Annotated in this window: 54 protein-coding genes, 1 tRNA gene and 1 pseudogene (2 of these 56 only partly in view); 31 read left to right on the plus strand and 25 right to left on the minus strand. The window is 57.4% G+C overall.

The window, feature by feature from the left end:
- Nucleotides 1-949 carry the 3' portion of a nucleoside hydrolase gene (locus AB4O40_RS27740; RefSeq protein ID WP_223541000.1) on the plus strand. It extends 29 nt beyond the left edge of the window, so 949 of the gene's 978 nt are visible here — the last part of the coding sequence; its start codon lies off the left edge, out of view; its stop codon occupies nt 947-949.
- Nucleotides 950-1,003: 54 nt separating this feature from the next.
- Here AB4O40_RS27740 and AB4O40_RS27745 read toward each other — a convergent pair whose 3' ends face one another.
- Nucleotides 1,004-1,195 carry a hypothetical protein gene (locus AB4O40_RS27745; RefSeq protein WP_046041585.1) on the minus strand — a complete coding sequence of 64 codons (192 nt, stop codon included), beginning with the start codon at nt 1,193-1,195 and terminating at the stop codon, nt 1,004-1,006.
- 132 nt (nt 1,196-1,327) lie between these two features.
- Here AB4O40_RS27745 and AB4O40_RS27750 point away from each other — a divergent pair, with 132 nt between their 5' ends.
- Both AB4O40_RS27750 and AB4O40_RS27755 read left to right on the plus strand, forming a co-directional pair.
- Nucleotides 1,328-1,633, plus strand: a complete 306-nt coding sequence (locus AB4O40_RS27750) for a hypothetical protein (RefSeq protein ID WP_223541001.1) — start codon at nt 1,328-1,330, stop codon at nt 1,631-1,633.
- Nucleotides 1,634-1,792: 159 nt separating this feature from the next.
- A complete protein-coding gene (locus AB4O40_RS27755; protein WP_008047240.1) occupies nt 1,793-2,113 on the plus strand; it encodes an I78 family peptidase inhibitor in 321 nt (106 codons plus the stop codon).
- 70 nt (nt 2,114-2,183) lie between these two features.
- Here AB4O40_RS27755 and AB4O40_RS27760 read toward each other — a convergent pair whose 3' ends face one another.
- Entirely contained in the window at nt 2,184-2,396 is a 213-nt protein-coding gene (locus tag AB4O40_RS27760) for a cold-shock protein (RefSeq protein ID WP_003179963.1), read from the minus strand.
- A 290-nt stretch (nt 2,397-2,686) separates the two neighbouring features.
- Complete coding sequence (locus tag AB4O40_RS27765) at nt 2,687-2,989, minus strand: hypothetical protein (RefSeq protein ID WP_056722250.1); 303 nt, start codon at nt 2,987-2,989, stop codon at nt 2,687-2,689.
- 374 nt (nt 2,990-3,363) lie between these two features.
- Here AB4O40_RS27765 and thrS point away from each other — a divergent pair, with 374 nt between their 5' ends.
- From thrS to AB4O40_RS27810, 9 genes are all read left to right on the plus strand, one after another.
- The gene (thrS, locus tag AB4O40_RS27770; protein ID WP_056722251.1) at nt 3,364-5,286 is read left to right on the plus strand and encodes a threonine--tRNA ligase; all 1,923 of its coding nucleotides are present in this window, start codon (nt 3,364-3,366) and stop codon (nt 5,284-5,286) included.
- Entirely contained in the window at nt 5,286-5,837 is a 552-nt protein-coding gene (infC, locus tag AB4O40_RS27775; protein WP_172435341.1) for a translation initiation factor IF-3, read from the plus strand. Before thrS ends, infC begins: the two co-directional genes overlap by 1 nt.
- Before the next feature lie 60 nt (nt 5,838-5,897).
- Nucleotides 5,898-6,092, plus strand: a complete 195-nt coding sequence (gene rpmI / locus AB4O40_RS27780) for a 50S ribosomal protein L35 (RefSeq protein ID WP_002553160.1) — start codon at nt 5,898-5,900, stop codon at nt 6,090-6,092.
- A 28-nt stretch (nt 6,093-6,120) separates the two neighbouring features.
- A complete protein-coding gene (gene rplT, locus AB4O40_RS27785; RefSeq protein WP_007905879.1) occupies nt 6,121-6,477 on the plus strand; it encodes a 50S ribosomal protein L20 in 357 nt (118 codons plus the stop codon).
- Between the two features lie 109 nt (nt 6,478-6,586).
- Entirely contained in the window at nt 6,587-7,603 is a 1,017-nt protein-coding gene (pheS, locus tag AB4O40_RS27790; protein WP_007975711.1) for a phenylalanine--tRNA ligase subunit alpha, read from the plus strand.
- Nucleotides 7,604-7,629: 26 nt separating this feature from the next.
- Nucleotides 7,630-10,008, plus strand: coding sequence for a phenylalanine--tRNA ligase subunit beta (pheT, locus tag AB4O40_RS27795; RefSeq protein WP_056722253.1), 2,379 nt, complete (start codon nt 7,630-7,632; stop codon nt 10,006-10,008).
- A 3-nt stretch (nt 10,009-10,011) separates the two neighbouring features.
- Complete coding sequence (gene ihfA, locus AB4O40_RS27800; protein ID WP_002553164.1) at nt 10,012-10,314, plus strand: integration host factor subunit alpha; 303 nt, start codon at nt 10,012-10,014, stop codon at nt 10,312-10,314.
- Nucleotides 10,295-10,651, plus strand: coding sequence for a MerR family transcriptional regulator (locus AB4O40_RS27805; protein WP_003179985.1), 357 nt, complete (start codon nt 10,295-10,297; stop codon nt 10,649-10,651). The genes ihfA and AB4O40_RS27805 overlap by 20 nt, the downstream gene beginning before the upstream one ends.
- A gap of 89 nt (nt 10,652-10,740) precedes the next feature.
- A tRNA-Pro gene (locus tag AB4O40_RS27810) sits at nt 10,741-10,817 on the plus strand.
- Between the two features lie 361 nt (nt 10,818-11,178).
- On the opposite strand, the gene AB4O40_RS27815 is transcribed toward AB4O40_RS27810, so the two are convergent.
- Nucleotides 11,179-11,778 (minus strand): type 2 periplasmic-binding domain-containing protein, encoded by a 600-nt coding sequence (locus AB4O40_RS27815; protein WP_223541009.1) that lies wholly within the window; start codon nt 11,776-11,778, stop codon nt 11,179-11,181.
- Nucleotides 11,779-12,137: 359 nt separating this feature from the next.
- Complete coding sequence (gene csiR, locus AB4O40_RS27820; protein ID WP_223541010.1) at nt 12,138-12,836, minus strand: DNA-binding transcriptional regulator CsiR; 699 nt, start codon at nt 12,834-12,836, stop codon at nt 12,138-12,140.
- A gap of 195 nt (nt 12,837-13,031) precedes the next feature.
- Here csiR and glaH point away from each other — a divergent pair, with 195 nt between their 5' ends.
- The 4 genes from glaH to AB4O40_RS27840 all read left to right on the plus strand — a co-directional run bounded on the left by glaH (nt 13,032) and on the right by AB4O40_RS27840 (nt 18,357).
- Complete coding sequence (glaH, locus tag AB4O40_RS27825) at nt 13,032-14,009, plus strand: glutarate dioxygenase GlaH (RefSeq protein WP_056723351.1); 978 nt, start codon at nt 13,032-13,034, stop codon at nt 14,007-14,009.
- Nucleotides 14,010-14,098: 89 nt separating this feature from the next.
- On the plus strand, nt 14,099-15,373 hold the full coding sequence (lhgO, locus tag AB4O40_RS27830) for an L-2-hydroxyglutarate oxidase (protein ID WP_223541011.1): 1,275 nt from the start codon (nt 14,099-14,101) through the stop codon (nt 15,371-15,373).
- Nucleotides 15,374-15,386: 13 nt separating this feature from the next.
- Nucleotides 15,387-16,835 (plus strand): NADP-dependent succinate-semialdehyde dehydrogenase, encoded by a 1,449-nt coding sequence (gene gabD / locus AB4O40_RS27835; RefSeq protein ID WP_223541012.1) that lies wholly within the window; start codon nt 15,387-15,389, stop codon nt 16,833-16,835.
- Between the two features lie 100 nt (nt 16,836-16,935).
- Nucleotides 16,936-18,357 (plus strand): aspartate aminotransferase family protein, encoded by a 1,422-nt coding sequence (locus tag AB4O40_RS27840; protein WP_223541013.1) that lies wholly within the window; start codon nt 16,936-16,938, stop codon nt 18,355-18,357.
- 584 nt (nt 18,358-18,941) lie between these two features.
- On the opposite strand, the gene AB4O40_RS27845 is transcribed toward AB4O40_RS27840, so the two are convergent.
- Both AB4O40_RS27845 and AB4O40_RS27850 read right to left on the minus strand, forming a co-directional pair.
- The gene (locus AB4O40_RS27845; protein ID WP_223541014.1) at nt 18,942-19,685 is read right to left on the minus strand and encodes a PDC sensor domain-containing protein; all 744 of its coding nucleotides are present in this window, start codon (nt 19,683-19,685) and stop codon (nt 18,942-18,944) included.
- A 108-nt stretch (nt 19,686-19,793) separates the two neighbouring features.
- On the minus strand, nt 19,794-20,525 hold the full coding sequence (locus AB4O40_RS27850; RefSeq protein WP_223502639.1) for a FadR/GntR family transcriptional regulator: 732 nt from the start codon (nt 20,523-20,525) through the stop codon (nt 19,794-19,796).
- Between the two features lie 279 nt (nt 20,526-20,804).
- Between AB4O40_RS27850 and AB4O40_RS27855 the strand changes: the two genes are divergently transcribed.
- From AB4O40_RS27855 to AB4O40_RS27865, 3 genes are all read left to right on the plus strand, one after another.
- Entirely contained in the window at nt 20,805-22,298 is a 1,494-nt protein-coding gene (locus tag AB4O40_RS27855) for an aldehyde dehydrogenase (protein WP_460057011.1), read from the plus strand.
- A gap of 87 nt (nt 22,299-22,385) precedes the next feature.
- The gene (locus tag AB4O40_RS27860) at nt 22,386-23,864 is read left to right on the plus strand and encodes an APC family permease (RefSeq protein ID WP_150727167.1); all 1,479 of its coding nucleotides are present in this window, start codon (nt 22,386-22,388) and stop codon (nt 23,862-23,864) included.
- A 66-nt stretch (nt 23,865-23,930) separates the two neighbouring features.
- Nucleotides 23,931-24,416, plus strand: a complete 486-nt coding sequence (locus AB4O40_RS27865; protein WP_223541016.1) for an ester cyclase — start codon at nt 23,931-23,933, stop codon at nt 24,414-24,416.
- A gap of 500 nt (nt 24,417-24,916) precedes the next feature.
- On the opposite strand, the gene AB4O40_RS27870 is transcribed toward AB4O40_RS27865, so the two are convergent.
- From AB4O40_RS27870 to AB4O40_RS27890, 5 genes are all read right to left on the minus strand, one after another.
- Nucleotides 24,917-26,356: a hypothetical protein gene (locus AB4O40_RS27870; RefSeq protein ID WP_223541017.1), complete on the minus strand. Its 1,440-nt coding sequence runs from the start codon at nt 26,354-26,356 to the stop codon at nt 24,917-24,919.
- Nucleotides 26,357-26,434: 78 nt separating this feature from the next.
- Nucleotides 26,435-27,583, minus strand: coding sequence for an iron-containing alcohol dehydrogenase (locus AB4O40_RS27875; RefSeq protein ID WP_223541018.1), 1,149 nt, complete (start codon nt 27,581-27,583; stop codon nt 26,435-26,437).
- 188 nt (nt 27,584-27,771) lie between these two features.
- The gene (locus AB4O40_RS27880; RefSeq protein WP_223541019.1) at nt 27,772-29,145 is read right to left on the minus strand and encodes a sigma-54 interaction domain-containing protein; all 1,374 of its coding nucleotides are present in this window, start codon (nt 29,143-29,145) and stop codon (nt 27,772-27,774) included.
- Nucleotides 29,146-29,188: 43 nt separating this feature from the next.
- Complete coding sequence (locus AB4O40_RS27885; RefSeq protein WP_223541020.1) at nt 29,189-29,371, minus strand: hypothetical protein; 183 nt, start codon at nt 29,369-29,371, stop codon at nt 29,189-29,191.
- Nucleotides 29,368-29,634, minus strand: a complete 267-nt coding sequence (locus AB4O40_RS27890; RefSeq protein ID WP_223541036.1) for an MFS transporter — start codon at nt 29,632-29,634, stop codon at nt 29,368-29,370. Before AB4O40_RS27890 ends, AB4O40_RS27885 begins: the two co-directional genes overlap by 4 nt.
- Before the next feature lie 60 nt (nt 29,635-29,694).
- Between AB4O40_RS27890 and AB4O40_RS27895 the strand changes: the two are divergent.
- The 10 genes and pseudogenes from AB4O40_RS27895 to AB4O40_RS27940 all read left to right on the plus strand — a co-directional run.
- Nucleotides 29,695-29,885 (plus strand): annotated as a pseudogene (locus AB4O40_RS27895) (P1 family peptidase); the annotation flags it as partial.
- Nucleotides 29,886-30,138: 253 nt separating this feature from the next.
- Nucleotides 30,139-30,966 carry a helix-turn-helix domain-containing protein gene (locus AB4O40_RS27900; RefSeq protein WP_159389616.1) on the plus strand — a complete coding sequence of 276 codons (828 nt, stop codon included), beginning with the start codon at nt 30,139-30,141 and terminating at the stop codon, nt 30,964-30,966.
- A 221-nt stretch (nt 30,967-31,187) separates the two neighbouring features.
- Entirely contained in the window at nt 31,188-32,732 is a 1,545-nt protein-coding gene (locus AB4O40_RS27905; protein ID WP_223541021.1) for an ABC transporter substrate-binding protein, read from the plus strand.
- A 178-nt stretch (nt 32,733-32,910) separates the two neighbouring features.
- Nucleotides 32,911-33,927 carry an ABC transporter permease gene (locus AB4O40_RS27910; protein ID WP_056723400.1) on the plus strand — a complete coding sequence of 339 codons (1,017 nt, stop codon included), beginning with the start codon at nt 32,911-32,913 and terminating at the stop codon, nt 33,925-33,927.
- Nucleotides 33,924-34,808, plus strand: a complete 885-nt coding sequence (locus AB4O40_RS27915; protein WP_223541022.1) for an ABC transporter permease — start codon at nt 33,924-33,926, stop codon at nt 34,806-34,808. Before AB4O40_RS27910 ends, AB4O40_RS27915 begins: the two co-directional genes overlap by 4 nt.
- Entirely contained in the window at nt 34,808-35,839 is a 1,032-nt protein-coding gene (locus tag AB4O40_RS27920; protein WP_223541023.1) for an ABC transporter ATP-binding protein, read from the plus strand. Before AB4O40_RS27915 ends, AB4O40_RS27920 begins: the two co-directional genes overlap by 1 nt.
- A gap of 24 nt (nt 35,840-35,863) precedes the next feature.
- The gene (locus AB4O40_RS27925; protein WP_223541024.1) at nt 35,864-36,820 is read left to right on the plus strand and encodes an ABC transporter ATP-binding protein; all 957 of its coding nucleotides are present in this window, start codon (nt 35,864-35,866) and stop codon (nt 36,818-36,820) included.
- Nucleotides 36,821-36,826: 6 nt separating this feature from the next.
- The gene (locus tag AB4O40_RS27930) at nt 36,827-38,065 is read left to right on the plus strand and encodes a serine hydrolase domain-containing protein (protein ID WP_223541025.1); all 1,239 of its coding nucleotides are present in this window, start codon (nt 36,827-36,829) and stop codon (nt 38,063-38,065) included.
- A 239-nt stretch (nt 38,066-38,304) separates the two neighbouring features.
- Nucleotides 38,305-39,486 (plus strand): hypothetical protein, encoded by a 1,182-nt coding sequence (locus AB4O40_RS27935; protein ID WP_056723389.1) that lies wholly within the window; start codon nt 38,305-38,307, stop codon nt 39,484-39,486.
- 1,007 nt (nt 39,487-40,493) lie between these two features.
- Nucleotides 40,494-41,627 carry an aminotransferase class V-fold PLP-dependent enzyme gene (locus tag AB4O40_RS27940; RefSeq protein WP_056723211.1) on the plus strand — a complete coding sequence of 378 codons (1,134 nt, stop codon included), beginning with the start codon at nt 40,494-40,496 and terminating at the stop codon, nt 41,625-41,627.
- 133 nt (nt 41,628-41,760) lie between these two features.
- On the opposite strand, the gene AB4O40_RS27945 is transcribed toward AB4O40_RS27940, so the two are convergent.
- The 3 genes from AB4O40_RS27945 to AB4O40_RS27955 all read right to left on the minus strand — a co-directional run bounded on the left by AB4O40_RS27945 (nt 41,761) and on the right by AB4O40_RS27955 (nt 43,849).
- The gene (locus AB4O40_RS27945) at nt 41,761-42,303 is read right to left on the minus strand and encodes a histidine phosphatase family protein (protein ID WP_223541026.1); all 543 of its coding nucleotides are present in this window, start codon (nt 42,301-42,303) and stop codon (nt 41,761-41,763) included.
- Nucleotides 42,304-42,382: 79 nt separating this feature from the next.
- A complete protein-coding gene (locus AB4O40_RS27950) occupies nt 42,383-43,426 on the minus strand; it encodes an SDR family oxidoreductase (RefSeq protein ID WP_056723210.1) in 1,044 nt (347 codons plus the stop codon).
- 3 nt (nt 43,427-43,429) lie between these two features.
- Entirely contained in the window at nt 43,430-43,849 is a 420-nt protein-coding gene (locus AB4O40_RS27955) for an ester cyclase (protein ID WP_056723208.1), read from the minus strand.
- 116 nt (nt 43,850-43,965) lie between these two features.
- Here AB4O40_RS27955 and AB4O40_RS27960 point away from each other — a divergent pair, with 116 nt between their 5' ends.
- Nucleotides 43,966-44,907, plus strand: a complete 942-nt coding sequence (locus AB4O40_RS27960; RefSeq protein ID WP_414914769.1) for a LysR family transcriptional regulator — start codon at nt 43,966-43,968, stop codon at nt 44,905-44,907.
- A gap of 354 nt (nt 44,908-45,261) precedes the next feature.
- The gene (locus tag AB4O40_RS27965; protein WP_460056996.1) at nt 45,262-47,163 is read left to right on the plus strand and encodes a potassium transporter Kup; all 1,902 of its coding nucleotides are present in this window, start codon (nt 45,262-45,264) and stop codon (nt 47,161-47,163) included.
- An 86-nt stretch (nt 47,164-47,249) separates the two neighbouring features.
- On the opposite strand, the gene AB4O40_RS27970 is transcribed toward AB4O40_RS27965, so the two are convergent.
- The 10 genes from AB4O40_RS27970 to AB4O40_RS28015 form a co-directional block, all read right to left on the minus strand.
- Nucleotides 47,250-48,014: an ABC transporter ATP-binding protein gene (locus tag AB4O40_RS27970; protein WP_409079124.1), complete on the minus strand. Its 765-nt coding sequence runs from the start codon at nt 48,012-48,014 to the stop codon at nt 47,250-47,252.
- 16 nt (nt 48,015-48,030) lie between these two features.
- Nucleotides 48,031-48,741, minus strand: coding sequence for an ABC transporter permease (locus AB4O40_RS27975; RefSeq protein WP_056723198.1), 711 nt, complete (start codon nt 48,739-48,741; stop codon nt 48,031-48,033).
- Nucleotides 48,738-49,466 (minus strand): ABC transporter permease, encoded by a 729-nt coding sequence (locus AB4O40_RS27980; protein ID WP_056723196.1) that lies wholly within the window; start codon nt 49,464-49,466, stop codon nt 48,738-48,740. The genes AB4O40_RS27975 and AB4O40_RS27980 overlap by 4 nt, the downstream gene beginning before the upstream one ends.
- A gap of 55 nt (nt 49,467-49,521) precedes the next feature.
- A complete protein-coding gene (locus AB4O40_RS27985) occupies nt 49,522-50,304 on the minus strand; it encodes a transporter substrate-binding domain-containing protein (protein ID WP_056723194.1) in 783 nt (260 codons plus the stop codon).
- A gap of 522 nt (nt 50,305-50,826) precedes the next feature.
- Entirely contained in the window at nt 50,827-51,204 is a 378-nt protein-coding gene (locus tag AB4O40_RS27990; RefSeq protein ID WP_046028203.1) for a hypothetical protein, read from the minus strand.
- A 64-nt stretch (nt 51,205-51,268) separates the two neighbouring features.
- Nucleotides 51,269-52,063, minus strand: a complete 795-nt coding sequence (locus AB4O40_RS27995; RefSeq protein WP_056723190.1) for an SDR family NAD(P)-dependent oxidoreductase — start codon at nt 52,061-52,063, stop codon at nt 51,269-51,271.
- 56 nt (nt 52,064-52,119) lie between these two features.
- The gene (locus tag AB4O40_RS28000; protein WP_056723188.1) at nt 52,120-53,358 is read right to left on the minus strand and encodes a thiolase family protein; all 1,239 of its coding nucleotides are present in this window, start codon (nt 53,356-53,358) and stop codon (nt 52,120-52,122) included.
- Between the two features lie 208 nt (nt 53,359-53,566).
- Nucleotides 53,567-55,123: an AMP-binding protein gene (locus tag AB4O40_RS28005; RefSeq protein ID WP_460056989.1), complete on the minus strand. Its 1,557-nt coding sequence runs from the start codon at nt 55,121-55,123 to the stop codon at nt 53,567-53,569.
- Between the two features lie 21 nt (nt 55,124-55,144).
- Entirely contained in the window at nt 55,145-56,275 is a 1,131-nt protein-coding gene (locus AB4O40_RS28010; protein WP_056723185.1) for a saccharopine dehydrogenase family protein, read from the minus strand.
- A 40-nt stretch (nt 56,276-56,315) separates the two neighbouring features.
- Nucleotides 56,316-57,100 carry the 3' portion of an acyl-CoA dehydrogenase family protein gene (locus AB4O40_RS28015; RefSeq protein WP_156385736.1) on the minus strand. It continues 496 nt past the right edge of the window, so the window shows 785 of its 1,281 coding nt (coding positions 497-1,281); its start codon lies beyond the right edge, outside the window — the gene reads right to left on this strand; it ends in the stop codon at nt 56,316-56,318.

Consider the following 57,100-nt stretch of genomic DNA (forward strand, 5'->3'; position numbering starts at 1 on the left):
CGCGGCCCCAAAGATCGACCTGATCATCGACACCGATCCGGGGGCTGACGACGTCGTTGCCCTGTTGTTCGCCCTGGCATCGCCGCAAGAGCTGAATGTCCGGGCATTGACCACCGTTGCCGGCAACGTTCGCCTGGACAAGACCTCGCGCAATGCTCGACTGGCCCGCGAGTGGGCGGGGCGCGAAGAGGTTCCGGTCTATGCGGGGGCGCCGAAACCCCTGGTGCGCACACCCATCTATGCCGAGGATATTCATGGCCAGGAAGGGTTGTCGGGCATTGCCGTGTATGAGCCCGGCAAAGGCCTGGCCAAGGGCAGTGCCATCCCTTATCTGATCGATACCCTTAAATCTGCCGAGCCTCACAGCATTACCATCGCCATGCTTGGCCCGCAGACCAACCTGGCCCTGGCGTTGATCCAGGAGCCGGGTATCGTTCAGGGCATCAAGGAAGTGGTGGTCATGGGCGGCGCGCACTTCAACGGCGGCAACATCACGCCGGTGGCCGAGTTCAACCTGTTCGCCGATCCGCAAGCGGCCGAAGTGGTGCTCAACAGTGGTGTGAAGCTGACCTACCTGCCGCTGGATGTGACCCACAAGATCCTTACCAGCGAAGCGCGCCTGAATCAGATTGCCGCGCTGAACAACAACGCCAGTCGTCTGGTGGGCAGTATTCTCAATGAGTACATCAAGGGCGACATGGAGCACTATGGCCTTCCGGGCGGCCCGGTGCATGACGCCACGGTTGTCGCTTACCTGCTCAAGCCGCAATTGTTCAGCGGTCGTTCGGTCAACGTGGTGATCGACAGCCGCGAAGGACCGACCTTTGGACAAACCATCGTCGACTGGTATGACGGCTTGAAAGCGCCAAAGAATGCCTTCTGGGTAGAAAGCGGCGATGCCCAGGGCTTCTTCGATCTGCTGACCGAGCGCCTGGCCCGCCTGAAGTAAGCATCATCTGCCGCAGGCGCTTGCCTGCGGGTTTCACTCCCTCGCGCTAACTGCTCAGGTCTTTTGGTCCGACAGGTGTTTCTCGAAAATCTGCTCGATGAACGATTGGGCGGCTTCGGTTCCAAGGTCCCTGACCAGAAGGTCGATACCGATAATGGCGAGCTCTTCCGTGCTGCTTGGGCTGTAGGAGCTGTGGCCGTCTTGCCACTTGGCCTTGATGTCAGCGTCGATGCTTACGGTGGTCATGATGGCGCTCGTGAAGTCGGGGAAGTCTGAGTGCCGAGTTAACCATTTTGCGGGGCTTTTGACACGCCGACTTAGGTATGAAAGGAGGGCTATGCGACACTTGGCCTTTGTCGAATATTCAAGGAGCACGTTGTGCAGATCGATTTGAACTCCCCGGATGGCCTGACCCTCGAGGCGGTGCGTCAGTTGCTGGCCGGCGCCAGTGACGATGAGCACACCCAGTTGCGGGTCACCAAGGGAGGCATCGCCTACATCTCCTCGGGTGTCGTGGGCGGTACCGATATCGACGGCTTGTCGTTCCGGCTCGAAACCTGGGCCAAGGGCTCAGGTTATGTCGGGCGGGTCGCGGCCAGCGATGAAGTCTGGGTCATGCAAATCTTCAATGCCTTGAAAGAGAACTGGCCCAATCCTCCTTACGACTACATCGACGTCTATTGAGCGTCGTTCATATTCAGTCACGATTCAGTGGTTAAGGGCAGGGCGACGCTCAGGCAGAATCGCGGCTCGTCCGGATCATGGGCAGGGTGCTCCCTGTGAAACCAAACGCCAGTCTGGTTGTCGCACGATCTCAGCTTAATCATTGAATAAGGAGGCTTCATGCCTTGGAAGCTCGCGTCATTGGGTACTTTGTTGGCCGTTGCCACACTGGCCGGTTGCAGCACTCCCTCTACGGAGTCGGCAACAACGGATGTTGCGACAACTGACACGGGTCACAGTCGCTGTGAGGCAAAGGCTGCCGAGTTCACTATCGGTAAACAGGCATCGCCGCAGCTGCTTGAGCAGGCGCGTACCCGCGCAGGGGCGCAAAGTGCACGGTTCCTGCTGCCAACCGATATGGTGACGCTGGAGTACCGCTCCGATCGCCTGAACCTGAACACCGATGCCAGCCGGGTAGTGACGCGCGTCAACTGCGGCTGATCGTTCGGCTTTTGTTTCAGCCATAAAAAACCCCGTCACATGGACGGGGTTTTTTTAGTGCGCCTGGAAATTACTCTGGGCGAACTTGAGCAGCTTGCATACCCTTTTGGCCTTTCTCAGCCACGAAGGAAACAGTCTGGCCTTCTTTCAGGCTTTTGAAACCGTCGCTTTCGATAGCTTTGAAGTGTACGAACAGGTCGTCACCGCCACCTTGAGGAGTGATGAAGCCGAAGCCTTTTTCATCGTTGAACCATTTAACGGTGCCGGTTTGGCGATTAGACATGGTGTATCTCCAAGAAACATATATTTTCAGTAGTACTGTGCTGCTCAGGCCAACTGGGCACACCCGGGTATCATAGTCGAAATGTTCGCTTTGGGAGCCCCCCGGGCGAGCTGTTTGCCTTGCTGTCGAGCGGTCTTTGGTGCTTCCTATCGCTGGAGGCCCCGTTTTAAAAGGCTTTCAGCCGAAAGAAAAGACGAAAAAAAGCTGTAAAACCTTCAAAAAATCTCAGTCAAAGTGACATTCGGTCTGTTTTTTCGGTCAGTGCAGGTGAAAAAATCAATGCCAGACGCTTATTTCTTCGCCCCGGTATCGACCCTGCAAGTGGCGATTTTCTGCATCGCCTGATTTGCCAGTTCTTGACTTGCCTTGCCGTCCATCAATGCCTGAAGGTCTTTGGCAGGATAGGATTTGAGCTGGTCGGCGCCGCAACCACAGACGGCTTTTGCCTTCGCATCACCGATCTTTTGTGCCGCTGCAGGGACGCATTGCGCCATGTATTTCTCGCGCTCACCCTTTGGCCAATCGGCGTGGGCGGCCAATGGCAGCAGCAGAACGATGGGGGCAACTACGGCGAACAAACGGTTCAGACGCATGCTGGGATGCTCCTTGTGGGTCAATGACGTGTTATCTGAGGGGCGAAGCGGTGTTCAAGTTCAGCACTCTGGCATAAAAATGCCCGATTTGCCCCCGTACAAAGTCTGTGTGCATCGACGACCGTTCATCTGTGCTAGCATGCCTCGCTCGGGCGTTTGCAGGCTCCGGCGGACCTTCAGTCCCGGTAGCGGCAGATGCACGATTAACCCTGATTTGAATCCCAGTCACTCTGGTTCGGTTTTCCGGTTGGCCGCAAGGCTCCTGCCGCTGTAAGGCAGGCGTTCGTCATTGAATGGCCTGGACCGGATCTTGTACTGGCTCATCCCAACCCACGTGACCTTTGGTAGGGGTCACCACTAGGAGAGGAGGCGCCATGCCAACTATTACTCTTCCCGACGGCAGTCAACGTTCATTCGATCACCCGGTTTCCGTAGCCGAGGTCGCCGCATCCATTGGTGCAGGCCTGGCCAAGGCCACCGTTGCCGGCAAGGTCGATGGCAAGCTGGTCGACGCCAGCGACATCATCGACAGCGATGCGTCGCTGCAAATCATCACGCCAAAGGATGAAGAGGGGCTGGAGATCATTCGCCACTCTTGCGCCCACCTGGTTGGCCACGCGGTCAAGCAGTTGTACCCGAGCGCCAGGATGGTCATCGGTCCGGTCATCGATGAAGGTTTCTATTACGACATCGCCTTCGAGCGTCCTTTCACTCCGGACGACCTGGCGGCCATCGAACAGCGCATGCAGCAGCTGATCGAGAAAGATTACGACGTGATCAAGAAAGTCACTCCGCGCGCCGAAGTGATCGAAGTGTTCAAGGCCCGTGGCGAAGACTACAAGTTGCGCCTGGTCGAAGACATGCCGAACGAGCAGGCCATGGGCCTGTACTATCACGAAGAATACGTCGACATGTGCCGCGGTCCGCACGTGCCGAACACCCGCTTCCTTAAATCCTTCAAGCTGACCAAGCTGTCCGGCGCCTACTGGCGCGGCGATGCCAAGAACGAGCAATTGCAGCGCGTCTACGGCACCGCATGGGCGGACAAGAAGCAACTGGCGGCTTACATCCAGCGCATTGAAGAAGCCGAAAAGCGCGATCACCGCAAGATCGGCAAGCGCCTGGGCCTGTTCCACACCCAGGAAGAGTCTCCGGGCATGGTGTTCTGGCACCCGAACGGCTGGACTTTGTACCAGGTGCTAGAGCAGTACATGCGCAAGGTTCAGCGCGATAACGGCTACCTCGAAATCAAGACGCCGCAAGTCGTTGACCGCAGCCTGTGGGAGAAATCCGGGCACTGGGCCAACTACGCCGACAACATGTTCACCACCCAGTCGGAAAACCGCGACTACGCGATCAAGCCAATGAACTGCCCTTGCCACGTGCAGGTGTTCAACCAGGGCCTGAAGAGCTACCGCGAGTTGCCGATGCGCCTGGCCGAATTTGGTGCATGCCATCGCAACGAGCCGTCGGGTGCCTTGCACGGCATCATGCGCGTGCGCGCGTTCACTCAGGACGACGCCCACATCTTCTGCACCGAAGAGCAGATGCAGGCCGAGTCCGCTGCGTTTATCAAGCTGACCATGGACGTCTACGCCGATTTCGGCTTTAAAGATGTCGAAATGAAGCTGTCCACTCGTCCGGAAAAACGCGTCGGTTCCGACGAACTTTGGGATCGCGCCGAAGCTGCACTGGCCGCAGCCCTTGATAGCGCGGGCCTGCCGTACGATCTGCAGCCGGGCGAGGGTGCGTTCTACGGTCCGAAGATCGAGTTCTCGCTGAAAGATTGCCTCGGTCGCGTCTGGCAATGTGGTACCCTGCAGCTCGATTTTAACCTGCCTGTCCGTCTGGGAGCCGAATACGTCTCCGAAGACAACAGCCGCAAGCACCCGGTCATGTTGCACCGGGCGATCCTGGGGTCCTTCGAACGCTTCGTCGGAATCCTGATCGAACACTACGAGGGTGCATTCCCTGCGTGGCTGGCGCCGACCCAGGCAGTGGTGATGAATATCACTGATAAACAGGCCGATTTTGCCGCTGAAGTTGAAAAAACCCTCAACGAAAGCGGATTTCGTGCCAAGTCTGACTTGAGAAATGAAAAGATCGGCTTTAAAATCCGCGAGCATACTTTGCTCAAGGTTCCTTATCTCTTGGTTATCGGAGATCGGGAAGTCGAGATGCAGACTGTCGCTGTGCGTACTCGTGAAGGTGCTGACCTGGGCTCGATGCCCGTCGCCCAGTTCGCTGAGTTTCTCGCGCAAGCGGTTTCCCGGCGTGGTCGCCCAGATTCGGAGTAATTATTATTAAGCGTGAAATGAGACAAGATAAACGAGCTGCACCGAAAGCCCCGATCAACGAGAATATCTCGGCACGCGAGGTTCGGTTAATTGGGGCTGAAGGTGAACAGCTTGGGATTGTGTCAATTGAAGACGCGCTTCTTAAGGCTGAAGAGGCCAAGCTGGATCTGGTGGAAATTTCCGCCGATGCAGTACCCCCTGTTTGCAAACTGATGGACTACGGCAAGTCGATCTTCGAAAAGAAGAAGCAGATTGCTGCGGCCAAGAAAAACCAGAAGCAGATTCAGGTTAAAGAAATCAAGTTTCGTCCAGGGACGGAGGAAGGGGATTACCAGGTAAAACTGCGCAACCTGGTACGTTTCCTGAGTGATGGGGACAGGGCCAAGGTATCCTTGCGATTCCGCGGCCGTGAGATGGCCCACCAGGAGCTGGGGATGGAACTCCTCAAGCGAGTTGAAGGTGACTTGCTCGAGTACGGTTCGGTCGAACAGCATCCTAAGATGGAAGGACGCCAGCTGATCATGGTCATCGCCCCGAAAAAGAAGAAGTAATCAACAGGGCACGGCAGGCCTTCTGATTATGTTTATCAACTGAATGCGGAGTATCCGAACATGCCAAAAATGAAGACCAAAAGTGGTGCTGCTAAGCGGTTTCTGAAAACTGCTAACGGTATCAAGCACAAGCACGCTTTCAAGAGCCACATCCTGACCAAAATGTCGACCAAGCGTAAGCGTCAACTGCGCGGTAGCAGCTTGCTGCATCCGTCTGACGTGGCAAAAGTCGAGCGCATGCTGCGCCTTCGTTAATTTTAGTCAAGAATAGAGGAAGTAACTCATGGCTCGTGTAAAGCGTGGCGTCATTGCCCGTAAGCGTCACAAAAAAATTCTGAAACTTGCTAAAGGCTACTACGGCGCACGCTCCCGCGTATTCCGTGTTGCCAAGCAAGCGGTAATCAAGGCAGGCCAATACGCCTACCGTGACCGTCGTCAGAAAAAACGTCAGTTCCGCGCTCTGTGGATCGCTCGTATCAACGCTGGTGCTCGTATCAACGGTCTGTCCTACAGCCGTTTCATCGCCGGCCTGAAAAAAGCGTCCATCGAGATCGACCGTAAGGTTCTGGCTGATCTGGCAGTGAACGAAAAAGCGGCGTTTGCTGCGATTGTCGAGAAAGCTAAAGCCACCTTGGCTTAAGTACCCCCGACAGTCACCCGGCCTCGCATCTGTGGGGCCAGGTGTTAAACGTCATAAATAGGGGAAGAGCCTTCAAGCTCTTCCCCTATTTTGTATCTGGAGTCTGTACATGGAAAACCTGGATGCGCTCGTCTCTCAAGCTCTAGAGGCTGTGCAAAGCGCTGAAGATATCAATGCCCTGGAGCAAATCCGGGTTCACTACCTTGGCAAGAAGGGTGAATTGACTCAGGTGATGAAGACCCTGGGGAATTTGCCGGCAGAAGAGCGTCCGCAGGTCGGTGCGCTGATCAACGTTGCCAAGGAGCGTGTCACAGAGGTCCTTAATGCGCGCAAGGCATTGTTTGAAGAAGCCGATCTGGCTGCCAAACTCTCTGCCGAGTCCATTGACGTGACCCTGCCTGGCCGTGGTCAGACCTCCGGTGGTCTGCATCCGGTTACCCGCACTCTGGAACGCGTCGAACAGTTCTTCACCCGTATTGGCTACGGCATCGCCGAAGGCCCTGAGGTCGAAGACGACTATCACAACTTCGAAGCGCTCAACATCCCAGGCCACCACCCGGCCCGGTCGATGCATGACACCTTCTATTTCAATGCGAACATGTTGTTGCGCACCCATACCTCGCCGGTACAGGTCCGCACCATGGAGTCGAAACAGCCGCCGATCCGCATCGTCTGCCCAGGCCGTGTATACCGCAGCGACTCCGATATCACCCACTCGCCGATGTTCCACCAGGTCGAAGGCCTGCTGATCGATCGTGACATCAATTTCGCCGACCTCAAAGGCACCATCGAAGAGTTCCTGCGGGTGTTCTTCGAAAAGGAACTGGCGGTACGTTTCCGTCCTTCGTACTTCCCGTTCACCGAGCCATCGGCTGAAGTCGACATGGAATGCGTGATGTGCAGCGGTAAAGGCTGCCGCGTCTGCAAGCAGACCGGCTGGCTGGAAGTGATGGGCTGCGGCATGGTTCACCCGAACGTGCTGCGCATGTCCGGGATCGACCCGGAAGAGTTCTCGGGCTTTGCCTTCGGCATGGGCGTTGAGCGTCTGGCCATGCTGCGTTACGGCGTGAACGACTTGCGTCTGTTCTTCGACAACGACTTGCGGTTCCTCGCGCAATTTCGCTAGTCGTAACGAATTCTTAGGAGAGCAGGATGAAATTCAGTGAACAATGGCTGCGTGGCTGGGTTAGCCCGCAGGTAAGTCGCGACGAGCTGGTTGCTCGTCTGTCGATGGCCGGTCTTGAGGTCGATAGCGTTACGCCGGCCGCCGGTGTTTTCAGTGGCGTGGTCGTTGGCGAGGTGCTGAGCACCGAGCAGCACCCGGACGCCGACAAGCTGCGTGTGTGCCAGGTCAGCAACGGTTCGGAAACCTTCCAGGTTGTTTGCGGTGCGCCAAATGTGCGCCCGGGCCTGAAGATTCCTTTCGCCATGATCGGCGCCGAGCTGCCGGGCGACTTCAAGATCAAGAAGGCCAAGCTGCGTGGCGTTGAGTCCAACGGCATGCTGTGCTCGCAATCCGAGCTGCAGGTCGGTGAAGGCAATGACGGCTTGATGGAGCTGCCGGCCGATGCGCCGGTGGGCGAGGATTTCCGCGTTTATCTGGACCTGGAAGACGCCAGCATCGAGGTCGATCTGACCCCGAACCGTGGCGACTGCCTGTCCCTGGCCGGTCTGGCCCGTGAAGTGGGTGCACTGTACGCCGCTCCTGTGGTCCGTCCGGTGGTGGCCTCGATTCCTGCCGCCCACGACGAAGTGCGTTCGGTAGAAGTGCTGGCGCCCGCCGCGTGCCCGCGCTACCTCGGTCGTGTGATTCGTAATGTCGACCTGTCCAGGCCTACGCCGCTGTGGATGGTTGAGCGCCTGCGTCGTGCAGATGTGCGCAGCATCGACGCTGCCGTCGACATCACCAACTACGTGATGCTGGAACTGGGTCAGCCGCTGCACGCTTTCGATCTCGCCGAAATCAACGGTGGCATCCGTGTGCGCATGGCCGAAGAGGGCGAGAAGCTGGTACTGCTCGACGGTCAGGAAGTCAGCCTGCGTAGCGATACGCTGGTGATTGCCGACCACTCCCGCGCACTGGCAATCGCCGGTGTCATGGGTGGCGAGCACAGCGGTGTCTCCGCGACCACCCGCGATGTGTTCCTGGAAAGCGCTTTCTTCGACCAGATCGCCGTAGCAGGCAAGGCCCGTTCCTATGGCCTGCACACTGACGCATCCCATCGCTATGAGCGCGGCGTTGACTGGCAGCTGGCCCGCGAAGCCATGGAGCGCGCGACCGGCTTGCTGCTCGATATCACCGGTGGTGAAGCGGGTCCGATCATCGAGACCGTCAGCGAACAGCACCTGCCGAAAATTGCTCCGATCACCCTGCGTGCCCAGCGCATTACCCAGATGCTGGGTATGGAAATGGACTCGGCTGAAGTGGAGCGTCTGCTCAATGCCTTGGGCCTGACCATTACTGCCGACGGGGCAGGGCAGTGGCGTGTAGAAGTGCCAAGCCATCGCTTCGATATCAGCCTGGAAGTCGACCTGATTGAAGAACTGGCACGCCTGTACGGCTACAACCGTTTGCCAGTCCGTTACCCGCAAGCGCGTCTGGCGCCGCAAGCCAAGGCAGAAGCCCGTAGCGACCTGCCTGAGCTGCGCCGACTGCTGGTTGCCCGTGGGTATCAGGAAGCAATTACCTACAGCTTCATCGATCCGAAACAGTTCGAACTGTTTAATCCGGGTGTGGAGCCTTTGCTGCTGGCCAATCCGATCTCCAATGACATGGCCGCCATGCGTTCGTCGCTGTGGCCGGGTCTGGTCAAGGCGCTTCAGCACAACCTGAACCGTCAGCAGGATCGCGTGCGTCTGTTCGAAAGCGGCCTGCGTTTCGTTGGTCAGCTTGAAGGTTTGAAGCAAGAGCCGATGTTGGCAGGCGTTGTTTGCGGTAGTCGTCTGCCGGAAGGCTGGGCGCAAGGTCGCGATACCGTCGACTTCTTCGACGTCAAGGCTGACGTGGAAGCGGTGCTGGGCTTCGCCGGTGCCCTGGATGCGTTCACTTTCGTACCGGGCAAGCACCCGGCGCTGCACCCAGGTCAAACCGCGCGCATCGAGCGTGACGGTCGTCTGGTCGGCTTCATTGGCGCGATCCACCCTGAATTGTCGAAAACCCTCGGTCTCGACCGTCCAGTCTTCGTCTTCGAGCTGGTTCTGGCGGAAGTGGCGTCGGGCAAAATGCCTAAATTCCACGAGTTATCGCGCTTTCCTGAAGTGCGTCGTGACCTTGCACTGATTGCGCACAAAGACGTTGCAGCCACGGCTGTACTGGACGTAATCCGTGAAAATGCAGGCGAATGGCTGACAGACCTCAGGCTATTTGACGTGTATCAGGGTAAAGGCATTGATCCTGATAGAAAAAGCCTTGCAGTCGGCTTGACCTGGCAGCATCCATCGCGCACTCTTAATGACGATGAGGTGAATACCGCAACGCAAAACATCCTCACCTCGCTCGAACAAAGGTTGAACGCCACGTTAAGGAAGTGACGTATGGGGGCTCTGACGAAAGCTGAGATGGCGGAACGTCTGTATGAAGAGCTGGGCCTGAACAAACGGGAGGCCAAGGAATTGGTCGAACTGTTTTTTGAAGAAATCAGGCACGCTCTCGAAGACAACGAACAAGTCAAATTGTCCGGTTTCGGCAATTTCGACCTTCGGGACAAACGCCAGCGGCCTGGCCGCAATCCGAAAACGGGGGAAGAAATCCCGATCACGGCTCGCCGTGTGGTCACCTTTCGTCCAGGGCAGAAGTTGAAGGCCCGAGTTGAGGCTTATGCTGGAACCAAGTCATAACGACGAACTCCCCGTCATCCCGGGCAAACGCTACTTCACCATTGGTGAAGTCAGCGAGCTGTGTGCGGTCAAACCGCACGTGCTGCGCTACTGGGAGCAGGAGTTTCCTCAACTCAACCCTGTCAAACGCCGCGGAAACCGCCGGTATTATCAGCGCCAGGACGTGCTGATGATCCGGCAGATCCGCGCGCTTCTTTACGATCAGGGGTTCACCATCGGCGGAGCGCGCTTGCGTTTGTCCGGTGATGAAGCCAAAGACGACACCACCCAATACAAGCAAATGATCCGCCAGATGATCGCCGAGCTCGAAGATGTTCTGGTGGTGCTCAAGAAATAAATTCTCGCTTTTAAATACTTCCAGTTTTCAAAAGCTTGCGATATATTCTTGAGCGTTCCTCGAGGAGAGGGACGAGTTTCACGCCTAGTCGGGGCGTAGCGCAGTCCGGTAGCGCACTAGCATGGGGTGCTAGGGGTCGAGTGTTCGAATCACTCCGTCCCGACCATATAATTCAAGGGGTTGCGAGATTTTATCTCGCGACCCCTTTTTATTTTTGGTCGTTTTTACCCCTACAAAACGACTGGCTCTGGGTGGAATCTTCGACGGTGAGATTAAGATCGCTATCTGTGCCGTGGGCGTTGGTGCCTGTGTAAGAGTGAGATGGCGGTATTTGGATGTATCTCTGTGAACGTTAGTGGCTCCATTGCCCGATGGTTACCGATCGCGACCAAATGCTTTGGCTCGATTGCTGCTTTCAATGAGCAGCAGTTTGACCCTCAAAAACGAAAGAGCTTCTGACATTTCTCACATCACACACCGACGATAAATTCTGCTTCGAGTAGCAATTGATACGGAAGTAAAACTGCTTATAGGTTGCTGAACCTAACTCTGGTCGCTTCAGCGTATGCCCTAATCCACTCGGAGGTTCTCATCACATGCGGTTTACTCATGTGCTGTCGATTGACCACGAGGAACTCCTTCAGGCGGTTTGTTTTCCTCAATAGTAGAACCGGCCACAACTCCCCTCGTTCTGGTGCCTCAGCAGCATAGTACTTCCAGCCGAGTGCCACGCCATGGCCATAAATGGCGGCATCCAACAGGGTTGAATAAGTTGAGTAAGACCTCACCAAAGTGGGAATGGGCTTATCCAGTTCCTGGTTCGGTAACCATTGCCTCCAGTCCATTAAGGGACTGTGGTGGTTGGCTAGCTGCAGACGCGGAACAGAGCAAAGGTCTTCAATCTTCTTGATCGAATGCTGACGCAAGAATTCTGGGCTCGCGACAGGCAGGATCACCTTTTCCAGCTTCAGCAAGACATCTGGATTGGCTGCGTAGAAGTCGCTGAGTACGGGTAACAGCCAGTTTGACGCTGCGACACTGGTACGCAGCCTGACCACGCCACTTTCTTCCACCGCAGGGCGCAATGCCAAGGCTGTGTTCTCGATGTTGTTGAAAGCAGCCGTCACTGAAATGAGCAGTTTCCTCCTCGCGTCAGTGAGTTCCAGGCGTGTGCCAAACCGGACAAACAGTGAAACCCCAAGGGTGTGTTCAAGCTCCTTGATCTGACGGTTGATCGCCGGTTGTGAAATTAGCTGTTCCTCTGCGGCGCGCGTGAAATTGCAGCGCCTGGCCGCAGTTTCAAATGCAACGCGTCGGTTCGCGCTTTATGTCTTCTCCGCTCATCCGACGGGCAGCGCTCCCCGGTTACATGAGCGACTGTTACTTTGTTTTGAGGGTGTGCACAACGGGAGGGGGCATGCGTCACCGATACTTCAGCTAGAGTGGACGGGTATGCTCACTTCAGCTGACCCGTTCAATCTCAAATTCATGCGGCGCTGCCCATTCCCTGCACTAGCATGATCTCAGCGATGATCGGCACCGGCGTCATCAAGTGAGTGCGCATCATGGTGCTGGCCCGTGGCGCATCGCGCGCCAGAATAGCTTCAACCAACGCGGCATGTTCCTTGCGCTTCAACGCCAGGGCTTCTTCGGAGAAGACCGTCCGGGTCAGCCAAAGGTGGCGGTAGCGTTCGGCCTGGTCAAACAGATAACCGCGCGCCTGTAACAGGTGTTTTGAGCCACAACCGGCGGCGATAGCCGTATGGAAGGCCTTGTGCCGTTCGTCCCAGACATCCAAGACCTGCTCTCGGGTTTTGACATCCATAACTTTCGAGAGGGTATGGGACTGGGCAAGGATCTGCGCCTCCCAAGCGTCGTCACCGCGCTCAATGGCCAAGCCTACGATCATCGCCTCGAGGTTGGCGCGGGCATCGTAGATGTCTTGCATTTCTTTCAACGACATGGGCGCGACCCGGTAGCCCTTCTGGCTGATCACCACCACCAGATGTTCGGCCACCAATTGCGAAAGCGCCTCTCGCAGCGGGCCAACCCCCAAGTCATAACGCTCCTTGAGCCCGCTCATGAGGAGCTTCTCTCCGGGCTTGAAGACCCCGCGAATGATGTCCTGTTTGAGTCGCTCATACCCGCTGAATGCAGAGTTCTGCTTGGGGGTGAGGCTATCCAAAGGTACTGCTCCTGAAAACGACAAGGTCCAATCATACCTAAACATCTGTCATACGAAAAACATAAGACGGAATGGTGTTTTGTCGATCATAAATAAAAATGTAGACATTTTAAATTTATGACGATATTTTTGCTCTGAGCCTGATCCGCATCAATGCTGGAGGGGCCAATCCCTACCTTCTGCCCAGGAACTGCCATGAACGCCTTTACGCAAATTCAGGACCTTGTGATGCCACTGCCATCGGAGTGCAAGGGTTTCACTCTCACCCCTTCCAGCCAGTCACCGCGCCTGCTTGAGCTGAAATTTGCCAAGCAAACCGTCGACGCGTTCATAAAGGCGGTGACGCAATGGCCGGTCCAGGCTCTGGAGTACAAATCGTTCCTGCGCTTCCGGGTTGGCCAGATACTTGACGAGCTGTGCGAAGGCACCCTGCGCCCGGTGTTGATCAACACCATTCTCGACCGCGCCACCGGCGGCATGCTGATCACGCCGGAGGGGTTGAACGAAGTGTCCCAGGCCGATGACATGGTCAAGTTTTCCTCGGCCGTCGCGCACTTGATCGGTCGCTCCAACTTCGATGCCATGAGCGGCCAGTTCTACGCGCGCTTTGCAGTGGTCAACACCGACAACTCCGACAGCTACCTGCGCCAGCCACACCGGGTCATGGAACTGCACAACGACGGCACATTTGTTCAGGAGCGCACTGACTATGTGCTGATGATGAAGATCGACGAGCAGAACATGGAGGGCGGCAACACCCTGCTGCTGCACCTGGACGATTGGGGAGACCTGAATCACTACTACACGCATCCGCTAGCCCGCCGTGAAATGCGCTTCACCGCGCCACCGAGCAAGAACGTGCGTGAAGACGTGTTCCATGCGGTGTTCGACAACGACGCCGAAGGCCGCCCGACAATGCGCTACATCGACCAGTTCGTGCAGCCCAAGGACTTCGAGGAAGGCATTTGGCTGACCGCCATGAGCGAATCCCTGGAAGGCAGTCAGGAGAAGGTTTCGGTACCGGTGCCGGTCGGAAGCTTCGTGCTCGTCAACAACATGTTCTGGCTGCACGGCCGTGACCGCTTCACCGCCCACCCGGGCCTGCGTCGTGAGCTGATGCGTCAGCGCGGCTACATCAGTTACCAAAAAACCATGTACCAGCGCGGCCAGTAAGGTTTGCCAAACGCTGAAGTGACGAGGGCCACCTCATGTGGCCCTTATCGCGCTTCTAACAAAAACGTAATACAGGTGGGTGCAAGCTAATGGCTGCGTACGACTTCATCATCATCGGTGGCGGCATTGTGGGTATGTCCACGGCCATGCAACTGGCCCAGGTTTACCCGGACGCAAAAATCCTCCTGCTAGAGAAAGAGTCCGGCCCGGCCAAGCACCAGACCGGCCACAACAGTGGCGTAATCCATGCCGGCGTCTACTACACCCCGGGCAGCCTGAAGGCGCGCTTCTGCCTGGAGGGCAACAAGGCCACCAAGGCCTTCTGCGACAAGCACGGCATCCGTTACGACGAGTGCGGCAAGCTGCTGGTGGCCACCAATGAGCTGGAAATGCAGCGCATGAGCGCGTTGTGGGACCGCACCGAAGCCAATGGGCTGAGGCGTGGATGGCTGTCGGCCGCCGAGCTGCGCGAGCGCGAGCCGAACATCGTCGGCCTGGGCGGTATCTTTGTGCCGTCGAGCGGCATCGTGAACTACGCCGAAGTCACCGCGGCCATGGGCCGAGAATTCGAAGCCTCCGGTGGTGAGATCCGCTACAACAGCGAAGTCGTCGCCATCGACGAGCGTCCCAATGAAGTCGTGGTCCGCACCGACACGCTGGAGCACCACGGGCGCTTCCTGATCACCTGCTCGGGCCTGATGGCTGACCGCGTGGTGCGCATGCTCGGGATCAAGCCCAACTTCATCATCTGCCCGTTCCGCGGTGAGTATTACCTGCTGCCCAAACAGCATAATCAGATCGTCAACCACCTGATCTATCCGATCCCGGATCCGTCCATGCCATTTCTCGGCGTGCACCTGACCCGCATGATCGACGGCACCGTCACTGTCGGCCCCAACGCAGTGCTGGCGATGAAGCGCGAAGGCTATCGCAAGACCGATTTTTCGCTGTCGGACATGTTCGAAACCCTGACCACCCCGGGCATTCTGAAGGTGCTGATGAAGAACCTGCGCCCCGGTCTGATCGAGATGAAAAACTCACTGTTCAAGGGCGGCTACCTGAAGGAAGTGCAGAAGTACTGCCCGAGCATCAACAAGAGCGACCTCACCGCCTACCCGGCCGGTGTGCGCGCACAGGCGGTCTCGCTTGGCGGCAAGTTGATCGACGATTTCCTGTTCGTCAACACTGCCCGTAGCGTCAGCGTCTGCAACGCCCCGTCGCCTGCAGCGACCTCCGCCATCCCGATCGGCGCATACATCGTCGACAAGGTCCGTGAGCAACTAGCAAGTGCCGGTGTCAGTTTTGTCAAACCTGCCAACTCCACTCGGACCGCCCCGATGGCGGCTTCCGGCGCAACCCGCTAATGAGGAATTTCGCGTGCAACTCAACGATCAGAAACTGTTTCGCCAGCAAGCCTATATCGACGGTGCCTGGGCAGATGCTGACAGTGGCCAGACCCTCATGGTCAACAACCCGGCCACCGGTGAAATCATTGGCAGCGTGCCGAAGATGGGGGCGACCGAAACCCGTCGTGCCATTGAAGCCGCTGACAAGGCGCTACCGGCCTGGCGCGCCCTGACCGCCAAGGAGCGCGCCAACAAGCTTCGCAAGTGGTTCGACCTGATGATGGCCAACCAGGAAGACCTGGCCCGCCTGATGACCCTGGAGCAAGGCAAGCCACTAACCGAGTCCCGTGGCGAAATCGCTTATGCCGCTTCCTTTCTGGAGTGGTTCGGCGAAGAGGCCAAGCGCGTGTATGGCGACATGATCCCCGGTCACCAGGTCGACAAGCGCCTGATGGTGCTCAAGCAGCCGATCGGTGTCACCGCCGCCATCACTCCGTGGAACTTCCCTTCGGCGATGATCACCCGCAAGGCCGGTCCGGCCCTGGCCGCCGGCTGCACCATGGTCCTCAAGCCGGCCTCGCAAACGCCTTACTCGGCCCTGGCCTTGGCCGAGCTGGCCGAGCGCGCCGGCATTCCGAAAGGCGTGTTCAGCGTGGTCACCGGCAGTGCCGGCGAAATCGGCAGCGAGCTGACCGGTAACCCGCTCGTGCGCAAGCTGACCTTCACCGGCTCCACCGAAATCGGCCGCCGGCTGATGATCGAGTGCGCTAAGGACATCAAGAAGGTGTCGCTGGAACTGGGCGGCAATGCACCCTTCATCGTCTTCGATGATGCCGACCTGGACGCCGCTATCGAGGGGGCGTTGATCTCGAAGTACCGCAACAACGGCCAGACCTGCGTCTGCGCCAACCGTCTGTATATACAGGACGGTATCTACGACGCCTTCGTCGAAAAACTCACCGCAGCCGTGGCCAAGTTGAACATTGGTAATGGCCTGGAAAACGGCATCACCACCGGCCCCCTGATCGACGCCAAAGCCATGGCCAAGGTTCAGGAACACATTGAAGACGCTGTGAGCAAAGGCGCTCGCGTGGTCGCCGGTGGCAAGCCGCACGCCCTGGGCGGGACCTTCTTTGAGCCGACCGTGCTGGTCGATGTTCCGCGCAACGCCGCCGTCGCCAAGGAAGAAACCTTCGGCCCACTGGCGCCGCTGTTCCGCTTCAAGGATGAAGCCGATGTGATCGCCATGGCCAACGACACCGAGTTCGGCCTGGCCTCCTATTTCTATGCACGCGACCTGAGCCGTGTGTTCCGTGTGGGCGAGTCGCTGGAGTACGGCATTGTCGGCGTCAACACCGGGATCATCTCCAACGAAGTGGCGCCGTTCGGTGGCATCAAGGCCTCGGGTTTGGGCCGTGAAGGCTCCAAGTACGGCATTGAGGACTACCTGGAAATCAAATACCTCTGTATCGGCGTGTGATCACGGCGGACATTCATCAAGCGTCAAGAGGGGTGGAGATGAACACCCACCAAAGCCTGTAACAACGCCATATGGCCGCCATTCCCCGGAGTTCCTTAACATGAATCGCTCGTATCTTTCGCTCGCCGAAAAGGATGTTCAGCATCAACTGCACCCCTACACGGATGCGCGACTGCACCAGGAAGTAGGCCCGCTGATTATCGAGCGTGGCGAAGGCGTTTACGTCTATGACAATCAGGGCAAGCGTTATCTTGAAGCGATGTCGGGTCTTTGGAGTGTGGCGCTGGGTTTCAGTAATGAGCGTCTGATCAAGGCGGCAGAGCAACAGCTACGTAAACTGCCCTTTTATCACCTCTTCAGCCACAAGGCTCACACGCCCAGTATCGAATTGGCCGAGAAGCTGATCGAGCTCGCCCCGGTGCCGATGAGCAAAGTCTTCTTCACTAACTCAGGCTCTGAAGCCAACGACACCGTCGTCAAGATGATCTGGTATCGCAACAATGCCATCGGCAAGCCTGGCAAAAAGAAGTTCATCAGCCGTCACAATGCGTATCACGGCATTACTGCTGTCAGCGCCAGTTTAACCGGGCTGCAGGTGAACCAACGTGGTTTTGACGTGCCGTTGCCCGGCTTCTTTCACGTTGCTTGTCCGCACCACTATCGCAATGCCAAACCTGGCGAGACCGATGAACAATTTGCTGATCGCCTGGCAACCGAACTGGAAAATGTCATCCTCCGGGAGGGCCCGGAAACCGTAGCCGCTTTTTACGGCGAACCGCTGATGGGGGCGGGCGGCGTGATCGTGCCTCCGTGCACATATTGGGACAAGGTTCAAGCGGTGTGCCGCAAATATGACGTGCTGGTCGTTGCGGATGAAGTGATTTGCGGCTTTGGTCGTACCGGTAAAATGTTTGGCTGCGAAACCTTCGGTATCAAGCCGGATGTCATGGTGGTTTCCAAGCAACTATCTTCTTCGTATCAACCGATCGCGGCAGTCCTGATCAACGATAAGGTCTTCGAGGGGATCGCCGATCAGAGCCACACATTCGGTACTCTGGGCCATGGCTTCACCGGCAGCGGCCACCCGGTTGCGACTGCAGTTGCGCTGGAAAACATAAAAATCATCCAGGAAGATCGGCTTGTCGAGCGCGCCTGCGAGTTGGGCGAACAACTTCAGGCCGGACTGGCTCAATTTGCTGATCATCCGTTGGTAGGGGAGGTCAGGGGCTGTGGACTGATCGCCGCTGTAGAGCTCGTTGCGGATCGTCGGACAAAGGAGCCGCTGGATACGGTTGGGAAGCTGGGGCGCTACCTGGCGGGACGTGCGCAGGAGTACGGCATGATCACAAGGGCGATGGGAGACTCGATCGCATTCTGTCCACCACTGATATCCACGACAGAAGAAATACAGTTCGTGGTTGATACGTTCAGCCGTGCACTCGACGACACTGACCGTTGGTTTGGTCTGGGTGTCAACCAAAGCATGTGGCATCAGTGGGAAGGCTATACGCACAACTCCTGATAGCGCATCTCGGTGTCATGAAGGTGTATCGATCATCGGCGCGGCCCAAGTACTGGTCGCGCCACCATCTTCGTTTCGTGAGTAAAAAATGATTCTTCACGGATTACCGGGAAAGACGCTCTTGATCTTCATGAAAAAGAGCTCGCTATCCCGGTTGCAGCGGCCTCGATTTGAGTGCACCCCTCTGGCTCCATTCTTCGAAAAATGATCTGACCTCGACGCGGGTTTTAGTCGGGCGCGACAGGCCCGGCTGGCAGGAAAATGTGTGGCATGAAACGTCAGAGTGCTTGTTTCAGTTGTTCACGGACTTCGTGAAGAACCCCAGTGGCTGCGCGACCACCTGCGGCTCCTTCTACAGGTGGTGCTCTACCAGCGCCGCGGCGAGAGAGCACAGCTTTGCCAACTCGGTTGAGATGACTCTTGTGCAATTGCCTGATGGAACAGGCGGCCAGAATGGGGGCCGCTTTCAGTAGCGGAGTACATGGCGACCTCCTGCCATCCGTGGGAGGAGCTTTCATTCAACGGGATTCTTCCTGCAGCGCATGGGTTGAACTTTGGTTCTTCAAACCAAGATGGAGTCTTGATCAAAACCTTGGGACAGGTCGCTCCACGACACTCCAATATGACGATGTGTCGATAAGGCTCAGGACGCGACCCTGTTCTTTGTCCAGGCTCAGGGGGGCTCGGATCAAATCACCGGCCAGCCAACTCGGTGTGTTAGCCGCCAGCACCCGACCTTCCGCATTAAGCAACAGTGCCTCGTTACTGACTCGCATGAGGCTGCGCACGAGCAAGGGTTCCAAAGAATGTAGAGAAATATCGGCAGCGGCTACGCCAACAAAGCGATTTTCAAAAAAAATAGGGACTGAAAAAGCAACGATATACAGCTCCGTACCGTACAAATCCACAAACGGGCCATCAATGGAGGGTTGCCGGGTTTGCTGCGGACGGGTGTACCACGGCATGTGTAAGTAATCGTAGAAGCGGTCGCTACGGCTATTAAAATTCAGCGTCAGAGGCTGGATCTCTTCTTTTTGGGTTCGGCACAACCATTCCAGATGCATTCCGCGGCCTTCCAGCTCACCAGGAGCGAATACCACGCCGGCACCATGAAACTTGAGGTTCTCCGAGTTCAGGATTTGCCGAATAATCGGCAGCAATGGCTTCAGGTCGCCTTGGCTGGGGCGCTCCTTTTTGCTACACGTATGCTCCCAAATGCTCAATACCGCGGCGCTCATATCGTTGAGCCCCTTGAATACGTTACTTACGGAAGCATTGATTAACGTGGCACATTGGGACAGCTCGTTTGCTGACATTTCGTTAGCCATGGCTCTACCTCATGACTCAGAGAAGACAATGCGGTGCCTGCAGTCGACGGGGTATGTGACACCGAGCTGCATAGCGAGCGAATAATTCAGCAAGTTTCGTTCCATTCATTAGTCGCCTTCTGCCATTTGTTGTAGTCGTAGGGTGCTTAGGCGGCGAACGCCTCGTGTTACATGTGCTTCTGCCAGTGCGCCGGCCAGATTGGCGTCGTTCGCTACGATGGCTTCCAGGATAGCTCTATGTTCCCGCTCGACGGCCTGTGGGTCTGGTTGGCCGGCAAACGGCAGCCATAACAGTTCCCCAAGTTCTGCCTGCAAGCGCGCTTCGCTGTGAGTCAGGCGCACAGACTGCGCTGCCACGGCTATTTCGATATGGAACCTGGCGTCGGCTCGGCGGCGCTCTCGCCGCTCTTGAGCGTTGGCCAGGGCGTCGACAAGGCTGCTCAGCTTTGCATGTTGCTCAGGCCCGGTGCGCTGGGCCGCCAGTCGGGCGGCGGCGCCTGAAATGGCAGCGTGCTCATCGGCGAGGTCACGCAGTTCAAGCGTGCTGAATTCACGCAGTTGATTGAACAGGGCCTGATCTGAGGTTTGCGGTGCGGCGCAGATGAAGCTCCCCCCGCTGCGTCCGCGCCGGGTTTCGATAACCCCGCGCTCTCGCAAGCCTGCCAGCGCGTCCCGCAGCGTAACCGTGGCGACGCCGAGCTGGGTGGCCAGGGCACTTTCATTGGGGAGCTGTTCGCCTTCTGTGAACAACCCCAGATCGATCATTTCTATCAGGCGACGGGTAACAGACTCCGTTTTACCTTCCTGGTTAAGGCGTATGAGGCTTGAAGTAGGGCTCATGGTTGATTCATTCATGGGCGGCGCCGTTTTACGCCTGTGGCAATAGTCCGATATAGCGTCAAGCGCGTCCGGATGTGTGTTTCTTTTAAAATTCTATTTCATATTTAATATTATTTTTGTACGTATTCGTGGGTGGATTCTAGAATTTTGGCGCATGAAAAGTCAAAAAAATCACCTAATGTTCATTTTTTTGGGGTTCTCACGGGTTAAAAGATATGGTTCCATATGTTTAAGGCGATTTGAGATCGCATCCATCCGAACCCAGGAGCACTTTTAACCATGAGTCAGTTGACCCGATCAGAGTGGGAAGCCAGAGCCAAGGCGCTGAGCATCGAAGGGCGAGCCTTTATCAATGGCAAATATGTGTCGGCCAGTTCAGGTGCAACCTTCGAGTGCATAAGTCCTATCGACGGGCGTGTGCTTGCCCTGGTCGCGAGTTGCGATGCGGCGGATGCCGATTTGGCGGTAGCCAGCGCCCGGTCGGCGTTCGAGTCCGGCGTCTGGTCACGCCAAGCACCTGTAATGCGCAAGGCAGTGATGGTGCGATTTTCCGAATTGTTGCAGGCCCATGCCGAAGAGCTGGCTCTGCTGGAAACATTGGACATGGGCAAGCCGATTTCCGATTCGCTGTCCGTCGACCTCCCGGGGACCATTGACAGTATTCGCTGGTGCGGTGAAGCAATCGACAAGATCTACGATGAGGTGGCAGCGACCTCAGTCGATCAGCTCGGGCTGGTTACCCGGGAGCCGGTTGGAGTGGTCGCTACTATCGTGCCGTGGAATTTCCCACTGATGATGGCGTCCTGGAAGTTGGGGCCGGCGCTGGCTGCCGGTAACTCGGTGATCCTCAAACCCTCGGAGCGCTCTCCGCTGACCGCTATCCGCATTGCACAGATTGCTCTGGAGGCGGGTCTGCCAGCAGGTGTCCTCAACGTTCTGCCGGGCTATGGCAACACCGTGGGCAAGGCGTTGGCCTTGCACGGTGACGTTGATACCTTGGCGTTTACCGGGTCTACCCAAGTGGCCAAGCAGTTACTGGTTTATGCGGGTGAGTCGAATATGAAGCGAGTCTGGCTCGAGGCCGGCGGCAAAAGTCCCAACATCGTATTTGCGGATGCCCCCGATCTGCAGGTGGCGGCCGAAGCAGCAGCTGCTGCCATCGCCTTCAACCAAGGTGAGGTTTGCACTGCCGGTTCACGTTTGCTGGTGCAGGCATCGATCAAAGAGCGTTTTGTACCGATGGTTGTCGAGGCCATGAAGGGCTGGAAGCCGGGGCATCCTCTCGACCCTGATACCAACGTCGGCGCTATGGTTGACGGCCGTCATCTGGATGGGGTGATGCAGTACATCGAAGAGGGTCAAGCGCAAGGCGCGCGGCTCTTGCTCGGGGGACGCGTGGCACGGGTAGAAACCGGTGGCAGTTACGTAGAGCCAACCCTGTTCGACAACGTCAGCAATTCGATGAAAATCGCCCGGGAAGAGATATTCGGCCCCGTACTGTCAGTCATCGAATTCGACCAAGCAGAGGATGCGATACGCATCGCCAATGACACCCCTTACGGACTGGCAGCAGCCGTCTGGACGTCTGACCTGTCTCGAGCCCACAACATGGCCCGTGCACTTCGTGCCGGGAGTGTTTGGGTCAACCTCTATGACGGCGGTGACATGATGGCGCCGTTCGGCGGCTTTAAACAGTCCGGTAATGGCCGTGATAAATCCCTGCATGCCTTTGATAAGTACACCGAGATCAAGGCCACCTGGATACAACTCTGAGTCAACTCTGGTTAATCGCGCAACGGATGGGATGGCACCGTCCGATCAACGCCTATTAAAACAAATTCCTTTTTGAAGGATGTTGCAATGAACAGCTCAATTAGCGCCAAGGTAGCTGTAGATCAAGACGCGGAGCAACTCCGTGCCCTTGGGTACACCTCAAATTTCGAACGTAGTATGAGTCTGTGGCAGAACTTTGCCCTTGGATTCACCTATCTGTCCCCGGTGGTAGGGGTCTACACCTTGTTCGGCCTGTGCTTGGCCGCCGGCGGGCCACCAATGTTCTGGTCCTACCTGCTGGTGGGGTTCGGCCAGATGCTGGTGTGTCTGATTTTTTGCGAAGTGGTATCTCAATACCCGATTTCCGGCGGCGTCTATCCTTGGGCCCGTCGTCTGGTTGGCAAGAAGTGGGCATGGATGGTCGGGTGGATCTATGCCATCTCTCTGTGTGTCACCATTGCCGCCGTCGCGCTGGGGGCTGGCCCCTACATCGCAAACCTACTAGGTTTCGAGTCGTCGCCGGTAACTAACACGTTGGTCGCGCTATTTTTGACGGCGACGGCGACGGTCTTGAATCTCAGTGGTACCAAGCTATTGGCGCGGGTGGCGATGTTCGGTTTTCTCTGCGAACTAGTCGGGGCTTTGTTGATCGGTGGCTACCTGCTGATCTTCGAGCGCCACCAACCCTTGAGCGTATTGTTCAACACCTTTGACATTTCCATCGATGGGGCCTATTGGCCAGCCTTCCTTACGGCCTCGTTGGCTGGGATGTTCCTCTACTACGGCTTTGAAGCCTGCGGCGATGTTGCCGAGGAAACCCCTAATCCTAGCCGCCAAGTTCCAAAGGCGATGCGGATGACTATTTGGATCGGCGGCGCCGCCTCGATCTTTGCGGCCCTGGCGTTGATCCTTGCAGTTCCAGATATGGCTGCGGTCATTTCCGGGCAAGACAAAGACCCGATGTCGACCATATTCGGCAGCGCGTTCGGTCCTGTGGGTTCTCGGGTAGTCATGGCGGTCATTACGGTTTCGTTCGTTTCCTGCGTGCTGAGTTTGCAGGCATCCGCCAGTCGTCTGCTCTATGCCTATGCTCGAGACGAAATGCTCATGGGCAGTAATGTGCTGAAAAAACTCTCGCCTACGACACACGTCCCGACTGCAGCCCTGGTGGTGTGTGGCGTGCTGCCCGCGATCATTGTGTGTGTAGGCTTCTACCTTCAGAACGCTATTGCGCTGGTAGTGAGCTTTGCCGCCATCGGTATTTACCTGGCGTTCCAGATGATTGTTGGCGGTGCACTGTACGCCCGTATCCGTGGGTGGAAACCCAAGGGGCAATTCACCATGGGGCGTTGGGGTTGGATAGTGAACATCGCTGCTCTCTGCTACGGCATGTTCGCGATCATCAATATGTCCTGGCCGCGTACCCCGGATGCGCCTTGGTACGTGAACTACGGCATCGCACTTGTCGGTGCCATCGTCATCCTTGTCGGTGTCCTATACATGACCCTGTTTCGTCCCTATGAAAAGGGCAAGGCACCAGCTTCGGATGCCTGGAAAAACCGCTAACTGACATCAATGCCTGCCGCTAAGCGCGGCAGGCAAACTGATCTTCTAACAATAAGGTTGAAGGCTATGACGTCTCGAATCCACTCACTACTGTTCGGGCTGTTTTTGGTTCTGGCCAGTCATGCAAGTTTTGCGGCAGGCCAAAACGATACTCTCAGCGTAATCCATGACTATATGAAGGCTTGGAATGCCCACAATGCGGATGCCGCGGCCGAGTACTTCTCTGATAACGTTGAGTTTCTAGACGCCTCGGTGGGCACACCTCAGGTTGGCCGCGAAAACGCAAAGTCCCAAGTAATTCAGGTGTTCATGCAGGCGGTGCCGGATCTGCAATGGAAAATGCTCGGCGAGCCGATTGTCAACGGTGGGAGCATTGCTTTCGAATGGGAGTTCAACGGCACCAATACCGGCCCCTGGAGTGCCGAGACCCCAGCCACTCAGCGCCCACTCAGCTTTAAGGGCGTTAGTTTCATACGTCTCGATAACGGCAAGATTCTCACGCAGCATGACTACTACGATGCCCTTGGTTTTAACAAGCAATTGGGCTGGTAACGGGTTATTACAGTTTGCCCACAGATGTATGGCATGTTTGAAGGGCTGGAACAATTCCGCAACCTGGCGACCCAATTGCAGTGTATTTCAATCTCGTGTCATCCCTCGAGTGAGCTGAGATGGCGCTCCGCGTTCCCTAACTTTTCGGTGCTTCAGTGCTGACGATGGATAAAGGGAAACAAGCGGTGGACGGCATGGTCGTTCGGGTAGTTATTTGCAGACACTCGGCGCTAGTATTCCATACGCACGCATGCGCGATCGTCCGTCCTGATACGACGGCCGATTTTGCCGGAACACTTGTAGCGCTGCATGGCACAAGTGGATGGCTTTGTGGCATATCGCGACTCAGGCCTATCGACATACCTAACCACCAGCCCATGAGTTCTAACCTTACCCAACGTTCAAGGGGGGCGCCCGTCATGTTTGGTTATTTGTGGTAAATGCGGACCCTGTTCATGGCGCCGGCACTACGCCGCGCGCCATGAGCGAAGATCGAAGCATTATTCGACTGTCGCCGTCTCGGCCACACGTTGAACCGTGGCCGGTTTTAACGGCGTTTCGGGCAACGTCTCTGGCGTATTCAGGTCACGGGCAAAGGTCCTGTCGTTTTCGCCACGGAAAAAGTTCTTGCCGTAGATCAGCAAGCACAACACCACGCCGATGGCGAATGCCCAGCTCGCGCCCTTGATTGCCAGCACCGCGCCGATCACCCCGGCGATACCCAGGTCACGCTGGCTTCGCGCTTCCAGGATGCCCAGACGCACGCTGACATAACCTTGGATCAGCAGGGTCAGGGACAGCGCGACGCCCAGAATCGGTTGCACCAGGGTTACCACTGGCAACAGCAGCAACCCGGTATTGGTCCCCCAGCGGAATGAGCCGACACCGCCAATGATCGAACCCATTGCCTTCGGCCCACCCTTGAAACGTTCGATGATCACCACCAGCATGGCTGCCCACTTCGGTCCGCACATGGCGACGTCGGGGCCGAAGATGCTCATGATGGCGTTGCGTCCGCCGAAGATCAGGTGCGCGCGGTCCGGGTTGTAGTCGATCTCCTGGTCGGTGCGGATCTGTTCAGCTTCGTCCAGCAGTACCTTGGCGCTGAGCACGTCGCCGAACACGATGATGTACACCGCCAGCACCGTTGGAATTGCCGAGATGAACATCGACAAAGGCGGCATGCCGAGACCGAACACCGTGTAGTGGGTCCACAAACCAATGAAGTCCGGCTGGCTGATGCCCCATTTAATGGTCGGCCACGGCGCCTCGTTGAAAAGTGGCGCGATGACCACCGCCAGCAGGACAATCGGAAGGATGCCGAGCTTGGCGAAATTCCACCAGAACGCGTTCTTCTGCTTGAGTACCTGGAAGTGCTGGGAAAAAATCAGGTAGAACGCCAGGCCCACCGCGATGGAGATTGTCCATGGGAACGCGTCAAACTTGCCACCCACCTGAAACACCGCGATCACGGCACTCAGGCCCGCGCCGACGATGATCCCGGATTTCATGGCTGCCGGTATGTAGGTGAACACGCGTTTCGCCATCCCCGTGGCCCCCAGCGCAATGGAGAACACGCCGAGCATCAATTGAAACGCAATCAAGGCATGGACCCGTTCCGGGCCGACCGGAAAGGTTGCGCAATAGGCCATTAACAGCGGCACCGCCGGGGTGATCCAGCCCGGTACGGTCGGGTCGCCGAGCAAGTGGTGGGTGAGGTACAGCAAGCCGTTGAGCATGACCACCGCCAGTGCCACTTCGAATGGCATCCCGAGTAATTCGGTCATCAGCGGGATCGCCGCCAGGTCGACTGCGCACATCAGCAAACCTTGCAGGTAGTCCGGCAACTCGAACTTGTAGTGGATAAAGGGCAAGCGCACCTTGAACGGACCAAGGGCAATGTACGGACTTTCGTATCGTGGTTCAGGGGAACTGGACATCGGCTGCACCTGTTTTATTGATCTTGTAGGGTGAGCGCTCGATGGGGCATCGAGCGCTGAACGGTTTGAGGGCCCCAATCAAAACGCCGAGCGATAGATTTTCTCGATATCGATGGCGCTCAGGCGGCGCGGGTTGTTGCGCATCAGGCGCTCGATCTTGCAGGCCTCTTCGGCCATGGCCGGGATGGCGTCCTCAGGAACGTCAAAGGCGCGCAGGCTTTTGGGAATTTCCACCGCCTCACACAGATCGGCCATGGCCTGCACAGCGGCATCGGCGGCTTGCTGGTCGCTCAGGCGGGACACGCGCAGGCCCATCGCTTCGGCGATATCACGGAAGCGCTCGACACAGGCCATCTTGTTCCACTGCATTACGTGCGGCAGCAGCAAGGCATTGCTCACGCCATGGGCGATGTTGAAGCGACCGCCCAACGGGTAGGCCAACGCATGCACCGCGCCGACGCCGGCATTGCCAAAGGCCATGCCGCCCATGAGGCTACCGGTGGCCATGTCTTCGCGAGCTTGCAGGTCGGCCGGGTTGGCATAAGCCTTGGGCAGGGCCTTGGCGATCAATTTGATGGCGCCCAGTGCCAGTGCGTCGGTGATCGGCGAGCGATTTACCGACAGATAAGCTTCGATGGCGTGGACCAGGGCATCCACGCCACTGGCGGCGGTGACGCTGCGCGGACAGGTCAGGGTCATGGCCGGGCTGACCAGGGCGACATCCGGCAGCAGGTAGTCGCTGACGATGCCCTTTTTCAGTTGCGCTTGCTTGTCGGAAAAGATCGCGACGCTGGTCACTTCCGAGCCGGTGCCGGCGGTGGTCGGAATGGCGATCAGGGCAGGGCCCTTTTGCTTGACCAGGTCGACGCCGAACAACTCGGCCAACGGGCCGTCATGCCCGGCGAAGGCCGAGACGCCTTTGGCGATGTCAATGGCGCTGCCGCCTCCGAGGCCGATCAGGCCGTCATAGCCGCCTTCGTGGAAGGCGCGGGTGCAGTCTTCTACGATGGCGATCTCCGGTTCAGGCTTGACCTGATCAAAGACGCCGTAGCGCCGACCTCCCAATTGCGCAAGGGTAAGGTCTACCGTGCCGGACTTGACCAGCACCGCATCGGTGACGATGAGCGGAAAGTTGATATTCAGGCGGGTGAGTTCAACGGATAGCTGTTCGAGGGCGGCTTCTCCGGTAATCAGTCGATTGGCGATTTTGAACGCTGAGGCAGTCATTGGCTCGTCCTATGTAGTTGTTGTTTGCGCAAGGGCGTGTCAACCGGACATAGCGAATGGCGTGCCAGAATGCGCAAAGCCCCGGATGGCGGGGCTTTGCGGGAAACAGGCGGGATTAGTGCAGGGGAGTTGCGATCAGTATCCTGATCGCCTGGGGGCTGTTTGATTCAAATACTAATCAAACGTTGTCAGTCAGAGTGTTCCCAGCGCTTCATTTTTTGCACCACGGTGGCCTGGCTCACGCCCAGGGCCTTCGCCGCCAGGCGGGTGGTCTTGTGCAAGCGCAGTGCCGCGCGAATCGCCGCGCGTTCGGCGTTCTCGACAATCTTGCGCAGCGGCAGGCGGCCCTGGTCGGTGTCCTGTGGGCTGAGGTTGAGTATCTCTTCGGGCAGATCCAGCGCCTCGATGGTGTCACCCGGGGTGGTGACCACCAGCCGCTCCACCACGTTGATCAACTCACGGATATTGCCTGGCCAGGCGTACTCACACAGCAGGTCGAGTGCTTCCAGGCTCCACTGCACCTGGCGTGCGTAACGGCCGTTGCAGGTCTCCAGGTAGAAATGCAGCAGCGCCGGGATTTCCTCACTGCGCTCGCGCAGGGCGGGAATGTGGATGGGGACGACGTTGAGTCGGTAGTACAGGTCCGCGCGGAACAGCCCCTGTGCCACCCGCTGTTTGAGGTCATGATGGGTGGCGCTGATGATCCTCACATCCACTTCCTTGAGCTCCAGCCCGCCAACCGGAATGAAGCGATTTTCTTCGATCACCTTGAGCAGCTTGACCTGGACCGGTAACGGCAGGTCGCCAATTTCGTCCAGAAACAACGTCCCGTGGTGGGCCAGTTCGAGCAGACCACGCTTGCCTTTCGGCCCGGCGCCGGTAAAGGCACCGGGGACATAGCCAAACAGTTCGGCCTCAATGAGATTCTCCGGCAGCGCACCACAATTGAGTGCCAGAAACGGCTCCTTGGCACGGGGGCCGGCATTGTGGATGTATTGTGCGACCAGGGTCTTGCCGACACCTGTTTCGCCTTGCAGCAGCACCTTCACCGAGCTGCTGGCCACCTGGCGCGCCAGGGCGAAGACCCGGCCGGAAACTTTTTGGTCCGCCACGGGCAGGGAGTTCAACAGTTCGTCGCGTTGACCGGCATGCAATTGCGCGGTGCTGTTGCGCAGTTGTTTGAGCTGATGCAGTTCGTCACGCTCATGCTTCATGCGCAATAACTCGGTCATGTCGCGTACGGTGCTGACCACGTAACGGATGCGTTTGGCGCTGTCGAAGATCGGTGTTGCGCTGACCAACAGCTTTTTCCCATGACTCACGCTCTGCATTACCGAAACGGGCAAGCCTTCGCGTAAAACCCGCAAGGTGGCGGACTGAGAGATCGTCCCTTCATTGACCAGCACTTGCATGGAGCGCCCCACCAGTTCGGCACTATTGAGGCCGGTCAAACGTTCGTAGGCCTTGTTGACCTTGAGTGTGTTGCCATCGCCGTCGGTGATGTAGACGCCGTCGTGCAGGGCGTCCAACAGTTCTTCGAAACTTGCGTCATTGACGTTCATGCAGGAATCCAGGACAGCATAGTGGGGTGTTTAAAGCGTTAGCTTAATGCGTCACCCCGGTCATGTTCGATCGATCGCTGCGGTTTTTTAGCCAGTCCGCCACCGCAGCGATGAAGATCGGAACGATCAGCAGGATGAACAATTGCTCCGGGTTCCATTTCAAGCCCAGCAGCAGACCGCCGTCATACGCGACGAACACCGCGGCGAACACCGCGACGCCCGTCATCCAACTGATCCCCCCGTGAAGCGAATGCGTGTGTGGTAGTAGTTGGCAGCCATGGTCGTCCAGCTGGTGTTGGTCGAGTTGATGCAGTACTCAAGAAGGAACACCAGGGTCATCAGGCCGTATAGATTCAGATCGAGCCTGGCAATTGCCAGCGTCACCAGCGCGGCCCCCGACAAGGTGCCGATCAACACTTTATGAGCCTTGAACCGGTCCATTTCCCAGCCGATGACGATGATCCCCAGTATGCCTCCGGCCTGGAACATGGCACCCACCATGGCGCGCTAACTGGCGCGCTAACTGGCGCTGAAACCTTTGTCGGTCGACGTTACGTGGTACAGGCTGACTCACTGCTCCTCTAGGCTTCGCTGCCGCATCCTGGCATGGGCTCGATCGCGTCGCATGCGTAGCCAATGATGCGCGGCTGCTGCCGCACCAATGCAGGTGTCTGGCGCAACGTGCCAACCCTGGCCTCGCCCGCACCGGTGGTGCTAATGAAGACCACAGCGGTGACATCTTGGGTAGTAATAGGCGCGAATTACAAATATGCAGCCGATGGTAATTCTACCGAGGCGTCAGGAATCGCTGGATAAGTTTGTGTATTTGTTGAGACGCTATGGTCGGGCTCTATGCTCGCGTCGATCACGGGTTGGCAATGCCGAGCTTCAGCGCCACTTTCAGGCACTGTCTTGCACTGAGCTTTTGAAGCCGTGACCCCAAGCGACGATTAGTTCAGCATTTTGTCAATTCTGGCGTTAGGAATACTCTTTATGGTCAGTTCCAGTTCATCCCAGTCGATGCAAGATTTCAGTCAAAACTTGCGCCTTCTCTGCGGATATTATAAGTCGGTGGCGAAGGTGTGCCGCTCCCTTGATATCAACCGCCAGCAGTTCAACAAATACTTGGGGGCGCAAGCGACTCCCTCGTCCTTTACCCTGCGCAAGATCTGCACTTTTTTTGGGGTGGATGAGGAGGAAATATTCTCCGAGCATGAATCCTTCCGCGCTCTGCTCAACAGGCAACGCACGGCGCGAGAGCCGGACAGTGCGGTACCAGCCGATTTTTTCCCGAGCTCCGCGCAGGCGTTGTCGAAGTACCAGGGTTACTACTTTGTCTATTTGATGTCGCCTGCCGCGCCGGGGGAGGTGATCAAGTCGATTACCCGCTTGACCCGCTCCGGCGAAAAGATCCTGAGTAAAACCTACGAGCGGATGAGGCTGGGCGATGACCAGCTGAACAGTTTCGGCATCAATAAATATCGTGGGTTCTGCTTTGCCTCATCGGATCTGATTTACATCGTCGAGCGCGAGTACCTCTCGTCCCGGGGCTATATCTGGTCAGCGCTTTATCCCTCCTACCGCAGTCGTTTCCGTTTTCTCAACGGCTTGGTACTCGGCGTTTCGGGTGACAATTTCCGCCGTCCTTTTGGTGCCCATATCGTATTTGAGCACCTAGGCGAATCGATCGACCTGCGTAACGCTCTCACCAGTTGCAGCTGTTTTCCGATTGATGCCCCTGAGATTCCCGACGAGGTGAGGTCGCGGCTGCTGGTACATCCATCAGAAGGTGAGTTCAACCTCGTCCCTCCGCTGTTTTAGTCTTTTTTAAAATTGACGCTAGGTGACGCTTTGGGGCGTCACCTGGCGTTTTTTTCTTCGTGCTCGCGAAATTGAGCTGGCCGTGCGGCAGATCGATAATGCCATACACCACTCAAATGTCAGTTTCGTTAACGGCCAATCACATTATTCATTCCAGTTGAATGAGTGCCTGTTTCTACAAGTGATCCGCTGCGCCCGCCATAAAAATAAGAGGAACACCTATGAAATTCAAAAGAACATTGATGGCGGGGTTGATGGCGCTGTCCATTACTGCGCCATTGACCAGTGGTTTGGTGTATGCGGCAAACAATACCTTGGTTGTCGCTGATCGAGCCTCTTTCAAGGATTGGGATCCAGCCTCGGCCTTTTCGGAGGAAGTGCGGGTACTGGGCAATATCTACGAGACACTAGTGGTATATAACGCGCCAGGCAGTGCTGAGGAGTTTTCCCCCGGGCTTGCCACGTCTTGGGAAAGCAGCGACAACGGCAAGACCTGGACCTTCAAGCTGCGGCACGGCGTTAAATTTCATGACGGTTCGGCCTTTAATGCCGCAGCGGTCAAAAAATCCATTGATTACGTCAAGGAGCTGAAACAGGGTGCTGCATTTGTATGGAAAGGTCTGGATGCCGTCGAGGCCCTCGCTGACGATACGGTAGTGCTCAAGTTTAAGAGTCCCACTCCGGCCAATCTGATCGCGGCAGGTCAGTATGCCGCTTACATCATTGCTCCGGCGGCGGTGGAGAAAGGTCATGACTGGATGATGGCTCCCAACGCCATCGGTACCGGTCCCTACAAACTTGGGCAGGTCGAACAGGGCCAGCAAGTGGTGCTTGAGCGATTCGATGGCTACTGGGGAGGTTGGAAAGAAGGGCAATTTGATCGGGTTATCGTGAAGGTCGTGTCCGAAGCCGCCACTCGTACCCAGATGATCAAAAATGGCGAGGCCGGTGTCGCTTGGGATATCCCTCTTGATCAGCTCAAGGTGTTGGGAGAGAACCCCTCCATCAAGGTGAGCACCGCGCCTTCGTGGAAGAACTTTCAATTTTTGATCAATACCCAGAGGTACCCTACGAACAACCTGGCATTTCGTCAGGCGCTGCAGTACCTCTGGGACTATGAAAGTGTCACCAAAGATATTTTGCATGGTTACGGCAGCGTTCCCAAGGGGCCTTTGCCCACCAGTATCTGGGGGCATGCCAGCGTGCCTATGGCCTCTTACGATCTGGATAAAGCCCGACAATTGTTGGAAGCCTCCGGTGTACCTAAGCAGGACTGGAAGGTCTCGATGCAGTACATCAGTGGCATCTATGCAAACGCTGCTGAACTATTCCAGGCGACGGCGTCTCAGGTTGGCGTTGAGGTGGAGTTACTCCCCGGCGAGTGGGGTGTGATCTGGGATAAGGCAAAGAAGCTGGATACCGCTCCCAACATGCAATCTATGGCTTGGTGGCCGACGTATCCGACACCCAGCGATTGGCTTTTCAGTGAGTTCCATACAGAGAAAACCACGCTATTCAATCTGTCTCACTACAGCAACCCAAACTTTGATCAGTTGATCGAAGAGGCGGCGGCGTTAGAAGGCAGTGATCGGGCCAAGTCTACTGAAAAGTACGTGCAGGCCCAGCAGCTACTGGCCAAGGACGCTCCTGCGATCTGGTACGCCGACGTGCAGCAGATACGTGTCTCCCGCAAAGACATCAAGGGTATGGAAAAGAGCCTGAATCCTGCTTATGAGGCGATTCTCTACTACAACCTGAATCGCTGAATGCTGAGTCGTCCTTGAGGAAGTGGTACGTGTAATACCTGATTTGCCATGTAAATCGATAACCAGGCAGTTAGTTAATTTGCCTGGTCATTCCCTCAAGGGTTAACCCGCTTTTGGGGTTTTTATGTAGGGCGTAAGAAGTCAGGGTCAAGTTTTTTAGCCACAAGGGGTATTCCAAATGGCGAAGTATATAGCTCAGCGATTGATAGTGATGTTCTTCATTCTTTTGGGAGTGTTGACCATCACCTTCGTTCTGAGCCGAGCTCTTCCGGGTTCCCCGGTAGAAATGATGCTGGGAAACCACCCCACGGTGGAGCAGATTGCCGTCGCACGGGAAAAACTGGGGTTGGATAAGCCTCTGCCGATCCAATACTTCAATTACATCGGTGATCTTCTGCGAGGTGATTTTGGCACTAGTCTGCGCACCGGGCGGCCGGTGGTGGAGGAAGTGGTCAGGCGGGTTGGTGCGACTTTTGAACTGACATTCCTGGCGATGTTCTGGGTGGTGGTGCTAGGGGTGCCGATCGGTGTCATCTCAGCGGCGCGGCAGAACTCAGTGGTCGACAATGCGGCACGAGCGGGGTCCATCGCCGGGACGGCGTTTCCAGTTTTCATCCTGGCCATGGGCTTGCAGTTACTGTTCTACGGCAAGCTCAACTGGCTGCCCCTGCAAGGACGTATCGATGCTTCCATTCTTCTTGATAGCCCTTTTGAGCGTGTGACAGGCTTTTACCTGATCGACACTCTGCTGGCCGGTAATTTCGTAGCACTGTGGAGCGCCATCAAACACCTGACGCTACCCGTGCTCACCCTGGTCATCGTGACCTTGGCCACTGTCACCCGGATCACCCGCAACATGATGGTGGAGGTGCTATCCGAGGAGTACATCCGTACGGCCGTTTCTTACGGTGTACCCAAGTGGCGTATCCATTACGCCTATGCCCTGAAGGCGACAATGATTCCGCTCCTGACAGTGGTGGGCCTGACCTTCGGTTACCTGCTCGGTGGTGCGGTAGTGGTTGAGTTCGTTTTCGATTGGCCCGGCCTGGGCGGCTTCGTGGTGTTTTCGATTGCCCAGAATGATTTCCCCGCTGTGATGGGGGCCACCCTGGTGCTGGCCACGACGTATCTGTCGATCAACCTGATCGTTGATCTCTTGTATCACCTTGTTGATCCGAGGTTGCGAGTCCAATGAGTATCCAAGACGTATCCCTGTCCATGCCCTCGCGAGCCCCATCATGGCGTATCAAGGCCTTGGCGTTTGCCAGCGATAACAAGTTGTTTGTATTCGGCGCGCTGTTATTGCTGCTGATTATCCTGGCAGCAGTCTTCGCTCCCTGGCTTGCACCTTATGAACCGAACAAAATTGTCTTTTCCCAGAAATTGCTGGCACCCAACTGGGCACATTGGATGGGCACCGACGAGTTTGGTCGCGACATTCTTTCACGGGTGCTTTATGGCGCACGCACCTCGCTGATCATCGGAGTGAGCGTGACTCTGATTGCGATGCTGATCGGGATTCCGATTGGGATTGTTTCCGGTTACTTCGGTGGTCGAGTTGATACGCTGCTGATGCGTTTCTCAGATGTGTTTCTGGCCTTTCCACCGCTGTTGTTGCCGATCGCTATCACCGCTGCGCTGGGATCGGGATTGGCCAACGCCATGTTAGCGCTCGCTGTCTCTTGGTTTCCCTGGTACGCGAGGATTATGCGCGGTGCGGTAGTACGGCTTCGTTCAGAAACCTATATCCATGCCGCCCGTTCCATGGGCGTCAGTCACTGCCGTATCTTGCTTCGTCATGTACTGCCCAATGCCACCACGCCTGTGATCGTGCAGGGCTCCATGGACTTTGGTTACACCATTCTCGCCGCTGCCTCGCTGAGCTTTATCGGGCTGGGGGCCAAGCCGCCCATGATCGAATGGGGGCTGATGGCCGCAGCGTCGCGCTCGCAGTTACTCGAGAATCCCTGGACGGTGTTGTTTCCCGGAGTGGCGATTTTTGTCCTGGTGCTGGCCGTCAACCTGGTAGGTGACGGGCTGCGCGATGTGCTTGATCCAAAGAAGGGGATGCGCTGATGATCGACGAATCCTTGCAGTATTCGACTATTGAGCGTCTCGCCGCTGCGAATAACGACGCAGCTCAAGACCTGGTGCTGGAAGTGGAAGGGCTGACGGTATCCTTCCCTGGTTTGTTCAAGACCGTACAGGCCGTACGCGGCATCGACCTTAAGATAAGGCGCGGCGAGATCCTCGGGTTGGTGGGGGAGTCGGGCTCGGGCAAGTCAATGACGGCCATGTCCTGCCTTGGATTGATGCCTGAGGCCGCTCGGCTGGGAGGCAGTGTCAGGGTCGCCGGACAGCAGATTAACGGCGCGTCGGCGTCGCAGCTGGCGGTTTTGCGTGGCGGTGGCGCGGCGATGATCTTCCAGAATCCGATGAAGGCGCTCAACCCGTTCTTCACCGTCGGGCGGCAGATGATCGATGTCATCGGCTGCCATCGGCAACTGAGTAAGGCAGAAATCCGCGCCGAGGCGCTGAGCTCGCTGGAAGCGGTGAGCATGCCCGACCCCTCTCTAGCGCTAGCCAAGTACCCGCACCAGATGTCTGGCGGTCAGTTGCAGCGAGTGGTGATTGCGATGGCGCTGGCCTGTCGGCCAAAACTGTTGATCGCCGATGAGCCGACCACGGCGCTGGACGTCACAGTGCAGGCGCAGATCATCGCCCTGCTGCGCAAGCTGGCACGGGAGCAGGACCTGGCGATTCTGTTTATCACCCACAACCTTGGGGTAGTGGCTTCGCTCTGTGACCGGGTGGCGGTGATGTATGCCGGCGAAGTGGTGGAGAGCGGTCCGGTGGGCGAGGTGTTCAAGCGACCTGCACACCCCTACACCCTGAAGTTGATGGGCACCGTGCCCAAGTTGGGGCAGGGACCCCAAGCCCTGGGCTTCATCCCGGGGCAGGTGCCGAACATGGCGGCTCCCCCGGCTGGCTGTGCCTTCAACCCACGTTGTGAACGCGCCACCGGACGCTGCAATCACGCTGCGCCGAGGGTTGTCATCGGCAATGAGCACTGGGCAGCTTGCCACAACATATTGGTCAAGGTGTGAGGCTTCTTTGAAAGGTAAACGGCTATGAATAACAACAAACAGCCCGCACTGTTGAGCGTCAATCAGTTGCACAAGACCTACGCCAGCCGCGACGGCCTGGTGACCGCCATCGACCACATCAGCCTGGAGGTGCAGGTCGGTGAGACGGTCGCGCTGGTGGGGGAATCCGGTTGTGGCAAAAGTACGGTTGCCGCGACCTTGCTCGGTCTGCTGCCAGCCGATAGTGGGCAAATTCTGGTCGAAGGTCGGCCGCTGCCCACTGATGCCAGGGAGCGGGGCAGGAGCTTGAGTATGGTGTTCCAGAATCCCTACGCCTCGCTGAACCCAAAAATGACGATTAAGGCGATTGTTGCCGAGCCGCTGAAGGTTGCCTTTGGTTTGCGCGGTAGCGCCTTGCACGCGCGCATTCTCACGCTGCTGGGAAATGTGGGGATGGGCGAGGAGCACATGGAGCGCTATCCCCATGAATTCTCCGGTGGCCAGTTGCAGCGTATCGCTATCGCCCGGGCCCTGGCGCTGGAGTCAAAACTGCTGATCCTCGATGAGCCTACGGCGGCGCTCGACGTGTCGGTCCAGGCCCAAGTGCTGCAATTGCTCAAGACGCTGCAGACCGACAATGGCCTGAGCTACCTGTTTATCAGCCACGACCTTGCGACGGTCGAGTATCTGGCGCAGCAGGTGCTGGTGATGTACTTGGGGCGCATCGTCGAGGCCGGGCCTGTGGAGCAGGTGTTTGGCCGACCGCGTCATCCCTACACTCGTGCGCTGCTCAATTCAGTGCCCTCCATCGACCCGGAGCGCCGTGACCAGTTGCAAATCCTGAGTGGCGAGATCCCCAGCCCCTTGAACCGGCCTGCCGGGTGCCACTTCGCGCCACGTTGCCCGCGGGCCAGTGAGCGTTGTCGCCGAGAGGTGCCAGCCGAGACCCAGGATTACGGCCACCGCTTTTCTTGCCACCACCCTCTGAACGATGAGAGCTGAACCCCTATGTACAATAAAAAAGACATGACCGCTCCCGGCATTGGTTATCAGGACCTAAGTTTGATGCAGGGCTATCCGCCGTCCCGGGAAAAGCAAGTCGGCCTGCATAATTGGGACAGTCCGCCCTATAACCGCTGGTCGTTCCAGCACATGAGCCAGTTGTTTCCGGTGGCCGCTATTCATCGCAGTCCCGGGCCGGTCACCGAACTCGAGCGCAACGAACGCTCACTGGACGACGTACGTTTCCAGCGGGTCGACGGCGGGCAAACCGATCTGGCGACCTTCTTGACCGATAGCTACACCGATGGTTTTTTGGTGCTTCATCAAGGCAGGGTGGTTTCGGAGCAGTATTTCAACGGTATGCAGCCGCACACCTTGCATCTGTTGCAATCGGTATCCAAGACCGTCGTCGGTAGCCTGGTCGGCAGGTTGATCGGCCAGGGCAGAATCGATCCCCAAGCGCGTGTCAGCCACTATGTGCCCGAGCTTTCGGCAAGCGGTTATGGCGACGCCCGGGTACAGGATCTGCTGGATATGCGCACGGGAGTGAGATTCAGAGAGGACTACACCGATCCGGATGCTGAATTCATCCAGTTGGATATCGCCTCGGGTTGGCGTGAACGGGGAGAGCGGGAGTCACCTGACAGCATTTATGGTTTGTTGAAGTCGCTGAGTAAGGACCGTGAACATGGCCAGTTCTTTGAGTATCGCTCAGTGGATACCGACGTGCTGGCCTGGGTCTGTGAGCGGGCCTGCGGCGAGCGGCTCCCTGTTTTATTGAGCCGGGAGATCTGGTCAAGACTGGGGGCAGAGCAAGACGCGAATATCACCCTCGATTGCGTTGGAACTGCATTGGCCGATGGCGGGATGAGCGCCACGCTGCGTGATCTGGCGCGCTTTGCCCAGATGTATCTGCAGGGTGGACATTTCAACGGTCAACAGATTGTTCCAGAGGAGTTTGTGCGTGCATGCGGCCGTGGTTCCACACCGGCTTTTGAAGTCCTCTATGGGTTCTATGTCAAACACTTTCCTGACGCCGCCTATAGCAATCAGTGTTGGGTGCTGGACAGTGAACAGGGTACCTATTCGGCGCGAGGAGTATTTGGGCAGAGTATCTATTGGGATCCGGCTTCTGAAGTGGCAATCGTAAAACTTTCCAGTTGGCCGGACTTCATCAACTCAGAGTGGACGTTGAATACCTTCCGTGCTTGTGCAGCTGTGGTTGAAGAACTGCAACGCGACTGACGCGGGTGACCGCGGTTTGTCACGCACCTCCCAGCCTTGGTGAAGAAGTGCAAATTGCAGGCTCGGCATAGCTACACCCAGACCCGGCTGAACGCCGGCGGCTGACCCTCCCGGCCCTCACTTGAACGCTGTTTGCAGCCTTCGTTCTGGTGGGCCCTACCCCTTTCATCCAGACCGCGCTTTTGCCGTGGCCGGGATGAGTGTTGCCAACAATAAAATAAACAAGAGACGGAGCGACCATGAACTTGAACACCACCCGGGCCTTGCGCTCATTGACCCCGCTGGCGCTGTTGGGGGCGCTTTCCACCCCAGCGATGGCGATCCAGGTCACCGACAACCTCGATCTCGGCGGTGCCGTCCGGGCGCGTTGGGACTATGACCCGGATCGTGACATCCAGAAGTTCAACTTCGACACCGCGATCCTCAGCGCCAAGTACAACTCCGATACCTGGATCGGCGAGGCCCAATACCGTTTCTACGGTCGAGCCTACCCTTATGAGTACACAGAGAATGTCGGTGACGTCCAGTTCGCCGAATTGGCGTGGATCGGCTACAAGTTCAACCCCGACCAGCAGGTTCAAGTCGGCCTGAACCAGCTGCCGTTCGGTTTGCAGCCGTACTTCGGCAGCACGTTCTACCAAACCCTGGGCAGTGTCATAGGACTGGAAGACATCGAAGAAGTCGGTGCCAAGTACATCCAGCAAAGCGGCGACTGGAATATTCAGGCCGGTTACTACCTGCGCCCCGCCTGGCAGGGTAAAGGCACTAGCAACGGTGAAACCTACTCCACCGTGGTCTCCGAAGCGGACAGCTATGTCACCGACGGCAGCAATAACCAGGAACGCAACACAGTGGTCCTGCGGGTGGCCAAGGCGCTGGACCTGGGGCCGTGGAAGTCCGAAGTCGGGATCTCCGGCCTGACCTCGTCCCTGGAGAACCGCGACACCAACAACGATGGCCGGCGCAATGCCATGGCGGTGCACTACGTCGGCAAGAACGGCCCATGGGGCGTGCAACTGCAAGCCGCGCGACAGCAGATGTCCCCGCGCAACCCCGGCACCGATGAATTGGTGACTTTCGGCAGTTACGACGCCACCTTCAACGTCGCCAGTCGCGGTAACTTGTACGTGGCGGATGTGAGCTATGACGTCAGCGGCAAGTATCTGTTCGATCAGATCAGCGGTGTGAAGCTGTACGCCAACTACAGCGCCTTCGATAAATCCGCGGACGATTTCAAGACCTCGCAACGGATGATTTTCGGCACGTCGTTCTCCCTCAGCAAACTATGGATCGCCACGGAGTGGTTGTACGGCAAGAATGATCCGGTCATCGGTGGCGGCAGCCTCACCCAGAGTCTGGGGGCTGGTGGTAGTAACCAGTGGGAAAACCAGTTGTACATGAACATCGGGTATTACTTCTAATCCGGATTTTTTGGCAATAGCCCTAAAGTCCTCTTCGCGAGCAGGGTTAGCGCATAACCTGTGGGAGTGAGCCTGCTCGCGAACTCGTCAGCCCATCCACTGATAATCAGATAGTCCCAACAAAGCAATCACCACCCGAAGAAGAACAATAAACCGGCCCGATGTAACAGTAGTAAGGTTCAGAAAAGGCAAAGCCCCCGAAGGTTCGCGGCCCTCGGCCAGACGCTGGGGAGTACCGAAAAAGGTGTGGGGACTTTTTCGGGGATTCACTAATTTCGGTTTGGCTCTGTAAGGCACCGTTTGCAGCGAGCGCCAGTAGAAGACTCAGCAAATGCTGGGCTTTATGCCCATTTCAAGCATGGGGTGCTAGGGGTCGAGTGTTCGAATCACTCCGTCCCGACCATAGATTTTTCATGCCTGCAAAATTACCCCCACATTTACTCCCACGGTTATCCTGGATCTAGCCTTGAATCGACGCCCGCCGTTCCGACGGACGTCCAATCGGGCTATAGAAATCGGCGAGGTAATGGCCAGCGTTGATGCTCGCGCCGAATTGACCCACGAGCTGAAGCAAGACTGACCCCCCTCTAAACCGGCACAAATTCCGCATAGGCAATGGTTCGAGAGAGCACATGCGCCTGGCAATCGAATTCTTCGAACGTACCTGTGGCAAACGTCCCGTGGGCTGGTATTGCCGATATGGCGCTAGCGACCCCGCATGATGTCGATCGGGCTGCATCCACGCATGGTGGGCCGTCCCGGGAAAGTAAGGGCGATCAAGCAATTCATCGAGTATGCCAGGCAGTACAGCGATGCCTGGTTTGCTACGCGCGAAGAAATCGCCCGTGCCTGGCTTGAACGAACTTGATTGCGTGGTGATCACGCCGGATCAAAAAAATGATGCGCTGCTCGACAGAAGTCGCAATTCAATCCCGAGCAATCTTGTCATTTGCCAAGGCTTAGGGCAGGGTCGATACCACTGAGATCTCTGCCAAAGGAGTCACCCTATGTCAAAGCTATATCCCAGTATCGATCCCGAGGGGCTGGTCGAGTACTCAGTGGTCTACACCGACCGCTCGCTCAACCACATGTCGCAGTCATTTCAAGGCGTGATGAAGAACATTTCCAGGACCCTGAAACAGGTCTACAACGCCCAGGCTGTTGCGGTGGTCCCGGGCAGCGGCACATTCGGCATGGAAGCGGTGGCGCGACAGTTTGCCACCGACCAGCAGTGTCTGGTGATACGCAACGGCTGGTTCAGTTATCGCTGGAGCCAGATCCTTGAGATGGGCAACATTCCGGCGGCTACTACGGTGCTGAAAGCCCGACCGGTCGACACCGGTCGCCAGGCTGCCTACGCCCCACCCCCTCTGGACGAAGTGCTGGCTGCCATTGCGGCTTCGAGGCCGCAGATTGTCTTCGCCCCCCACGTTGAAACCTCATCAGGGATTATCCTGCCCGACGACTACCTGCGGGCCGTCGGCGACGCCGTGCATGCGGTGGGTGGCCTATTCGTGCTGGACTGCATCGCTTCAGGCACGCTTTGGGTTGATATGCGCAAATGCGCAGTCGACCTGCTGATCAGCGCGCCGCAGAAAGGCTGGAGCGCCTCCCCTTGCTGCGCCCTGGTGATGCTCGGTTCTTTGGCCCTTGAGCGCATCGAGCAGACGCAAAGCAGCAGCTTCGCCTGCGACCTGAAAAAGTGGCTTCAGATCATGCAGGCCTACGAACAGGGCGGGCATGCCTACCATGCGACCATGCCCAGCGATTCCCTCGCGCGGTTTAACGAGGTGATGAAAGAGACGCAAGCCTACGGTTTCGAAAAGGTCCGCGGCGAACAACAGGTCCTGGGTGATCGGGTGCGCGCAATGTTGAGCGGCAGAGGCATCAAAAGCGTGGCCGCAGCCGGCTTTCAGGCCCCTGGCGTAGTGGTGAGCTACACCGATGATGCCGACATCAAGAGCGGCAAGAAATTTGCCGAGCACGGCCTCCAGATCGCCGCCGGAGTGCCGTTGCAATGCGACGAGCCGGCCGACTTCCAGACCTTCCGCATCGGTCTGTTCGGACTCGAAAAGCTGCACAATATCGAGCGCACGGTCAGCACCCTCGCGCAGGCACTGGACGAGGTGATGATTAACTGAACCGGTATTCGACACCGTTACCACAGTGGTCTGGGACATGTTGAAAACCACGGGCGCCAACAACGATCTGGCCATGGCCTGTGCGGCAGTCGATGTGTGGATGCCGGGCATCGAACTGTACAGGTGGCGCCTCTTACACACCGTCGTACTGATACACGGTCGCACTCCAATACTGGCTGTCGTTACGTTTTTGCCGAGCCCAACCGTCAGCGACCAGTTGATTGGCGATCATTCGGTTCATAAAACCATGACCGAGCAGCAGAACCGGTCCATCACTGGCAAGGGACTGCAATCGTTTGGCTGCCGTGCTGGCGCGGATCCTCGCAGTGCTGGCGGATTCGACGTTGCGTGAGTAACCGCACAGCCATAAGACTCGAAGGATAAATGCCCAGGTAAACGGCGATAACCGTGGCAGCTTCCAATGACCACAAGGTAGTTGTGCTTCGCAGAAAAGTGCGTCGACCAGTGCAGGCTTCAGGCCGAGCGCCTGGAGGGAGGTCAGCGCACGAGGCGCGCTGCTTGAAACAATCACCGTGGCGGTTGCGGCGAGTTGCATACTGGCAGGCGGGATCGGGTGGTGGGTAATTTCGGATCGGTTGTATTGCTCGATCCATTCTTTCATCTCGATCGCTGAGATTTTGTCGGTAGCGGCCAGTTTTGGCTGGCCGTGACGCATCAGGATTATTTCCCTGTTCACAAATTTACGTCCTTGTTCTGGTGCGTGGTAAATGACCAGTAAGTGCGGTCTCGGGAGCTCAAGGTACGCCTCGTGTGCCAGCACCGTGGTTTTCAAACCAGTCGTGATCACGGTACCACGCCACGGTGTCAGTGATTGTCAGCTCTAGCGCCCGGAAACTCAGGCCAAGCTCCTGTTCACTCTTGCGATGGTTGAAGCAGGTGCGGTCCTTCTCTCGTACCAACAGGCGCAACGTGGCCATGCTCAGCAGAATGGGCTTGCCGGTAAGGCGTGCATAGATCTCCTGCACAGCCGCCAGGGTGTATAGAAACGGCAGCGGTAGTTGTCGAACGGGCGTCTTGACGCCCGCTATACGTCCTAGAACCGGGATCAGCTGACCCATCGTCATATGCCGGCCCGCCGCGAGATAGCGCTCACCTCGTCGGCCATGTTCGGCTGCGGCAATCAGCGCCGATGCCACATCACGGGCATCGACAACGGAGAAGCTGCCAGGGATCAGCCCGGGCAACTTGCCGTTCACGACATCGTTGACCAACTGTCCCGAAGAGGTCGGGCCAATGTCGGCAGGGCCCCACATCCAACCGGGCAGGACCATGCAGGCATGCATCTCGGGATGTGCTTCCAGGAATGACAAGACGACACGGTCGGCGAGGATCTTGCTGCGGTAGTAGTCATCCGCGTCGGCGTCGGCCCGCAGACATGTCTCATCGATGGACGCGCCAGGTGCGCCGTCGAGCACGGCAATGGAAGACGTATGGACGAACCGTCGTATACCGGCGCGGTAGGCCTGGTGAATCAGGTCCCGCGTACCGGCGACATTGATTTTTTCGAGTTCCTGCCAGTGCCTGCCACCCTTGTAGTTATCGCGAAAGAACGCCGCGGTGTGAAACACCGTATCGCAGCCTTGCAGCGATGCGGCGAATGCGTCGACATCGGCCATGTCACCCACGACCAGCTCCACACCCGGCAGATTGTTGAACTGCTGTTCACCTTTGGCTCTTGAGCGGACCAGGCCTTTGACCCTGTAGCCACGAGCGACCAATTCACGCACCAGGTTGTTGCCCAGCAAGCCGGTTGCTCCAGTAACAAATGCGCTGCGCATGGCTCAACCCTCACCCTGTCCGGCTAACGGCATCAACACCGCACTGTCGAAGAAGACCTCTTCACGGATGGCCAGTCCGTCTTTGAAGGTGAAGTGTGCGGCGTAGTGCACGGTAATATGGCGTCCATGGGGTGCAATCACCCGGCCTGGCAGCACCAGGGGGGCGGCGAAGGTGCCGGTCAGCAGGGCAGTCAGCGCCAAACGATCGTCAGCGACCATGAATGGGGTGAAGGTCACTTGGGCATCGGGGAATGCGTAGAACAGCGCAGTCTCTCTTTTGCGCATGGATTCACGACCGGCTTGAACCCCCATGCCATCGACGTAGATGAAGTCTTCGCAAACCAACGCAAGCATCGCCTCCACATCACGGCAATTGAAGGCTCTTGCGGCGCGTTCCGCATAGTCGTTGGGGCCAGTAGTCATACAATCCATTCCATTCGTTTCGAGGGCCTGTAGATATACCTTTGAGGCCTCCCTCGAAAAACAGCGACTACTGCATAATGGATTTGCACATATGCAGACCAGGGAGGACAGGACGCATGGCGTTGCAAGCAAATTGGGACGATCTTCGTCTGCTGTTGGCAGTTTCGCGGCGTGGCAGCTTTCTTCAAGCTGGCCAGTTGCTGGGTATTGCGGCGTCTACGGTGTCCCGCCGCCTGACCCAACTTGAGGTCGCACTGGGCGAGCCACTCGTCGAGCGGGGCGTTGAAGGATGCTGGTTGACCTCACGGGGCCAATCCCTCGTGGAAGTTGCCCTGGCCGCGGAAACTGGCTTGAGGCGTCAAACCGCTGCTGGCCTATCCGGGGTACACACAGAGTTATCTGGCAGTGTCCTGGTCAGCGCAGGAGAGGGGTTCTCGTCTTGTGTGCTGGAGGCCGCGAGTCGCTTCACTTCTCTGCACCCGCGTTGCTCGGTGGAGCTGATGGTAACAGCCGACTTTCACAAGATCGTCCGCGGCGTGGCAGACATTGCTGTACGTACAGCTCATCTGGGTGAGCCGTCGCTGATTTATCGACCAATAGGCCGGCTCGCCTACGGTGTTTTCGCTGATGCAGGTTATCTGAAGCGGTTTCCAGGGGTGACCCCGGCCACTGCGGTCAATATTGCCTTGCTTCCCCCGCTGGACATGTTGCCGCAAATGCGTGCGGCAAAGGCCGGTGGTCTGGACCGCGCGCAGATCAGTGTGAACGCGTTCGCGGTTCAGCTCGAATCGGTGAGGCGAGGAATGGGTGTGGCAGTACTGCCCCGTATTCTGGCAAAGGACTTGATCGAGTTGTTCCCGGATCTCCAACTTCCAGATATGGAAGTCTATCTGGTGACCCGGCCTCAGGCATTGAAACAGGCTCACATCAAATGTTTTTTTGCCATCCTGGAGCAGGTGCTGCTCGAAGCCCTCTCCATGGAAAATGTCGAAGGTTGCCTCTCTGGGGGGGACCATGAGTATCGGAAGAATAACGATGCTATGAGGACGCAGGACTAAAGATGCCGACTGAGGACGGAGGGTATGGCGGCGGAAAAATTACGCTTTTTTTACGATGGCTTTTGTTACTCGCAACGATACTGGCCGGGAAAATTGACATTGCCTTTATGCCTCGCAACTCTCGGCTTCTTCGTCTTTACCCTCAAGATTTCCTTAGGATGTTCAATGTTGCTTGCGGGGGAGTAGAAGGTGGTGCGGGTCTGTCGCAGGCCCTTCAGAACGAGTGATCACTTGGCTGTGCAAGGACGACGGTCTTTACGACTCATCTGAATTTGATGGCAGTTTCACTGTAGTCCACCGGCCTTGAATTCTCACGGAATGCGTTTTCGGCCCTCAATACTCGAGACGTAGAAAGTGAGCGAAACATCGCCCCATGCCATTGAAAAACCCCATCGCAAATCTTCAGCGGCGGGACTGCTTATCGCTGCTGTCGGAGTGGTGTATGGAGATATCGGCACCAGCCCCCTGTACACGCTAAAGGAAGTGTTTGCCGGTCACTACGGTGTCCAGGCCAACCACGATGGCGTGCTGGGCATTCTATCGTTGATCTTCTGGTCGTTGATCTGGGTGGTCTCGATCAAATACGTGTTGTTTATCCTGCGGGCCAACAATCAGGGCGAAGGCGGCATCATGGCGTTGACGGCGTTAGCCCGCCGCGCGGCCTTACCTTATCCGCGCATGAGCAAGGCACTGGTGCTGCTCGGTCTGTTTGGTGCGGCACTTTTTTACGGGGACAGCATGATTACCCCGGCTATTTCGGTGCTCTCTGCGGTTGAAGGACTACAGCTGGCGTTTGATGGAATAGAGCACTGGGTGGTGCCTTTGTCATTGATCGTGCTGGTGGCGCTGTTCTTGATACAAAAACACGGCACGGCTCGCATCGGTATCCTGTTCGGCCCGGTGATGGTGCTGTGGTTTGTGGTGTTGGGTGCACTGGGGATCTATGGCATTTTCCAGCGACCGGAAGTACTGCAAGCGCTCAATCCGTACTGGGGAGCGCATTTTTTTATCGCTCATCCGGGAATCGGTGTGGCCATCCTTGGGGCAGTGGTACTCGCGCTCACGGGCGCCGAAGCACTGTATGCCGACATGGGGCACTTCGGTCGCAAGCCCATTGCCCGTGCTTGGTTCATTTTGGTACTGCCAGGACTTCTACTCAATTATTTTGGTCAAGGTGCCTTGATCCTGGAAAACCCTGAGGCGGTGCGCAATCCATTTTATTTGCTTGCGCCGGGCTGGGCATTGCTGCCAATGGTCGCACTCTCCACACTGGCGACCATCATCGCTTCTCAAGCCGTGATCTCAGGCGCATTTTCCCTGACCCACCAGGCCATCCAGCTTGGGTATGTCCCTCGCATGTTTATCCAGCACACCTCCAGCCAGGAGCAGGGGCAAATCTACATCGGCACGGTCAACTGGGCGTTGATGGTCGGTGTTGTGCTGCTGGTGCTTGGTTTCGAGTCTTCCAGTGCTTTGGCCGCCGCTTATGGGGTCGCTGTGACGGGCACCATGCTGATCACCACCATCCTGTCCTCGGCCGTCGTCCTGCTGCTATGGAAAACCCCGCGCTGGTTGGCCATTCCGATGCTGCTCGGTTTTCTGCTGGTAGACAGTCTGTACTTCGCGGCCAATGCACCGAAGATCTTCCAGGGCGGTGCGTTCCCGGTGATTGCCGGCATTGGCCTGTTCATTTTGATGACGACCTGGAAACGGGGCCGCAAGATCATTGTTGAACGGCTGGACGAAACCGCGCTGCCTCTACCACTGTTCATCAGTAGCATCCGCACGCAGCCTCCTCATCGGGTACAAGGTACGGCGGTGTTTCTGACGGCCAGGTCCGATGCCGTTCCGCATGCGCTGCTGCACAACCTGCTGCATAACCAGGTTTTGCATGAGCAAGTGGTGTTGCTCACCGTGGTGTCTGAAGACAGCCCTCGTGTGAACGCTGATCGACGGTTTGAGGTTGAAGCCTATGGCGAAGGATTCTTCCGGGTCAGCCTGCACTTCGGCTTTATCGAGGAGCCCGACGTCCCCTTGGCGTTGAGTCTCTGCCACTTGGCCGAGCTGGACTTCAGCCCGATGCGCACCACCTATTTCCTGAGCCGTGAAACGGTGATCCCGACCAAGCGCATCGGCATGGCCCGTTGGCGAGAAAGCCTGTTCGCGTTTTTGCTGAAGAATGCCAACAGCAATCTGAAGTACTTCAAATTGCCGTTGAATCGGGTGATCGAGTTGGGCACGCAGGTTGAGATGTAAAGAGTCATTGAGGACCATCAGCCCTCCGTGTTGAGGGTTGAACCAGCGCCTTCGAGCGACCCTGCGGTTGCTCGAAGGCGCTCTGGTCACTTCAGGTTGCCGCTGAGGAACTGCCGCAGACGCTCACTCTTGGGGTTACCCAATACGTCCTCGGGCGCACCCTGTTCTTCGACCTGCCCCTGATGCAGGAACAGCACCTGGTTCGACACTTTGCGCGCAAAGCTCATTTCGTGAGTCACCATGATCATGGTGCGGCCTTCTTCGGCCAGCCCCTGGATCACCTTGAGTACTTCTCCCACCAGTTCAGGGTCCAGGGCTGAAGTCGGCTCGTCGAACAGCATGATCTCCGGTTCCATGCTCAGGGCACGGGCAATGGCGACCCGTTGCTGCTGACCACCCGAGAGAAACGCCGGGTATTGATCGGCCACCCGTGCCGGTAAACCGACCTTGTCCAGGTAGCGCCGGGCGCGATCCTCTGCGTCCTTCTTGCTGACGCCCAGCACCCGGCGTGGGGCCATGGTGATGTTCTCAAGCACGGTCATGTGGCTCCACAGGTTGAAGTGCTGGAACACCATCGCCAGGCGAGTGCGGATGCGTTGCAGTTCATTGGCGTCGGCCACGCGCATGCCGTGGCGGTCATGGACCATTTGAATCGGCTGGTTGTCCAGGCTCATGGCGCCGTCGTTGGGCGTTTCCAGGAAGTTGATGCAACGCAGAAAGGTGCTCTTGCCCGAACCACTGGCGCCAATCAGGCTGATCACATCGCCGGTCCTGGCGTTTAGCGAAACGCCCTTGAGGACTTCATGGTTGCCATAACTTTTGTGCAGGTTTTCAACGCTCAGTTTGTACATGAACAAGCATCCTGAATTAGTGAGCCGGGCCGAGGAAAGACAACCAACGGCGTTCAGCCAGGCGGAACAGGCCGACCAGCGCAAAAGTGACTGCCAGGTAGATCAACGCGGCGATGCCGAACGACTGGAAGGTCAGGAAGGTCGCCGAGTTGGCGTCCCGCGCGACTTTCAGGATGTCCGGAATGGTCGCGGTGAAGGCCACGGTGGTCGAGTGCAGCATCAGGATCACTTCGTTGCTGTAGTAAGGCAGCGAACGACGCAAGGCTGACGGCATGATCACGTAGGTGTAAAGCTTCCAGCCGGTCAGGCCGTAGGCTTTGGCCGCTTCGACTTCGCCGTGGTTCATGCTGCGAATGGCCCCGGCGAAGATCTCCGTGGTGTAGGCGCAGGTGTTCAGGGCGAAGGCCAGGATCGTGCAGTTCATCGCATCGCGAAAGAACGCGTCCAGCACGGGCTGAGCACGCACCGCGGCCAGACTGTAAATGCCGGTGTAGCAAATCAGCAGCTGGATATACAGTGGCGTACCGCGGAACAGGTAGGTGTAGAACTGCACCGGCCAGCGCACCCAGACATTGTCTGAGACCCGGGCAATCGACAGAGGGATCGACATCACGAAGCCGAAGAAGATCGAGGCGCTGAGCAGCCAGAGGGTCATGGCCAGCCCGGTGATGTGATTGCCGTCCTGGAACAGGAAAGGTTTCCAGTACTCCTGTAGAAGTTCGATCATCGCACGGCCTCCCGGGTACCTGCGGCGTAGAAGATTTCCATCCGGCGCAAGACGTAGTTCGAAACGGTGGTTATCACCAGATAGATCAAGGCGGCCAGAATCAGGAAGAAGAACAGCTGATAGGAGCTCTTGCCCGCGTCCTGGGCCACCTTGACCAGGTCGGCCAGGCCAATGATCGACACCAGCGCCGTGGCCTTGAGGATCACCATCCAGTTGTTACTTATACCCGGCAGGGCAAAACGCATCATTTGCGGGAACACCACCAGGCGAAAGCGCTGAGCGCGGGTCAGGCCGTAGGCGGTAGCCGCTTCCATCTGCCCTCGCGGTACGGCAAGGATGGCGCCACGGAAGGTTTCGGTGAAATAAGCCCCGTAGATGAATCCCAGGGTAATGACCCCGGCGCTAAAGGGATTGATTTCGATGTATTCCCATTCCATGAAATCGGTAAACGAGGTCAGCCAGGTTTGCAGGCTATAGAAGATCAGCAGCATCAGCACCAGGTCCGGCACCCCGCGGATCAGCGTGGTGTAGGCCTGCGCAGGGACGCGCAGCAGCGCTGATTTCGAAAGCTTGGCGCTGGCGCCGATCAGGCCCAGGCCAACGCTTACCAACAAGCACAGAAAGGATAATTTGACAGTCATCCAGGAGCCTTGTAGCAACAGCGGGCCGAAGCCCTTGAGGCTGAAGCCTGACAGCCCAAGAATCTGCAATAGGTTTTCTAGCATTGAGCAGCCCTACGTCAATCAGAAAAGTGCCCATCCGAAAATGGGCGCAGGGTCATTATTTGCCGCTGTAGAGATTCAGATCGCCAAAGTGCTTCTGCTGGACGGCCGCATAGGTGCCATTGTCGTGCAGTGCCTGGATACCTTTGTTCAGCAATGCCTGGAGTTCGGCGTTGCCTTTGCTGAGACCCACGGCGGTTTTGGCTGGCAGCAGGGGGCTTTCGATCGGCGCGCTGACTTGGAAGTCGGCGCCTGGCGGCGACTTCAGGAAGCCCAGTTCGGCTTGCAGCATGTCCTGGATTGAGGCATCGAGGCGTCCGGAGACCAGGTCAGCGTACACCTGGTCCTGGTTGGCGTAGGCTTGGGTCTCTACCCCGGCCTTGTCCAGCACGGCCTTGGCGTAGGCTTCCTGGATGGTGCCTTGCTCGTAGCCGACTTTCTTGCCCTTGAGGGAGGCCTGATCGGTGCCGATGACCACGCCTTTCTTGAATACCAGCGCGGTCGGGCCAGAGAACAGCTCGTTTGAGAAATCGATAACTTTCTCGCGCGCTGGCGTGGCGGTCATGGAAGAGATCACGCCGTCGAACTTGTTGGCCTTGAGGCCGGGAATCATGCCGTCGAAGTCGCTTTCGACCCACTTGCACTTGACCTTCAGCTCTGCGCAGATCGCGTTACCCAGGTCGATATCGAAGCCCACCAGGCTGCCATCGGCGGCCTTGGATTCGAATGGCGCATAAGAGGGGTCGACGCCAAAGCGCAACTCTTTGTACTCCTTGGCCAGCGCAGAACCGGCAGCCACACACAAAGCTAATGCAGAAAGGGTGAGAAATGCTTTTTTCATTATTTTATTCCCAGGGACCATCGGAAGCGCTTGTGACGCAAAAGCATATTGACTGTTTGGCAAGATGTCTTATGCACACGCAGATACTTGTACAGACAAGCATATGCAATCACCCGGCCAATTCGCGCAGTGGACGTTTGAGAAAGCGCGTACAGCGCTCTGGGCTGGGCTTTTCAGGCAAGTGAGTGCAGGGCGGGAGGCCGCCTGCGAGGCTGTTACCAAAGCAGTTTTTTACACCCGGCTGGGGTATGGGGTAACAAAGTGTGAGATCAAGGACGTTGATTTTCAGGCAGTGTGGATTTTTGAAGGTGTACATATCCGTTGCTGCGGTAACCGCCGCTCAGGGTTGCGCCCTTACGGCGGGTCACTTGTAAAAACGGAACGCCGCCCGGCCTCACGAGGGGCGTGTCCCGCAACAGCAACCGAGGCGGCCTACCGGCCGGCCTGGTTGCTGGGTGCGTTCGAATTTTCCTGGCTCAATCCTTGATGCTCCAGCAGCACCGACGGTCAGCACGACGAAGTTCAACGCTCAGCGCGCTGGAAATAACGCCAGAACAGTAATGCATAGACGATGTCACCCGATGCCGCTACTGGCAATGGCCAGGGGATGCTGCCCGCCAGCCAGTGACCATAGACCACCACAACAAACAGTACTTTCAGGATAATCCCGAGCAGGATATAGGGACGATACTGCAGCGGATCGCGAGCGATCATCCAATAGGCCCAGCCGAATATGATAACCAGGCACGTGGTGAGTTGAATGAAGAGGGTTGAGGTGGGGGTAATTTGCAGCCCCAACAGTGCAGCTACGGGTCGCAGAGCCACAAGTAATGGAAGACCCGCGAGTACGTTGAAACAAGCGGCAGAAATAAACAGCTTGCGGGTATAACTGTCGGTCATGGAATTGTTCCTGAGAGGTGGTGACGCTTCGCGTCGCGCTGAGACATCTTGTAACTTCCGGGCCTCAGCCAAGCAGCTTGAGTAATGCCGGATAGCTATTGGGGAACAGCCTGCTTATCCAGAACAAGGTGCTCGACTTGTTCCCTGTGATAATGCGTTTGGTTCCTTTGCGCAGCCCCTTGATGATGTCGCTGGCACAATCCGCCGCTGGCGTCAGCAGCATCTTGTCTGCCAGTGCCGTGAACCTTTCTTCTGTTTTGCCGGCGGCCTTACAACGTCGTCCGGACTTCTCGATATTGGTTCGAATTCCTCCGGGGTGCACACACACGGCGCGCACGCCGCTGTCCTCAAGTTCCGACCAAAGCGCTTCGGTGAGACCCCGTACGGCGAACTTCGACATGTTGTAAGCGCTTTGCATCGGGAAACCCACCAGGCCAAATACGCTGGAAATGTTGACGATGCAGCCTTCTCGCTGGGCCTGCATCATCGGCAGGAACGCTTTGGTACCGTACAGCACGCCCCACAGGTTGATACCGAGTTGCCACTCGTACTCATCGATGGAGGTGTTGGCAACTGTCCCGATGACTGCGGCACCTGCATTATTGATGACGAAGTGCGCCGTGCCAAAATCTCGCTTTACCTCGTCGGCATGGGCCTGGAAGGCGTCCCAGGACGATACGTCCAGGAGGTAACCTTTCGCTTTGCTGGCGTCAGGCAATAGCTTCATGGTTTTGTCGAGACCCACCTGGTTGATGTCCGACAGGGCGACATGCGCGCCAGCTTCCACCATCTGGATAGCCAACTCCCGACCAATGCCGGATCCTGCACCGGTGATGACGACTACTTTGTTTTGGAACATGTTTTTATCCTTCTTGTTTTGATTGGTTTGGCCACTACAAATTTTTCTGACAAGAACTATTTGCTGAGAATGTGGATCGCGACGGCTGCCTCCTCAATACCCTGCAAACCGCCGCCGTTCTCCTGGATTGCATGGCGTGCGCCATATACCTGGCGTGCGCCAGCCTCTCCGCGCAGTTGCGTCACAAGTTCGTAGAGTTGTCCGATCCCGGTAGCGCCGAGTGGATGGCCTTTCGATTCCAGGCCACCTGAGGTATTGACCGGGATGCGCCCGCCCAGCGTGAATTCGCCACGTTCAGCCGCAGGTCCGCCCTGACCGAACGGGACCAGGCCCAGGTTTTCGACCTGAATGATTTCGCCCATCGCCGAGGCGTCATGGACTTCGGCGACATGCATGTCTTGCGGCCCCAGGCCCGCCTGTTCATAGGCCTGGTTAGCTGCCAGGTGACCGACGTTCAGTTCCGGCTGATCGAGCCGGCGATGGCTGAAGCTACGGATGACGCTGGCCGCTATCTTGATGCAGCGGCTTCTGTCGGCACCGATGCGTGCGAGTCCTTCCTCGGTGCACAGGATGGCTGCTGCTGCACCGTCCGACAGCGGCGCGCACATTGGCAGGGTGAGCGGATAAGTGATCGGAGGGGCGGCAAGGATTTCGTCGATACCGAAGGCTTTGCGAAATTGCGAGTAGGGGTTATGGACCGAGTGAGTGTGGTTTTTTGCCGACACCGCTGCGATCTGCCGCTGCGTGGTGCCGTAGGTTTTCATATGCTGGCGGCACAATGCGGCATAGATGGCCATGAACTTACTGTAAGGCTTGTCCGATTCCGACCCGGCGGGCGGCACTACACCTTCGCCCATTTTTACCAGCGTCTGATAATTCTCTTCGGCGCGAGATACGTCCCAACCAGCCTCGAACAGCGAGAGGGCCTTCAGTTTATCCGGGATGTTCATCTTTTCCGCACCCAACGCCAGCGCGATACTGGCTGTACCGGCCTTGAGACTTTGCACGGCCAAATTGAAGGCTGAGCTACCCGAAGCGCAGGCATTCTCGATGTTATAGATAGGAATGCCTTCAATACCGATCTTGCTGAACACGACCTGACCCGGGATCGAGAGCTGGCCTTGCAATGGGCCATTGGTCATGCCGGCATAAAACGCGATATCGAGATCGGCGGCAGTGCAGTGGGCGTCCTTCAATGCGCCCTGGAAAGCCTCGCGTGCCAAGTCGTCGAGGCTGCGTTCGATGTGGCGACCGAAGACGGTCATGGCGATGCCGGCGATATAGATATTGCTCATTGAAAATTCCTTATATTCAGTGGGTCAGTGTCCAGTTCGCACCCCACGGCGTGGTTGACGTTGGGTGCGCCTGGGCAGCGGCTTACTGAAGTTGCTGGTCGTTACCAGGTTCAGGCAGGCGTATCTCGGCCACGTGCAGGCCGAGGTTGAAATCGACTCGATTTTTTCCCGATCGGGTCGTTCGACGGGCCTGAGATCCGCGGTTGTGTCAGATCTTGCGGGCCGAGTTTTTCCAATACGGCTGACGCAGTTCTTTTTTCAGCACCTTGCCCACCGGACTACGTGGCAGGCTGGTCGTGAAGTCGACCGACTTCGGTGCCATCACGCTGCCCAGCCTGGCTTTGCACAGCTCGATAAGCTCCTGCTCGGTGGTTTCCTGGCCTGGGTTGAGCTCGACCACGGCCTTGACGGCCTCGCCCCATTTTTCATCGGGCACGCCAATCACGGCACAGTCCTGAACCGCCGGATGTCCCCACAGCACTTGCTCGACCTGGCTGGGATAGACGTTGAAACCGCCGGAAATGATCATGTCCTTTTTGCGATCGGTGAGGTGCAGATAGCCTTCGGCATCGATATGGCCGATGTCGCCGGTATGCAGCCAACCGTCGACGATGGTCTCGGCGGTCTTCTCCGGCTGCTTGTAGTAACCCTTCATGATCAGGTCGCCGCGCACGCATATTTCACCGGTTTCACCGCGCGGCAGGATCTGGTGGGTATCGCTCATCACTTCGACGCGGACCAGCGGGTTAGGGCGGCCGACCGAGGACAGGCGTTCGTCGTCGGCGAATTGGCCGTCCACCAGATGCTCGTCAGGACGAAAGTTGGCGATGCTGGCCGGTGCTTCGGTCTGACCATAGCCGCCGGTCATGACCGGGCCGAAAATCTCGATAGCTTTCTTCAGCTTGTCTACCGACATGGGAGCCGCGCCGTACATCAGGTACTTCACCGAGGAGAAGTCCAGCTTCTCGATGCCGGGAATTTCCAACAGCCTGTAGATCACCGTTGGCGGCAGAAAGAGCTCGCTGACCCTGTGCTGCGCAATGGCGTTCAACATCAATGCCGGATCGGGTTTGGTAATGACCACTACAGTGCCACCTTGCGCCGTGCAGGGTACGGACAACAGGCCGGCAGTGTGGGTCATCGGTGCGGCGGCCATATTCACCGGCTTTTCACCATTGCGATAAGCACAGGTCAGCATGAAGTGGGCGATGAACGTCTGCACGCTGCGGTGGGTGTTCATCACGCCCTTTGGCGTGCCCGTAGTACCACCAGTGGGTGAGATCGCCACCACGTCGTCCATGTCATAAGCGACTTCGGGACGGCTCGCCGGCTGGCCGGCACTCCATAGCTCCAATGAAGGTGCATCGACAGCGTCGGCATCGATACAGATCCAGTGTTTGATCTTAGGCAGCCTGGACCGTAGCTCGGCGATGATTTGCGCGAAATCGTTCTGGTAGAACATCACCTCGCAGTCGAATGCGTCGAGGAGGTAGTGATTCTCTTCGCTGGAATTGCGCGCATTGACTGGAATCCAGGTCATGTTGGCGCGCCATAGACCCAGTGTGCAGGCCCAGGCGGTGACGTCGTTACCTGACCAGACGGCACCCTTGGTTTCCTTCGGCAAGCCCAGTGCGAGCAACTTGTTGGCGATGCGACACGAGAGCTCGCCGATTTCGTTGAAGGTGTAGGAGCGCTCGCCCTGGATGTAGGCGACCCCGGCAGGGTTGATGCCCCAGCCGCGATCGTAAAAATCGATGATGGCCATAAATGGTTCCTGTGCCGGTAATCAGAGTTTGGTAACGGTGGCACGGGCCAGGCCGCGCTCTTCCAGGAAACCGAGCAGATAGCGGTGTCCAAAAGCCTTGGAACCGGAAGCGAAGCCGACCTTGTTGGTGTCGTCGTCGAGCAGCCTGATCGCCGCCGCGGCCTGTAGGGCACCGGTGGAAATGTAGGGTGTGACGCCATGCACGGTAGCGCGCACGGCGGACAGGTGACCGCGGCCGATAGCGATGTCGACGCTGCGTTGCAAGGTGGTGCGTTCGCGGGGCGGCATACTCGGCGTGGTGGCCTCTACCAGGCTCTTCACCACCGCGTCCTGCTGCTCCTTGGACAAGTGCTTGTATTCCGCTTCCCACTTCTGGCTCAGGCCATGCACCATTGGCATCACATTGTTGTCGTAGAAACCGACCGCGGAGGTGCAGGCGCGCACGCGCGGATCATGCTCGAAGTAAATCGGCAGCGAGGTTCCGCCCCAAGGCAAGCAGAAAACCGGCTGCATGAAGTTGGGGTCGACAATGTTGAACGAAGCGGTGGCGGGGTGCTGCACCAGCTTGTTTTCCCACAGGTAGAACTGCTCCCGGTGGAACAATTCGAAAATCGAGGCCGCCGAGCCCAGGCTGACCCCGGCGACATCACGCGGGCCGCGGCACAGGGCGGCGGTTTCCAGCACGTCGATACCGGGAGTTTCCAGCGCCAGTTCGGCGGCGATCTCGGAGAAGCTGAACATGTAGGACAGCGATGGCGAAACCAGCAGGCCAGCCTGACGATAGAGCTCGCCAAATTGCTCGCGAACCTGACGGACGTAGCTTTGCTCGCCGGTGGTATCTATGTGGTGGCAGCCGGCCTTGAGCGCGGCCTCGACGGTGGTCAGACCGAAGTTGACGAAGGGGCCAACGGTGTTGCAGACCACTTTGGCTCCCTTGAAGGCGGCGCTCAGCGACTCGACGTTGTGCTCGGCCTCGATGATTTCATAGGTCGCGGACTCCAGGCGTACCACACGTTGCGCCATCATTTCCTGCGCGCGCTTGGCATCGCGCGCCACAGCGGTGAAGGGGATGTTCTGGTCGATCAGCCAGTCCATGGTCAGCATGCCGGTGTAGCCACTGGCGCCATAGACAACTACGGGGAATTTAGCCATTTCTATTATCTCCAAAGTTTATTGTTAGTCGGGTTTTGGATCAGTACTGGGGCCAGCCGTCTTCGTAGAGCTCCTGGACAAGGAACCCAAGGCGGGTGGTGAGCATCATGTTCTCGCCGTCCTCGATCAGCGCGGCGCGGGCATCGCGGAACAACTTCTCCATGGGGTACTCGCGGGTCAGGCCGTTGCCACCAAACAGCTGCAAGGCATCGCTGACCACGCGCATGGCCTCTTCGGTCACGGTGACCTTGCTGGAAGCCGTGGCACAGGGGTGCCCCTGCGGGGACAGGCGCGCATAGGCCAGGGAGCGGCGGGCGACAGCCCGGCAAAGCTCGACACGACGCATCATGTCGCCGATGCGGTAGCGGGTAAGCTGGTGGTTGATCAGCAGTTGGCCACCCTGCTTGCGCTCATGGCAGTAGGCGAGGGCCAGTTCGAAGGCGGAACGTGCCACGCCGGTGAACCATTGCGCCATGTGGGTGCCGGCGAACGACCAGGTCGAAGCGACGTTGCCGTAGTACTCGTCCTGCAAGGCCACGGCGAAGCGCTTGGGAATCCGCACGTTGTCGAAATACACCTCGCCCTGCGGCAGCGCGCGTTGGCCGATTTTCTCCAGCGGCTTGCCCTTGCTGACACCGGGCAAGTCCAGGGGCACGATGACGGAGATGCCATAGGGCAAGCCATTGGCATCGTAGAAGCCGTTGCCATAGTCGGCGGTCATGTAGGCCAGAGCCACCTGGGCCACCGCGCCGTTGGACACCCAGGCCGAGCACTGGCCGTTGATGACGATCTCGTGCTCGCCGACCTTGGCGAAGAGATTGCCCT

This window comes from Pseudomonas sp. S2_F07 (assembly GCF_054668325.1).

Coding starts and splice junctions, on each gene's coding strand:
- AB4O40_RS27925 (WP_223541024.1), top strand. CDS start 35,864: ATGAATAACAACAAACAGCCCGCACTGTTGAGCGTCAATCAGTTGCAC.
- ihfA (WP_002553164.1), top strand. CDS start 10,012: ATGGGGGCTCTGACGAAAGCTGAGATGGCGGAACGTCTGTATGAAGAG.
- lhgO (WP_223541011.1), top strand. CDS start 14,099: ATGGCTGCGTACGACTTCATCATCATCGGTGGCGGCATTGTGGGTATG.
- AB4O40_RS27885 (WP_223541020.1), bottom strand. CDS start 29,371: ATGACGGGCGTCGCGGTGTTCGCCGCGGTGTTCGTCGCGTATGACGGC.
- AB4O40_RS27995 (WP_056723190.1), bottom strand. CDS start 52,063: ATGTTCCAAAACAAAGTAGTCGTCATCACCGGTGCAGGATCCGGCATT.
- AB4O40_RS27865 (WP_223541016.1), top strand. CDS start 23,931: ATGACGTCTCGAATCCACTCACTACTGTTCGGGCTGTTTTTGGTTCTG.
- AB4O40_RS27910 (WP_056723400.1), top strand. CDS start 32,911: ATGGCGAAGTATATAGCTCAGCGATTGATAGTGATGTTCTTCATTCTT.
- AB4O40_RS27845 (WP_223541014.1), bottom strand. CDS start 19,685: ATGGCTAACGAAATGTCAGCAAACGAGCTGTCCCAATGTGCCACGTTA.
- AB4O40_RS27950 (WP_056723210.1), bottom strand. CDS start 43,426: ATGCGCAGCGCATTTGTTACTGGAGCAACCGGCTTGCTGGGCAACAAC.
- AB4O40_RS27975 (WP_056723198.1), bottom strand. CDS start 48,741: ATGATCGAACTTCTACAGGAGTACTGGAAACCTTTCCTGTTCCAGGAC.
- AB4O40_RS27890 (WP_223541036.1), bottom strand. CDS start 29,634: ATGTTCCAGGCCGGAGGCATACTGGGGATCATCGTCATCGGCTGGGAA.
- AB4O40_RS28005 (WP_460056989.1), bottom strand. CDS start 55,123: ATGGCCATCATCGATTTTTACGATCGCGGCTGGGGCATCAACCCTGCC.
- AB4O40_RS27980 (WP_056723196.1), bottom strand. CDS start 49,466: ATGCTAGAAAACCTATTGCAGATTCTTGGGCTGTCAGGCTTCAGCCTC.
- AB4O40_RS27840 (WP_223541013.1), top strand. CDS start 16,936: ATGAATCGCTCGTATCTTTCGCTCGCCGAAAAGGATGTTCAGCATCAA.
- AB4O40_RS27960 (WP_414914769.1), top strand. CDS start 43,966: ATGGCGTTGCAAGCAAATTGGGACGATCTTCGTCTGCTGTTGGCAGTT.
- AB4O40_RS27905 (WP_223541021.1), top strand. CDS start 31,188: ATGAAATTCAAAAGAACATTGATGGCGGGGTTGATGGCGCTGTCCATT.
- AB4O40_RS27970 (WP_409079124.1), bottom strand. CDS start 48,014: ATGTACAAACTGAGCGTTGAAAACCTGCACAAAAGTTATGGCAACCAT.
- AB4O40_RS27920 (WP_223541023.1), top strand. CDS start 34,808: ATGATCGACGAATCCTTGCAGTATTCGACTATTGAGCGTCTCGCCGCT.
- AB4O40_RS27850 (WP_223502639.1), bottom strand. CDS start 20,525: ATGAGCCCTACTTCAAGCCTCATACGCCTTAACCAGGAAGGTAAAACG.
- AB4O40_RS27765 (WP_056722250.1), bottom strand. CDS start 2,989: ATGCGTCTGAACCGTTTGTTCGCCGTAGTTGCCCCCATCGTTCTGCTG.
- AB4O40_RS27870 (WP_223541017.1), bottom strand. CDS start 26,356: ATGTCCAGTTCCCCTGAACCACGATACGAAAGTCCGTACATTGCCCTT.
- AB4O40_RS27945 (WP_223541026.1), bottom strand. CDS start 42,303: ATGCGTCACGGCCAGCCAAAACTGGCCGCTACCGACAAAATCTCAGCG.
- AB4O40_RS27875 (WP_223541018.1), bottom strand. CDS start 27,583: ATGACTGCCTCAGCGTTCAAAATCGCCAATCGACTGATTACCGGAGAA.
- glaH (WP_056723351.1), top strand. CDS start 13,032: ATGAACGCCTTTACGCAAATTCAGGACCTTGTGATGCCACTGCCATCG.
- AB4O40_RS27985 (WP_056723194.1), bottom strand. CDS start 50,304: ATGAAAAAAGCATTTCTCACCCTTTCTGCATTAGCTTTGTGTGTGGCT.
- AB4O40_RS27940 (WP_056723211.1), top strand. CDS start 40,494: ATGTCAAAGCTATATCCCAGTATCGATCCCGAGGGGCTGGTCGAGTAC.
- AB4O40_RS27855 (WP_460057011.1), top strand. CDS start 20,805: ATGAGTCAGTTGACCCGATCAGAGTGGGAAGCCAGAGCCAAGGCGCTG.
- AB4O40_RS27955 (WP_056723208.1), bottom strand. CDS start 43,849: ATGACTACTGGCCCCAACGACTATGCGGAACGCGCCGCAAGAGCCTTC.
- AB4O40_RS27805 (WP_003179985.1), top strand. CDS start 10,295: ATGCTGGAACCAAGTCATAACGACGAACTCCCCGTCATCCCGGGCAAA.
- AB4O40_RS27930 (WP_223541025.1), top strand. CDS start 36,827: ATGTACAATAAAAAAGACATGACCGCTCCCGGCATTGGTTATCAGGAC.
- AB4O40_RS27935 (WP_056723389.1), top strand. CDS start 38,305: ATGAACTTGAACACCACCCGGGCCTTGCGCTCATTGACCCCGCTGGCG.
- AB4O40_RS27860 (WP_150727167.1), top strand. CDS start 22,386: ATGAACAGCTCAATTAGCGCCAAGGTAGCTGTAGATCAAGACGCGGAG.
- AB4O40_RS27755 (WP_008047240.1), top strand. CDS start 1,793: ATGCCTTGGAAGCTCGCGTCATTGGGTACTTTGTTGGCCGTTGCCACA.
- AB4O40_RS27915 (WP_223541022.1), top strand. CDS start 33,924: ATGAGTATCCAAGACGTATCCCTGTCCATGCCCTCGCGAGCCCCATCA.
- thrS (WP_056722251.1), top strand. CDS start 3,364: ATGCCAACTATTACTCTTCCCGACGGCAGTCAACGTTCATTCGATCAC.
- AB4O40_RS27900 (WP_159389616.1), top strand. CDS start 30,139: ATGGTCAGTTCCAGTTCATCCCAGTCGATGCAAGATTTCAGTCAAAAC.
- AB4O40_RS27880 (WP_223541019.1), bottom strand. CDS start 29,145: ATGAACGTCAATGACGCAAGTTTCGAAGAACTGTTGGACGCCCTGCAC.
- AB4O40_RS27745 (WP_046041585.1), bottom strand. CDS start 1,195: ATGACCACCGTAAGCATCGACGCTGACATCAAGGCCAAGTGGCAAGAC.
- rpmI (WP_002553160.1), top strand. CDS start 5,898: ATGCCAAAAATGAAGACCAAAAGTGGTGCTGCTAAGCGGTTTCTGAAA.
- rplT (WP_007905879.1), top strand. CDS start 6,121: ATGGCTCGTGTAAAGCGTGGCGTCATTGCCCGTAAGCGTCACAAAAAA.
- AB4O40_RS27990 (WP_046028203.1), bottom strand. CDS start 51,204: ATGACCGACAGTTATACCCGCAAGCTGTTTATTTCTGCCGCTTGTTTC.
- AB4O40_RS28010 (WP_056723185.1), bottom strand. CDS start 56,275: ATGGCTAAATTCCCCGTAGTTGTCTATGGCGCCAGTGGCTACACCGGC.
- AB4O40_RS28000 (WP_056723188.1), bottom strand. CDS start 53,358: ATGAGCAATATCTATATCGCCGGCATCGCCATGACCGTCTTCGGTCGC.
- pheS (WP_007975711.1), top strand. CDS start 6,587: ATGGAAAACCTGGATGCGCTCGTCTCTCAAGCTCTAGAGGCTGTGCAA.
- AB4O40_RS27760 (WP_003179963.1), bottom strand. CDS start 2,396: ATGTCTAATCGCCAAACCGGCACCGTTAAATGGTTCAACGATGAAAAA.
- pheT (WP_056722253.1), top strand. CDS start 7,630: ATGAAATTCAGTGAACAATGGCTGCGTGGCTGGGTTAGCCCGCAGGTA.